At 61.9% G+C, this 56,664-nt stretch carries 54 protein-coding genes, 1 tRNA gene and 1 pseudogene (2 of these 56 only partly in view); 34 read left to right on the top strand and 22 right to left on the bottom strand.

The annotated features are described in order from the left end of the window. From HNR05_RS01595 to HNR05_RS01580, 4 genes are all read left to right on the top strand, one after another. A protein-coding gene (locus tag HNR05_RS01595; RefSeq protein WP_179577426.1) for a bifunctional DNA primase/polymerase crosses the window boundary here: on the top strand, nucleotides 1-242 show its final stretch. 625 nt of this gene lie to the left of the window's left edge; 242 of the gene's 867 nt are visible here — the last part of the coding sequence; its start codon lies off the left edge, out of view; it ends in the stop codon at nucleotides 240-242. Nucleotides 243-274: 32 nt separating this feature from the next. Beyond that, on the top strand, nucleotides 275-901 hold the full coding sequence (locus HNR05_RS01590) for a DUF2637 domain-containing protein (RefSeq protein ID WP_179577425.1): 627 nt from the start codon (nucleotides 275-277) through the stop codon (nucleotides 899-901). Between the two features lie 387 nt (nucleotides 902-1,288). Next, on the top strand, nucleotides 1,289-2,092 hold the full coding sequence (locus HNR05_RS01585; RefSeq protein WP_179577424.1) for a hypothetical protein: 804 nt from the start codon (nucleotides 1,289-1,291) through the stop codon (nucleotides 2,090-2,092). After that, nucleotides 2,089-3,204: a ParB N-terminal domain-containing protein gene (locus HNR05_RS01580; protein ID WP_179577423.1), complete on the top strand. Its 1,116-nt coding sequence runs from the start codon at nucleotides 2,089-2,091 to the stop codon at nucleotides 3,202-3,204. The genes HNR05_RS01585 and HNR05_RS01580 overlap by 4 nt, the downstream gene beginning before the upstream one ends. 74 nt (nucleotides 3,205-3,278) lie before the next feature. Here the strand turns inward: HNR05_RS01580 and HNR05_RS01575 are convergent, their stop codons facing one another. Next, on the bottom strand, nucleotides 3,279-3,743 hold the full coding sequence (locus HNR05_RS01575; protein ID WP_179577422.1) for a hypothetical protein: 465 nt from the start codon (nucleotides 3,741-3,743) through the stop codon (nucleotides 3,279-3,281). Nucleotides 3,744-4,001: 258 nt separating this feature from the next. Between HNR05_RS01575 and HNR05_RS01570 the strand changes: the two genes are divergently transcribed. Beyond that, nucleotides 4,002-5,246, top strand: a complete 1,245-nt coding sequence (locus tag HNR05_RS01570; protein WP_179577421.1) for an IS256 family transposase — start codon at nucleotides 4,002-4,004, stop codon at nucleotides 5,244-5,246. A 1-nt stretch (nucleotide 5,247) separates the two neighbouring features. On the opposite strand, the gene HNR05_RS01565 is transcribed toward HNR05_RS01570, so the two are convergent. Further along, a complete protein-coding gene (locus HNR05_RS01565; protein ID WP_179577420.1) occupies nucleotides 5,248-6,069 on the bottom strand; it encodes a TIR domain-containing protein in 822 nt (273 codons plus the stop codon). A 339-nt stretch (nucleotides 6,070-6,408) separates the two neighbouring features. Here HNR05_RS01565 and HNR05_RS01560 point away from each other — a divergent pair, with 339 nt between their 5' ends. The 8 genes from HNR05_RS01560 to HNR05_RS01525 all read left to right on the top strand — a co-directional run bounded on the left by HNR05_RS01560 (nucleotide 6,409) and on the right by HNR05_RS01525 (nucleotide 14,183). Beyond that, entirely contained in the window at nucleotides 6,409-7,062 is a 654-nt protein-coding gene (locus HNR05_RS01560; protein WP_179577419.1) for a hypothetical protein, read from the top strand. A 9-nt stretch (nucleotides 7,063-7,071) separates the two neighbouring features. Further along, a complete protein-coding gene (locus tag HNR05_RS01555; RefSeq protein ID WP_179577418.1) occupies nucleotides 7,072-8,238 on the top strand; it encodes a M23 family metallopeptidase in 1,167 nt (388 codons plus the stop codon). A gap of 1 nt (nucleotide 8,239) precedes the next feature. Beyond that, the gene (locus tag HNR05_RS01550) at nucleotides 8,240-8,506 is read left to right on the top strand and encodes a DUF6112 family protein (RefSeq protein WP_179577417.1); all 267 of its coding nucleotides are present in this window, start codon (nucleotides 8,240-8,242) and stop codon (nucleotides 8,504-8,506) included. A 132-nt stretch (nucleotides 8,507-8,638) separates the two neighbouring features. Beyond that, entirely contained in the window at nucleotides 8,639-9,055 is a 417-nt protein-coding gene (locus tag HNR05_RS01545) for a hypothetical protein (RefSeq protein WP_179577416.1), read from the top strand. 705 nt (nucleotides 9,056-9,760) lie between these two features. Beyond that, nucleotides 9,761-10,030, top strand: coding sequence for a DUF6112 family protein (locus tag HNR05_RS01540; RefSeq protein WP_179577415.1), 270 nt, complete (start codon nucleotides 9,761-9,763; stop codon nucleotides 10,028-10,030). Nucleotides 10,031-10,057: 27 nt separating this feature from the next. Further along, nucleotides 10,058-11,449 carry a TrbL/VirB6 family protein gene (locus HNR05_RS01535; RefSeq protein WP_179577414.1) on the top strand — a complete coding sequence of 464 codons (1,392 nt, stop codon included), beginning with the start codon at nucleotides 10,058-10,060 and terminating at the stop codon, nucleotides 11,447-11,449. A gap of 2 nt (nucleotides 11,450-11,451) precedes the next feature. After that, nucleotides 11,452-12,915: a PrgI family protein gene (locus tag HNR05_RS01530; RefSeq protein ID WP_179577413.1), complete on the top strand. Its 1,464-nt coding sequence runs from the start codon at nucleotides 11,452-11,454 to the stop codon at nucleotides 12,913-12,915. Nucleotides 12,916-13,502: 587 nt separating this feature from the next. After that, nucleotides 13,503-14,183, top strand: coding sequence for a LysE family translocator (locus tag HNR05_RS01525; RefSeq protein ID WP_246318323.1), 681 nt, complete (start codon nucleotides 13,503-13,505; stop codon nucleotides 14,181-14,183). 89 nt (nucleotides 14,184-14,272) lie between these two features. On the opposite strand, the gene HNR05_RS01520 is transcribed toward HNR05_RS01525, so the two are convergent. Beyond that, nucleotides 14,273-15,700 carry a competence protein CoiA family protein gene (locus tag HNR05_RS01520; protein ID WP_179577412.1) on the bottom strand — a complete coding sequence of 476 codons (1,428 nt, stop codon included), beginning with the start codon at nucleotides 15,698-15,700 and terminating at the stop codon, nucleotides 14,273-14,275. 309 nt (nucleotides 15,701-16,009) lie between these two features. Between HNR05_RS01520 and HNR05_RS01515 the strand changes: the two genes are divergently transcribed. The 6 genes and pseudogenes from HNR05_RS01515 (at nucleotide 16,010) to HNR05_RS01490 (ending at nucleotide 21,963) form a co-directional block, all read left to right on the top strand. After that, entirely contained in the window at nucleotides 16,010-16,450 is a 441-nt protein-coding gene (locus tag HNR05_RS01515) for a hypothetical protein (RefSeq protein ID WP_179577411.1), read from the top strand. Further along, a complete protein-coding gene (locus HNR05_RS01510) occupies nucleotides 16,447-17,931 on the top strand; it encodes an ATP-binding protein (RefSeq protein WP_179577410.1) in 1,485 nt (494 codons plus the stop codon). The genes HNR05_RS01515 and HNR05_RS01510 overlap by 4 nt, the downstream gene beginning before the upstream one ends. Nucleotides 17,932-17,982: 51 nt before the next feature. Then, nucleotides 17,983-18,978, top strand: a complete 996-nt coding sequence (gene dprA / locus HNR05_RS01505) for a DNA-processing protein DprA (protein ID WP_179577409.1) — start codon at nucleotides 17,983-17,985, stop codon at nucleotides 18,976-18,978. A 29-nt stretch (nucleotides 18,979-19,007) separates the two neighbouring features. Next, nucleotides 19,008-20,809: pseudogene (locus tag HNR05_RS01500) on the top strand (type IV secretory system conjugative DNA transfer family protein). A gap of 126 nt (nucleotides 20,810-20,935) precedes the next feature. Next, a complete protein-coding gene (locus HNR05_RS01495) occupies nucleotides 20,936-21,394 on the top strand; it encodes a single-stranded DNA-binding protein (RefSeq protein WP_179577408.1) in 459 nt (152 codons plus the stop codon). Nucleotides 21,395-21,402: 8 nt separating this feature from the next. After that, nucleotides 21,403-21,963, top strand: coding sequence for a hypothetical protein (locus tag HNR05_RS01490; protein WP_218868781.1), 561 nt, complete (start codon nucleotides 21,403-21,405; stop codon nucleotides 21,961-21,963). Nucleotides 21,964-22,000: 37 nt separating this feature from the next. Here the strand turns inward: HNR05_RS01490 and HNR05_RS01485 are convergent, their stop codons facing one another. After that, nucleotides 22,001-22,492, bottom strand: a complete 492-nt coding sequence (locus HNR05_RS01485; RefSeq protein ID WP_179577407.1) for a DUF1643 domain-containing protein — start codon at nucleotides 22,490-22,492, stop codon at nucleotides 22,001-22,003. A 540-nt stretch (nucleotides 22,493-23,032) separates the two neighbouring features. Between HNR05_RS01485 and HNR05_RS01480 the strand changes: the two genes are divergently transcribed. The 4 genes from HNR05_RS01480 (at nucleotide 23,033) to HNR05_RS01465 (ending at nucleotide 27,359) form a co-directional block, all read left to right on the top strand. Continuing rightward, on the top strand, nucleotides 23,033-23,614 hold the full coding sequence (locus tag HNR05_RS01480; protein ID WP_179577406.1) for a hypothetical protein: 582 nt from the start codon (nucleotides 23,033-23,035) through the stop codon (nucleotides 23,612-23,614). Nucleotides 23,615-23,796: 182 nt separating this feature from the next. Next, nucleotides 23,797-24,429, top strand: coding sequence for a hypothetical protein (locus tag HNR05_RS01475; RefSeq protein WP_179577405.1), 633 nt, complete (start codon nucleotides 23,797-23,799; stop codon nucleotides 24,427-24,429). A 189-nt stretch (nucleotides 24,430-24,618) separates the two neighbouring features. Further along, complete coding sequence (locus HNR05_RS01470; protein WP_179577404.1) at nucleotides 24,619-25,551, top strand: hypothetical protein; 933 nt, start codon at nucleotides 24,619-24,621, stop codon at nucleotides 25,549-25,551. A gap of 680 nt (nucleotides 25,552-26,231) precedes the next feature. Then, nucleotides 26,232-27,359, top strand: coding sequence for a hypothetical protein (locus HNR05_RS01465; protein ID WP_179577403.1), 1,128 nt, complete (start codon nucleotides 26,232-26,234; stop codon nucleotides 27,357-27,359). 364 nt (nucleotides 27,360-27,723) lie between these two features. On the opposite strand, the gene HNR05_RS01460 is transcribed toward HNR05_RS01465, so the two are convergent. Next, nucleotides 27,724-28,911 carry a tyrosine-type recombinase/integrase gene (locus tag HNR05_RS01460; protein WP_179577402.1) on the bottom strand — a complete coding sequence of 396 codons (1,188 nt, stop codon included), beginning with the start codon at nucleotides 28,909-28,911 and terminating at the stop codon, nucleotides 27,724-27,726. A gap of 32 nt (nucleotides 28,912-28,943) precedes the next feature. Continuing rightward, nucleotides 28,944-29,180, bottom strand: a complete 237-nt coding sequence (locus HNR05_RS01455; RefSeq protein ID WP_179577401.1) for a helix-turn-helix transcriptional regulator — start codon at nucleotides 29,178-29,180, stop codon at nucleotides 28,944-28,946. 438 nt (nucleotides 29,181-29,618) lie between these two features. On the opposite strand from HNR05_RS01455, the gene HNR05_RS01450 reads away from it, so the two are divergent. After that, nucleotides 29,619-30,569, top strand: a complete 951-nt coding sequence (locus tag HNR05_RS01450) for a hypothetical protein (protein WP_179577400.1) — start codon at nucleotides 29,619-29,621, stop codon at nucleotides 30,567-30,569. 168 nt (nucleotides 30,570-30,737) lie between these two features. On the opposite strand, the gene HNR05_RS01445 is transcribed toward HNR05_RS01450, so the two are convergent. Then, nucleotides 30,738-31,073 (bottom strand): RES family NAD+ phosphorylase, encoded by a 336-nt coding sequence (locus tag HNR05_RS01445; RefSeq protein WP_343062672.1) that lies wholly within the window; start codon nucleotides 31,071-31,073, stop codon nucleotides 30,738-30,740. A 332-nt stretch (nucleotides 31,074-31,405) separates the two neighbouring features. Here HNR05_RS01445 and istA point away from each other — a divergent pair, with 332 nt between their 5' ends. Both istA and istB read left to right on the top strand, forming a co-directional pair. Continuing rightward, nucleotides 31,406-32,872 (top strand): IS21 family transposase, encoded by a 1,467-nt coding sequence (istA, locus tag HNR05_RS01440; RefSeq protein WP_179580434.1) that lies wholly within the window; start codon nucleotides 31,406-31,408, stop codon nucleotides 32,870-32,872. Next, the gene (gene istB / locus HNR05_RS01435; protein ID WP_179577398.1) at nucleotides 32,869-33,600 is read left to right on the top strand and encodes an IS21-like element helper ATPase IstB; all 732 of its coding nucleotides are present in this window, start codon (nucleotides 32,869-32,871) and stop codon (nucleotides 33,598-33,600) included. Before istA ends, istB begins: the two co-directional genes overlap by 4 nt. 95 nt (nucleotides 33,601-33,695) lie before the next feature. Here istB and HNR05_RS18025 read toward each other — a convergent pair whose 3' ends face one another. The 6 genes from HNR05_RS18025 to HNR05_RS01405 all read right to left on the bottom strand — a co-directional run bounded on the left by HNR05_RS18025 (nucleotide 33,696) and on the right by HNR05_RS01405 (nucleotide 37,875). Then, nucleotides 33,696-33,893 carry an RES domain-containing protein gene (locus tag HNR05_RS18025; protein ID WP_179577397.1) on the bottom strand — a complete coding sequence of 66 codons (198 nt, stop codon included), beginning with the start codon at nucleotides 33,891-33,893 and terminating at the stop codon, nucleotides 33,696-33,698. 47 nt (nucleotides 33,894-33,940) lie between these two features. After that, entirely contained in the window at nucleotides 33,941-34,765 is an 825-nt protein-coding gene (locus tag HNR05_RS01425) for a hypothetical protein (RefSeq protein ID WP_179577396.1), read from the bottom strand. Nucleotides 34,766-35,006: 241 nt separating this feature from the next. Beyond that, entirely contained in the window at nucleotides 35,007-36,062 is a 1,056-nt protein-coding gene (locus HNR05_RS01420; protein ID WP_179577395.1) for an ImmA/IrrE family metallo-endopeptidase, read from the bottom strand. Next, on the bottom strand, nucleotides 36,049-36,945 hold the full coding sequence (locus tag HNR05_RS01415) for a hypothetical protein (protein WP_179577394.1): 897 nt from the start codon (nucleotides 36,943-36,945) through the stop codon (nucleotides 36,049-36,051). The genes HNR05_RS01420 and HNR05_RS01415 overlap by 14 nt, the downstream gene beginning before the upstream one ends. A gap of 133 nt (nucleotides 36,946-37,078) precedes the next feature. After that, the gene (locus tag HNR05_RS01410; protein ID WP_179577393.1) at nucleotides 37,079-37,432 is read right to left on the bottom strand and encodes a hypothetical protein; all 354 of its coding nucleotides are present in this window, start codon (nucleotides 37,430-37,432) and stop codon (nucleotides 37,079-37,081) included. A 167-nt stretch (nucleotides 37,433-37,599) separates the two neighbouring features. Further along, nucleotides 37,600-37,875: a hypothetical protein gene (locus tag HNR05_RS01405; protein ID WP_179577392.1), complete on the bottom strand. Its 276-nt coding sequence runs from the start codon at nucleotides 37,873-37,875 to the stop codon at nucleotides 37,600-37,602. Nucleotides 37,876-38,071: 196 nt separating this feature from the next. Between HNR05_RS01405 and HNR05_RS01400 the strand changes: the two genes are divergently transcribed. Further along, a complete protein-coding gene (locus HNR05_RS01400) occupies nucleotides 38,072-38,299 on the top strand; it encodes a DUF2188 domain-containing protein (RefSeq protein WP_179577391.1) in 228 nt (75 codons plus the stop codon). 163 nt (nucleotides 38,300-38,462) lie between these two features. Here the strand turns inward: HNR05_RS01400 and HNR05_RS01395 are convergent, their stop codons facing one another. From HNR05_RS01395 to HNR05_RS01360, 8 genes are all read right to left on the bottom strand, one after another. Next, nucleotides 38,463-40,334, bottom strand: a complete 1,872-nt coding sequence (locus HNR05_RS01395; RefSeq protein ID WP_179577390.1) for a GmrSD restriction endonuclease domain-containing protein — start codon at nucleotides 40,332-40,334, stop codon at nucleotides 38,463-38,465. Between the two features lie 52 nt (nucleotides 40,335-40,386). After that, nucleotides 40,387-43,512, bottom strand: a complete 3,126-nt coding sequence (locus HNR05_RS01390) for a type I restriction endonuclease subunit R (RefSeq protein ID WP_246318322.1) — start codon at nucleotides 43,510-43,512, stop codon at nucleotides 40,387-40,389. Next, on the bottom strand, nucleotides 43,509-44,735 hold the full coding sequence (locus HNR05_RS01385; RefSeq protein ID WP_179577388.1) for a restriction endonuclease subunit S: 1,227 nt from the start codon (nucleotides 44,733-44,735) through the stop codon (nucleotides 43,509-43,511). Before HNR05_RS01385 ends, HNR05_RS01390 begins: the two co-directional genes overlap by 4 nt. Beyond that, a complete protein-coding gene (locus tag HNR05_RS01380) occupies nucleotides 44,725-46,335 on the bottom strand; it encodes a class I SAM-dependent DNA methyltransferase (RefSeq protein WP_246318321.1) in 1,611 nt (536 codons plus the stop codon). The genes HNR05_RS01385 and HNR05_RS01380 overlap by 11 nt, the downstream gene beginning before the upstream one ends. A gap of 744 nt (nucleotides 46,336-47,079) precedes the next feature. Further along, nucleotides 47,080-47,370, bottom strand: a complete 291-nt coding sequence (locus HNR05_RS01375) for a hypothetical protein (RefSeq protein ID WP_179577387.1) — start codon at nucleotides 47,368-47,370, stop codon at nucleotides 47,080-47,082. After that, a complete protein-coding gene (locus HNR05_RS01370) occupies nucleotides 47,370-47,786 on the bottom strand; it encodes a hypothetical protein (RefSeq protein ID WP_179577386.1) in 417 nt (138 codons plus the stop codon). Before HNR05_RS01370 ends, HNR05_RS01375 begins: the two co-directional genes overlap by 1 nt. Before the next feature lie 2 nt (nucleotides 47,787-47,788). Further along, nucleotides 47,789-48,148, bottom strand: coding sequence for a hypothetical protein (locus tag HNR05_RS01365; protein WP_179577385.1), 360 nt, complete (start codon nucleotides 48,146-48,148; stop codon nucleotides 47,789-47,791). Between the two features lie 54 nt (nucleotides 48,149-48,202). Beyond that, nucleotides 48,203-48,826: a helicase associated domain-containing protein gene (locus tag HNR05_RS01360; RefSeq protein ID WP_179577384.1), complete on the bottom strand. Its 624-nt coding sequence runs from the start codon at nucleotides 48,824-48,826 to the stop codon at nucleotides 48,203-48,205. 183 nt (nucleotides 48,827-49,009) lie between these two features. Between HNR05_RS01360 and HNR05_RS01355 the strand changes: the two genes are divergently transcribed. From HNR05_RS01355 to HNR05_RS01340, 4 genes are all read left to right on the top strand, one after another. Next, a complete protein-coding gene (locus HNR05_RS01355) occupies nucleotides 49,010-49,306 on the top strand; it encodes a hypothetical protein (protein WP_179577383.1) in 297 nt (98 codons plus the stop codon). Next, the gene (locus HNR05_RS01350; RefSeq protein WP_179577382.1) at nucleotides 49,306-50,199 is read left to right on the top strand and encodes a site-specific integrase; all 894 of its coding nucleotides are present in this window, start codon (nucleotides 49,306-49,308) and stop codon (nucleotides 50,197-50,199) included. The genes HNR05_RS01355 and HNR05_RS01350 overlap by 1 nt, the downstream gene beginning before the upstream one ends. A gap of 101 nt (nucleotides 50,200-50,300) precedes the next feature. Further along, nucleotides 50,301-51,302 carry a site-specific integrase gene (locus HNR05_RS01345; protein WP_179577381.1) on the top strand — a complete coding sequence of 334 codons (1,002 nt, stop codon included), beginning with the start codon at nucleotides 50,301-50,303 and terminating at the stop codon, nucleotides 51,300-51,302. Further along, nucleotides 51,302-53,296: a hypothetical protein gene (locus HNR05_RS01340; protein ID WP_179577380.1), complete on the top strand. Its 1,995-nt coding sequence runs from the start codon at nucleotides 51,302-51,304 to the stop codon at nucleotides 53,294-53,296. Before HNR05_RS01345 ends, HNR05_RS01340 begins: the two co-directional genes overlap by 1 nt. A gap of 233 nt (nucleotides 53,297-53,529) precedes the next feature. Here HNR05_RS01340 and HNR05_RS01335 read toward each other — a convergent pair. Then, a tRNA-Pro gene (locus tag HNR05_RS01335) sits at nucleotides 53,530-53,606 on the bottom strand. Between the two features lie 290 nt (nucleotides 53,607-53,896). On the opposite strand from HNR05_RS01335, the gene HNR05_RS17345 reads away from it, so the two are divergent. From HNR05_RS17345 to HNR05_RS01320, 3 genes are all read left to right on the top strand, one after another. Next, on the top strand, nucleotides 53,897-54,364 hold the full coding sequence (locus tag HNR05_RS17345; RefSeq protein WP_218868780.1) for a hypothetical protein: 468 nt from the start codon (nucleotides 53,897-53,899) through the stop codon (nucleotides 54,362-54,364). Between the two features lie 209 nt (nucleotides 54,365-54,573). After that, nucleotides 54,574-56,016: a DUF2252 domain-containing protein gene (locus HNR05_RS01325; protein ID WP_179577379.1), complete on the top strand. Its 1,443-nt coding sequence runs from the start codon at nucleotides 54,574-54,576 to the stop codon at nucleotides 56,014-56,016. 218 nt (nucleotides 56,017-56,234) lie between these two features. After that, a protein-coding gene (locus HNR05_RS01320; RefSeq protein ID WP_179577377.1) for a hypothetical protein crosses the window boundary here: on the top strand, nucleotides 56,235-56,664 show its start. The gene runs 671 nt beyond the window's last position; the window shows 430 of its 1,101 coding nt (coding positions 1-430); its start codon is at nucleotides 56,235-56,237; its stop codon lies beyond the right edge, outside the window.

Genomic DNA, 56,664 nt, shown 5'->3' with positions numbered 1-56,664 from the left:
AAGGCGAGCGGAATAGTGGCTTGTTCTGGGCTGCCTGTCGCCTCATCGACGCAGGCTTTGCGGCTGCCGACATCGAAGACACGCTGGGGCCTGCGGCGGTTCGCGCGGGGCTCACGGAGCGCGAAATCAGCACGACGATTCGCTCCGCATGTCGACGGGCAGGACCCGCCGCACCGGATTCGTCCTGGGGCGCGCCCGAGAGACTGAGAAGCAGGAACGGAGACGCACCATGTCTGTCGTGACGCGACCGCGCACCGAAGGGATCCGACTCGCAATGGTCACGGCAGTAGTCGGCACCGTGTTCATTGCTGCAGGCGCTTTCTGGCTGTCGTTCACATCACTCGCTGATCTCGCGCGCCGTTCCGGGATCGACGCATCGCGGGCTTGGATCTGGCCCCTCATCGTGGACGGCATCATCGTCGTTGCGACAGTGGCCGCAGTGGCGCTCGCCCGCTCGCGCGCAGCTTGGTATCCCTGGATGCTGCTCAGCGCGGGTGCCGCCATCTCCGTCGCTGCGAACGCTATCCACGCGATTGTCGCCGGCGAGACGAGCGTTCCGCTTCTGCTCGTGGCATCCGTTTCGGCGGTGCCGCCGCGTATTCTGCTCGCCATCACACACCTGACCTCGGTGCTTATGCGGCATGAGCCAGCTCACGTTGTCCCGCCTGCGCAGCAAGACGTTCCCGAGTCCCTCATCGAGACCACTGCCGAAATGAAATCCTCCTCGACCACCGCGGGCCAGACCGATGCACTTGCGCTCCGGGCCCTCGGATGGTCGAACTCGGCCATTGCGCAACACGCGGGCGTGCACCCATCCACCGTCGGGCGCTGGATCCGAGGCGCGGTCGGCGCTCCTCCTGTGCAGATTGAGAGAGCACGGGAGGAACCCAATGATGAATGAAGACAACGTCGAGGAGACGCCCTGGGCGGCGCTTGTTGAGGATGCCGGCGACGTCACGCACCCGCATCCTGAGCACGCTGCCACCCCAGCACTCCCCCGAAGCCGAAACCGGCTTTTGCCTCTGAGCTCCACGGATCTGGAGAAGTCTGGGCGCCGGTCCGGCATCGTCTGGGTGCGCGCGTCGGATCTCCTCAACACTGGATCCGGCCGCATCGCAGGTCGCGGCCTCGACTTTGAAGGTGAGCTCGCCCGTCGCGTGCGGCGTGCACCCTCGACATCCCGCCGTGCGATCCGCGAACGCGCTCATCAGCTTCCGCCCCTCTCCGCGTTCGGTCGCTCGAGCGAGCTGCCCGCTGTCACGCGCGGCGGCATAGGGCGGCGAGAACTATGAGCACGACGCCGTTTCGAGACTCCGAGGGGCTTCGCACGCTGCTTCGCCGTCTTCAATCGGATGACGGCGCCAACTGGCGAACGGACCGCGAGGCGGCTGAGCTCATGCAGTTCGCCGCACAGCGCTACGCGGCGTTGGCTCGCAAACACGGTTTGGATCCGTGGGAGGCAGCCGCGGCCGCGTTTGACGCGATGCGCGCACCATCGACACTGCGCGCGCACGACCCGTGGGCGATCGTCACTCGAGCTGTGCAGGTAACGTGCATCGCCGAGGAACGCGCGCGGGGGTTGCTCTGCTCGGTGCACCAAGCACGTCGCACACGCGTATCCAGCTTCCATGACGCCGAACGATTCAGCGATCGCGAGCACCCACTGCCGGATTACCACCCGGCGTTCCGCACAAACCCCGTCGAGGAACCGACCGAGCCACCACCACTCGAAGTGCCATCGGCCATCGAGGCCGCGATCTCGTTGTTCGTTGTGCTCGGCTGGCCGCCGGACCGCGCCCGAGATGGAGTCGAGTACGTCTGCGGCCGGTTGGCGGATGCGCCTTCGCGTCCGACGGCCTACGAGTCGCTCCGCCGTGATTACACCGCTCGTGCGCTCCTCGATGTTCCGCAGCGGGCTTGGGTGGCGATGCTTCGTGCGCTCTTGGGATGCTGCGACCCGCTGCAAGCGCACACGGCGGCCGGTCGCGGCATCCTGCTGCGTCTGCTCGTCGGTGAGCCCCTTTTCGCACTTCTCAACGACGATGAGCTGGTTGCGGGCATCGCCGCAAACGTTCCTGGGGCGTCGATATGACCAGCACCCCGGGCCATATCGAGTTGGAGCGGGCCATCGACTCCATCCGGATCGGTTCGCGGCACCGCACAGACCTCGGCGACATCGATGCTCTCGCTGCGTCGATCGAGCGGCAGGGGCTATTGCAGCCGATCACGGTCACGCCCGACGGCATTCTGGTCTGCGGTGCCCGCCGGCTTGCGGCCCTCCGGCAGCTCGGCGTGCGCAAGCTCAACGTCTGGGTACGCTCTGGCATCTCGGACCGTCTGACCCAGCTGCTCGCTGAGCAGGACGACAACGCACTTCACAAGGCGCTGAGTCCGACCGAAGCAGCCACCTTGTATCGCGAGGTGAAGGTGCTTTTGTCCGAAGACGCGCGGCACCGGCAGGAGGCATCACGGTTCGGCGCGGAGCAACAAAGCCACCTGTCAGACGGTGCTGCCACGGTGGCAGCACCGGTGGCGCTACTCGATGGCTACGCCCGGGCGCAGGCTGCGCTTCTCGTGACGGGGCGCCGTTCCTACACAACGCTCGAGCGCATCGGCGACGTTCAGCGGGTTGCCGCGGACGAGAGTGCCGACGTGGCGCTCCGCGACCACGCACAGTTCGAACTGAGATTGATCGATGACGGTGGCTCGGTCGCATCCGGTCACCGCCGTGTGAACACTCAGATCGCCGTGTCTGAGCTTGAGAGTTTGAGTGCGGATGCCACGCAGCCGGCCGCCATCCGCGAAGCCTCATCGGTCGCTGTTGCAGAGATGCACGCCTCCGCGGGCTCTGCATCTGAGGTCAACCTCGAGCAGCTGGCGCGAGAAGCACTCGCACGCGTGAAGGCAACGACGAAGGCCAAAAGCTCCCGACCGGCACATCCGTCGACGTCGACCGCTGTCAGCGCGAAGCTGCCGACACGATCGTTCGTCTTCCTCTGGAATGACATGGATGGTTGGTGGCTCCGCTACGACGCCGCTGAAATCGCCGCTGAGCTCACCGACGAGCAGTGGGCGCAGTTCGAAACGGCACTGGCTGGCACGATCGCATTCGCCGAGTCGCTGCGGATAGTGCGAGGCGGTGACGTTTGGACTTCGCCCGATCTCATCGTTCCTCCGCAGAGCCAAAATTCTGATGGTGTCTAAATTTAGGATTCGGCGTGATCCCGCTGAAGGGCGGCAGGCAATCCAGCGAACATAGCACTGACGCATCCGTTCTCTCAGATTGCAAAGGCCTGACCGCAGACAATGCAGTGCACTGGACTCGCAGTTTCATCTGGAACTTTGATTGGCTCCCAGCTGTGACAAGGCGACGCAATGATCATCATGTCGTCCGCTTCAGTAAGCGGGTTCGGTTCGTCAGGAGTATTTAGATGCCCGGTCTTCGTGACCTTTATGTTCTTACTTTTGAAGCCTTTGAAAGCTTCAGAAAGAGCGTCGTCGATTGATTTAATCGCTGCTGGAATCGCGACACCACGAACATGGTCGACCTGTTCAGTCGTCAACCACTGATCGGGCAGCGCAGCCTGCGCGCAGAAGGGGCAGAAGTATGAATCTGCTGGGGCTTGCTGTTCAGCTTCTTCGTTCGCTGGCCCGTTATGCCACTTGAACTGTCGAAGACAGGTCGGGCATTCACGGCGAAGAAATCCATCATTGTCGAGTGGTAAGGCCACTGGGATGTTCATCTAGTCTCCACTTACAAATTCGTCGTGGTCAATTGGGACCCCATCAGCTGTGCGGCCTCGCAACTTGATCGTAAAATGCGAGCGGGCTACTTGGGTAAACGACGGGGGCATGCGCTGGAGGACTCGAACCGATTGGTCACGTCCCGTGGAGTGGTGTAAATCTCGGCAGGCCCGCGTTGCTTCGTTAACGTAGTGAGCCATCGTGTAATGGTCAGTGAGAACCGATCAAAGCTACTCACAGAAGGACACAAACACACGATGGCTCTAGACCAGTCTGCCCTGCTCGACCTGCTCGCTCAACTCAAACTCACCGACGTCACCGACCGGGTCCGGTCGGCGACCGAGATGCTCTACCAAGAACTCATCGATGCGGAGGCGACCGCGTTCATCGGCGCCGCCCCGTTCGAACGCAGCACGGGCCGCACGGCCCTCCGCAACGGCAGCCGTCCCCGAACGCTGACGACGACGGCCGGGGACCTCGATCTGCGAATCCCGAAGCTGCGTGCTGGGTCGTTCTTCCCGGCCTTGTTGGAGCGGCGCCGGCGGGTGGACCAGGCGCTGTTCGCGGTCGTGATGGAGGCCTACGTCCACGGCGTCTCGACCCGGAAGGTCGATGACTTGGTCAAAGCCCTCGGCGCCGACACCGGCATCTCCAAGTCGGAAGTGTCGCGGATCTGCGCGGGCCTGGACGAGGAAGTTGCGCAGTTCCGTGACCGCACCCTCGCCGCCCAGGACTTCCCGTATGTGTTCCTCGACGCCACCTACTGCAAGGCCCGCGTCGGGCACCGGATCGTGTCCCAGGCGATCGTCGTCGCGGTCGGCGTTGCCGCCGATGGGCGCCGGGAAGTGCTCGGCTTCGACGTCGGCGACAGCGAGAACGAGGGCTTCTGGACCAGCTTCCTCCGCTCGTTGAAGGCGCGCGGCTTGGACGGGGTGAAGTTGGTCATGTCTGACGCGCACACCGGACTGAAGAAGGCCATCGGCACCGTGTTCCAGGGCGCCGGCTGGCAGCGCTGCCGGGTGCACTTCATGCGCAACGTCCTCGCCGTGGTGCCGAAAGGCTCCCAGGACATGGTCGCGTCGATCATCCGCACGATCTTCGCCCAGCCCGACGCGGAGCACATCCACAAGCAGTTCGGCGAGGTCACCACCATGCTGGGCCGCTCGCACCCGAAGGTCGCCGCCATGCTCACCGACGCCCAACCTGACCTGCTCGCTTTCGCCGGGTTCCCGCGCCGGCACTGGCGGCAGATCTGGTCGACGAACCCGTTGGAACGGGTGAACAAGGAGATTAAGCGCCGCACCGATGTTGTCAGCGTCTTCCCGAACCCCGCGGCGTTGCTGCGCCTGGCCGGGTCTGTTCTGATCGAGCAGCACGACGAGTGGGAGGCCGGCGAACGCCGCTACTTCTCCGAGGCGTCCATGCTCGAGCTGGCCACCATGACCAACCCGATCGAGACCGTCAATGAGGCGGTGATCCTCCCCGAACTCACCGCCGCCTAAGCTAGAACAACTGACCCGCACGGTGTTGAGAAACTCCACCACTCAGCGGGACGTGACCAACCGATTTCCCCGCTGGCAGTTGCGGCACAGGAAGTTCATCGGAAGAACGCAGCATGTCATCGGGGTCAATCGGCTCAGCCATCAACTCATAGACCGTTCCTGGGCCGTGGTTTGTCACAATGACATCTGACAGCTTGTTGCCGCCACGTTCGTGCAATCGTGCCGCTAATCGTGGCAGGCCAGAGCTTTGAGATGAGGGCAGCTTCCTCCCCAACGGCAAGCCTCCCCCTGGCGGGCGGGGAGGGGTCAAATCACCAGCTTCGTGCCAGTCAGTGCCGTCCAGTTTCACGGCACATCCAGCATTGCGTAAGCGCGTTGCCAAGTCCTGCCGCTTTGCAACGGAATTGTCTAGGCGTACAGCGTGCCGCCCGTGGATGTCGCTGAACACCTTGACCTGTCCAAGCTCGACGATCACGGTGCGATCAGGGCTACGCCCCATCGCCATTCCTGCCTCGTAGAGCACGTTGGGTCGCGGTTGCATCTGCGGTTGTGTCTCTGGATCGCCCGGATACGTAAGCGATTCGTGAAGATGCGCAACGTCATCCGGGGTCTGAAGAACGACGACCGCCTGTGCGCGTCTGAATACGGCGTCCAACACATCTCCGATGTACGGTGAAGCGCTACCGGTCATTGAAATGGCTTCTGACCACTCAATCGGCGATAGACCGATGGCGCGTAGAAAGTCGAAGAGGCCTTTGCGTGCCGGTTCATTGCGACCATGAATTACGAAGACGCTGCGCGGGTCAGCCTGATTTTCGGACATCCACTGAGGATATGGCGTGCAGCCGACGCCGGGCCACTTGCCCACGATCGTGTCGTCCACCTCTGACAACAAGTGAAGAGAAATAGCGGGAATTGCAGCTGAGCTTTCTGGGGCGCGATAGGCGGGTGTAGCGGCCTGCCATGCCGACACTGACCGCCCAGCGCTCAGGATTCAACTTTAGAGATGCGCGCAAGTAAATCTTCGTGGGAGGCTCTCGTCTCCCAACCGCGAATATCTTTGTCCGCGGTCAATGACCGATCCAATGAAGTTGATGCCCGCTGGGGCGCACCTCACAGACAGCGCATCTCCCACACGCGCACCCGTCTCGAGGAGTTCACCATGCGCTTCGTTCGTCGCCGTCGCCTCATCATCGCGATCGCCTGTGTCCTCGTCGCGCTCACCGTGCTCATGGCGTTCGGTGTGTACGGCTTGCTTCGCGGGCCGGCGAACGCGAGCGAGCCGGTTAGCACTCCCCACAGCGCATCCGCGTCACCAACGTTGCCGACACGCATCGGCCGGCCGCAACCCATCGCCGCGACTACAGATCCTGAACAATTCGCCCACGATGTCGCCCACGCCCTTCTCACCTGGGATACCCGCTACCCAGGCGGACTCGCCGTGTGGGTGCAGGTGCTCGTTGACGTCGCCAACGCTGATGAAGCGCCAGCCGTAGCATCCGATGCTCGAAGCTACTTCCCTGCACCGGCGATCTGGCAGCAGCTCAGCGCTTACGGCACCCGGCAATCGATCGAGATCAAATCGGTCATTGTGCCTCGCGCGTGGTCGATTGCCCTCGACCAGGCAGCGCCAGGACAGATTCCAGAGGGGGCCACAGCATTCACTGTGGTTGGGGCTCGTCACCGATCCGGCATCTGGGACACCGAAGAAATGCATACGGCACGACCGGTGACGTTCACCGTCTTTGTCGTGTGCCCGGGCCATAACCCCTGCGAGCTGCTCCGACTCTCAATCCTCAATCAGCCGCTGGCGTGAGGCCGAGCAATGAAAAAGCTCCTCGGCTTCCTCGTTGCACTCATCCTCGTCGGCCCGCAGGCCGGCCTGGTCGGGGTAGCAGCGCTCGTGAACCCCGCCGCGATCTCATGCACGTCTGTATCGCTCGGCGTCGGCAGCATCCCCGACTCGCTCACGGCCCCCACCCACAATGGGGCGACGATCACCCTGAGCAAGCAACAGTTGACCCGCGCCGCCACGATCGTCTCTGTCGGCACCAAGACGACGGGCGTCGGCCGCGAGGGCGTGTTGATCGCGCTGATGGCCGCGCTCACCGAGTCGACTCTGCGCATGCTCGCTAATCCCTCTGCCTATCCGGATTCCGCGGGCTACCCGAACGACGGAATCGGCTCCGACCACGACTCGCTCGGCCTCTTTCAAATGCGACCGGTTGCGGGATGGGGAACGGTCGCCGAGCTCATGGACCCGGAATACCAAGCGGGAGCGTTCTTCGGCGGATTGGCGGGCCCCAACGCCGGATCGCCGCGCGGCCTTCTCGATATCACTGGCTGGAAGCTGTTGGACCCCGGCGAAGCCGCACAAGCCGTCGAGGTCAGCGCCTACCCGGATCGATATCAGAACTACCAACCCACGGCGGAAGCGATCCTCACCGCGCTCACCCGACACCCTTCGGCGAGCGCGCGCGTTGCCAGCCCCGCGGTTCCGGAGACCTCGCGCGTCGTCTATCCTTTGCCTGCGGGGAGTTACAACCCGACCGATAGTTTCGGATGGCGAACCGACCCTGTCACGGGCTCGCGAGCTTTCCATGCCGGCAGCGATCTTGCGGCGTCCGCGGGTACGCCGATCCTCGCGGTCGCCGACGGCGTCGTGAGCTTCGCTGGACCGCGCGGCACCTACGGCGGACTAATCATCATCGAGAGCACAATCGATGGAGCGCGCGTCGCGTCGTACTACGCCCATATGTATGACGAGGGCATCCACGTCGCCACGGGCGACAACGTGTCCGCGGGCCAACACATCGGCGACGTCGGCTCGGCAGGGAAATCGACAGGCCCACACCTCCACCTCGAGATACACCCGGGCGGAGCGAATGAGCCAGCCGTCAACGCACTCGACTGGCTTACCGCACATGGTGCTACCGGACTCGACGGCGCCGCGGATGCCGCGGCCCGATGCACACCAGCAAAGGCGGCGTGACATGGAGGTCTTCCCTGACTTCGGCGCAGTCGGTGGCGCGACCGAGCTACAGAGCATCATCGGCGCGCTGCTTACGATTGTGCTCATCGCCGCGGTGCTGACGATGGTCGTGAGTGGGATCGCTTGGGCGCTCGCCACGGCGAACGGCCATTTCCAAGCCGCCTTGAAAGCTCGAACGGGGCTCTGGGTGGCGTGCGGGGCGGCGGCGCTCGCCGGGGCGGCAATTGCCGTCGTCAATTTCATGCTCGCTATCGGCAGTCGACTATGAGTTATTGCACATCAAGCTGCGAACGCCTAGACAAGAGCGCACGGATAGTAAGCGAAACCGCCCACATGAACATTGGGCCTCGCACCAAAAAGGCGATGTCACATGTAGGTCAGCAATCTGCCATCATCAGACGTGGAAATAAATGCGCTCTTCGCACAATTGGCCCTCGGTTCGACCCTCAGCGGGGCACTTGCACTCATTATGTCGCTCTACGCGACAATACGGATCAAGAAGCTAGATCCAACGGGTAAGTATGCGAAGTTACACTCAACGGCGGGATGGACGTTCGTGCCGTCCGAGGAAATCCGTGCGCTCAACATGCCCGAGCGCAAGATAGTCAGTTTGAACTCAACAAAAGCTGCAGGCGGCGCGCTCTCGGTACTCGCCACGATTACTTCAGTGGTGTTGTTTTCCGTGTCACTTCCAGCAGAGATCGCATGGTGGGTAGCCACCATCTGTGCGATCGGAGTTCTCGTCCTTTTCATATTATTAGCGGGGCTGAGCCAGGCCCTCAGAGCATTCTACTTCGTCAAGAACCTCTTCTTCTAGCGGGAGTGAGGCAGACGAGTTTGTCGACCGCGCTCGTACGCTCGCACCACAAAAAGGGAACCCGCAGACAACTTATGCGGCAACGACCTACTGAGAATCCGTGGGTGGTCACTTTCGCAATCGCCACTTCCAGCGGTTCGACTCGATGTCGCCGCGCCTAGCAGCACGAGACTGTGTGCGGCCTGCACTTCAAATCAGAGAGTTGGTCCGGCTCGGAACCTGCCAACCGCTTGGCGGAAGCCGACACGCGGTCCCAGCAACCGGACTTCATCCGACACCACCTCTGACTATGATCACGCAACCCGTAGTCAATTCTGCGCACAGGCGAGCTAACGATTACACAGGCGTAGCTTCCAGCCGTGCGGCACGGCATCGCTACTGAAGGGGAAAGTGGCGCCGCAAAATATGACGGCCCCGACACAATTCGCAACACATAGCCCGTTTGCTAATCGCCCTTCGGGCCCCGCAGGGAGCCATTCATGAAACCGTATGTCGAGCTTTGCCTAGGCACCTTTCTCAATTCGCCAGAAATCCACCGTAACCACATCTTCAATGTCGCGATCGAGTCTTTCTCTCACGTGAAGATGTCCCCGTTGGCTGCAGCACATTCCGATTGAACACCCCACGACGCACTGCATTCAGTCGTTGCGGGAACACCCTGCACTCCTTTCGTTCGTACCCATTCATCGAACGAGGGAGCTCGCCGTGATCGACATTGTTCCAAACGGAACCGGGCTTCCCGGCATCGAACAGCTGCGCGTCATCGTCGGCGCCGTGATGACGGTTGGCCTCATTCTGAGCGTGCTCGCCCTGATCCTCTCCGCGATCGTGTGGGGCTTCGGGGCGAACTCGTCAAACCCGCACCTCGCCTCGCGCGGCAAGCTGGGCGTGCTGGTGTCGTGCGGTGCGGCGATCATCTGCGGCGCAGCCGTCACACTCATCAACTTCTTCTGGGGCGTCGGCCAAGCCGTCTGACCGAGGCGACCAAACAAGGGCATGACGATGAGCGTCTGCGACGTCCCCGTTATCGCCGAGGTGTGCAGCACCGTCGGCGAAGGCACAGCCTCGTTGATCGCGGCCCCGTTTGACTGGCTCGCAAATTCTATGGGCTCCGCAGCGGCCTGGCTGTTCGAATCCGTCTGGGCTGCTTTCGATACCACCACACTCGTCGATCTCACCGACCCCGGGTATATCAAGGTCTACAACGTGCTGTTCGGCGTCGCCGTGTTCGTAACGTTGGTGCTCTTCTGCTTGCAACTGATCACCGGGCTCGTCCACCGCGACCCAACAGCTCTCTCCCGAGCCGCCTTGGGACTCGCCAAGTCCATACTCGGATCGTTCGTGCTCATCACCATCACCGGGCTGATGCTTGAGATCACCGACCAGTTGGCCATCGGCATCGTTCAAGCAAGCGGCAACACCATGAAGGGAATGGGCGACCGCATCGCACTTCTCGCCGGCGGCCTCACGACGATTAGTATCGCTGCCCCGGGCGTCGGTGCGATCGTGACGATCTTCCTCTCCGCGCTGGCGATCAGCGCTGCGGCGATCGTGTGGTTCTCGCTCCTCATCCGCAAGGCGTTGCTGCTGGTCGCGATCGTGTTTGGGCCGATCGCGCTCGCCGGTGCGACATGGGATGCCACGAAGGGCTGGTTCACGAAGTGGGTGGCGTTTGTGATCGCTTTGATCCTCTCCAAGCTGGTTCTCGTCGTCATCTTCCTGGTGGCAGTCGCGCAGGTCTCGGCACCCATCGATGCCGACCTCGCGTCGATCAGCGATCCAATAGCGGGAATCGTGCTGATGTTCATCGCGGCGTTCGCTCCGTACATCACATACAAGTTCCTCAGCTTCATTGGCTTCGATATGTATCACGCGATGTCGAGCGAGCAGGAGGCCAAGTCCGCACTCAACAGGCCCGTCCCGGTACCGAGCGCACCGATGGTTGACGGGGCGAAGAGGATTCTTGGTCACCGTGCGGATGCCGGAAGCGCGAAGTCGTCGCAGAGCGGTCCGCCGCCCGCAACGTCGGGTGGGCGCAGCACCACCGCCTCGGCAAGCCGGGCATCCGGATCCGCAGGGACCTCCAGCGGCGGTGTGGCGGGCGGGAGCGCAGCAAGCGCGGGTACCACGGGCGGTGCCGCGGCCGCAGGGCCAGCCGCAGCGGCCGTAGTTGTTGGTGCGGAGGTCATCGGTGCCGCGGCCAAAGCTGGCCCGAAAGTCGGCAACGCGGCCGGCCAGGCGGCGAGCGGCCACATGCAATCCTCGGACAATATCGCGGCTCCCACTCCCCCGAACACTCCGCGGTCGGTAGTTCAGTCTCGCCGCCCACGGGGCACATCGGCGCAACCGGCTACCGCTTCGCCCGCGGCCGGACGAGCAATGAAGGACGTATAGCCATGGTCACCGGCAACAACCACAGCGATTATCAGCTTGCACCGGTGCAGTTCTCGCGGCTGGCTCGCCGCGGCATCCTCTTCGGGCTCTCTCTTCCTCAGCTGATCGCCGTTTCAATCGGCCTACTCACTCTTGTCACCGCGCTCTACACGGCGGGTGCCTCCGGCATTGCGTGGACGAGCCCGCTCTGGGGAACCGCGGTGATCGTGGCCGTCATCCCGATCGGTGGTCGCAAACTCGTCGAATGGTTGCCGATCGTCAGCCGATGGATGTGGCGCAGCGCGCGCGGCCAGCTCACCTATCGTCGACGCATCATTCGGCCCCGCCCCGTGGGCACGCTCGCTCTGCCGGGAGACGCCGCCCCGTTGCGCGAGTGGAACGATCCGGAGTCCGGGGCCGTGATGATCCATGACCCGCATGAACAGACTCTCACCGCGATCGTGGCGGTGTCGCACCCCGCATTCGCCTTGCTCGACCCCTCCGAACAGAACCGGCGCGTAACAGGCTGGGGGCGCGTGCTCGCCGGTGCGTGCAGGTCTGGGCGCATTGCACGTCTACAGGTGTCGGAACGCACGCTCCCTGACTCGGGCACGGGGCTCGCCGAGTGGTGGGAGCGGCACGGGATCGACGACGGCAGCTGGGCTACAGTCACATACCGCGACCTCATCGAGCGTGCCGGGCCGGCCGGAGAGCGCCACGCCACCACCGTCAGCATTTCGCTAGATCTCAAGGCCGCAGCCAGACAAATCCGTACCCAGGGCGGAGGCATGCGCGGCGCGGCAACAGTGCTGCGCCAGGAAATGACGTCGCTGACCGGCGCACTCCGAGCCGCAGATCTCAGCGTCGGTGGGTGGCTCACGACCGACGAGCTCGCGAGCATTCTGCGCACCGCCTACGACCCGGCCATCGGTGTCGAGCTCGAACGCCATCGTGCCGTCGGTCGTGATCTTGCGACGGCTGGCCCCGTCGCCGTCACCGAAAGCTGGGATCGGCTCCACTCCGACACCGCATTCCACGCCGTGCTCTGGATCAGCGAATGGCCGCGGTCACAGGTCTACCCCGGGTTCATGTCACCGCTCGTCTTTACTACCGGCGTTCTGCGCACCGTGTCGTTGCACTATCTGCCGGTCCGCGCCGATCAGGCCGCGCGCGACATCCGCAAGAAGAAGACCGAGCTCATCAGCGACGCACACCAGCGCAGGCGCATTGGCCAGATCGAGGATGCCGGCGCGACCGCCGAGTACGAAGACGTGCTGCAGCAAGAAACTGATCTCACCGCTGGCCACGGCGTACTACGCACGACCGGTCTCATCTGCATTACGGCTCCGAGTATTGACGAATTGGATGCCGCTGTCGCCTCGATCGAGCAGGCCGCCATCCAAGCGTCTTGTGAGACGCGCCGACTCGTTGGCCGGCAAGCGCAGGCGTTCACCGCCGCAGCGCTGCCGCTGTGTCGGAGCGTGTGAGCTGTGATTTGCAGCGACATCTGGCTGCCATTTCGCGGCACCAAATGTTGCGGGCGCCGGGAAAGAGTCCCGACGAAGCCGACCGGCTCAAGACTGCAGGTCTCGGACTAGCCCGCGACTTCTAGGACCGCCACCAAATGGGCGTCACCCTCGTCTGCATGCCCGGCATCGAGAAACGCTTCGCCCGATATCCCTATCTCTGCAGCCTCATCGGGCACGAAGCGACGCGCGGACAAAGACGCCATCGCGGCGATTCAGAGCACTCATCGCCGTCGTGTCAAGATCAATCCGTTTCGGGCAGACACGAATTCCAACAAAGCAAGTAGACACGGTGGCACGAGATCTCCGCATTGACATGGGGCACCATCGTCGGTTCGAGGGTGGCTGAGTCATCCGGAGTGGGAGACTGTGTGTAGCTCGGCATCGACGGGATGCTCGTTCCAACCCACCCGATGAAAGAAGCGTGAATGATCTCGTTGTCCGTCGCAGCCGGCATTGCTCTCATCGAGCTTGGGCTCGCCCTCACGCCCGGGCCGAACATGATGTGCCCGGTCTCTCGCAGCATTAGCCAGGGATAGCGTGCCGGGATGATGTCGCTCTCCGGCACGGCAGTCGGCTTCGTCGTGTATATGGTGATGGTAAACCTCGGGCTAGCAGCGGTGTTCCTCGTTGTCCCGTGGTTGTTCATCGCACTGAAGATCGCTGGTGCGGTCTACCTCCTCTGGCTCGCCTACCAGACGCTTCGCCCGGGAGGAAAGTCGCTGTTCGAGACCAGCGAGCTCCCCCGCGACTCGTTCGGCAAACTCTTCCGCATGGGGCTCCTGACGAATCTCCTCAACCCCAAGGTCGCGATCCTCTATCTCGCGCTCATCCCCCAGTACATCGACCCCGCCGCCGGCAGCATCGTCACGCAGGGCTTTCAGCTCGGCGCGATCCAGATCCTTGTCGGCGTCGCGGTCAACGGTGCGACTATTATCGCTGCAGGCTCGGTCGCAACATTCCTGCAGCGGAAGCCGACCTGGATGCGGTGGCAGAAGTGGGTCACCGGCACGCTCCTCGGTGCGACCGGTGTGAAGCTCGCGATTGATGCCCCGCCCCCGCTGTCGCGCCATGGCGTCGAGGCCATCGTCTCGCATGCCGTGAGGTGCTTGAGTGCGTCCAATCCCTGCTTGCGCGTCAATCTTGGTGAGGGCCCCCGTACCTGTGGCCGCAATGACATTTGGTGGCGCGAAATAGCAGCCAGAGATCGCTGCAAGTCGTACGTGTGAGCAACTTAGCGCAATCCTGAAGGCAACACATCTGGCGGATCGTGATGCTCGGAGCAACCATTGAGACATGAGGCTAGAAGATCCTGATTTCAGTGAGCCCGCTCACGCAGTCGCTGCTTGACCACCTGGCAGTATTCATGCCGCCCGGCCGGATAGTAGATCTCCGCAAGCTGATACCCACAAATGGAACAGACGTGCGTCAATACTTCAAACACGTGAGGCAGCTCGGACTGCTCTTTCTTGCTAGCACGCGGAGCTATCCGGTAGCTGATATCTAGCCCGCGATGAGCGTAGCCAACAACGCCCCACCGAACGAGGTTTTCAAACCATGCGCGCACAATTGGGATCGCCGCGCCACCCAATCCGAGCGACCTGACGCAGTCGACGACGCGAACAACTTCGCCGGGATCAAGACCGTGGAGATGTTTCAGATACAAAGTGCCTTGCCACTCAGCTGAGCTTCGAAACGCACAAGGTAGGTCACCGATCTCGATGCCAATCCACGGCGGCAAAACACCTTCAAAAGCGGAGACGAGTTCTCGTCCGTCGTCGGTCGATAGCCAGATGGTCTTCGACCTTCTTCGCTTTTCGGCCGCTGCTTCACGCTCTTCCGCCTGTCGTGCGAGCTCACGAATTTGACCCGCTGACACCTCTAACGCAGCTGCCGCTGCAGCCGCAGCTTCCGAACGTGCAGTAACTAGCGCCGCAGCCGACTGTCGAAGTCGCCGCAGCTTCGGAGACGTAACAACTACCCAACCGTCGTCCCCCAGCGCCAGCGAAAACAGGGACAACGGCTCGAAAACCAGCTCTGCCTCACCTTCCTTGGCGAGCATTTCATATGAAACGCCGGCAAACACTTCGCGGACTACCGCTATCGCGAGCGTTCCTTCAATCGGGTTGATCCATAGCACTGGCGCACCTGTTTCAGCCACCGCCTCATGGGTCGGGTTGAGCTTCACACCTCCCTCTGAATTCACCCGTGGCTTCATCGCCCGCCGATGGCCAAATATCCAAACATCGGCGATCTTCATGCTCATGTAGCTGTGATGGCGCTCTGCCCAATCGCTTGGCGTCAAACTCGCGTATTGCACCTCGAACGCCACCCGTTGCTTGTCGCTCGCGCGCTCAATCATCACGTCCGCGATCCGCGTACGAGCCGAGTCAGTCTGCAGTTCCATCGCAGTCGAGTAGCCCGGTGCACGGAACTTTGCTTCGAGCCACTGCAGAAGACGCACCTGCGCTTGATAATGGAAAGAATCTTCCGCCGGATGCGCCGCGTTGGAGCCGGAACGGTGAACGAAGCCATCTCGCTTCTTCACCCGGTGCGCGCTTGTCAGTCGTGGCCGCGGGCAATCGGGGAACAGACACTCAAGCTTGGCGCGCGCGAACGGGCGGCGAATAGCACCTTCATCCTCGGGAAGGAAGTAGACGGAACCATCGTCGATTCGACGCGCGTAGATGAACGCCGCGACTTCTTCACCGAGGAACGCAGATAGCTCTCGCAAACTGTGGCTCACGCGTTCAGGCTAGTTGGAACCACCGACACAGCATTGTGGCCACTAGATTTCGTCAGATCGCAGTCGCTTCCTGGCCCCCGGTCAACGCAGCCTGTCGTTTCTGCCGGGGATGTCCGCCAGCCAAGGTCTAAGCCCGACAGATTCGACCCCCGGGCGCCTCAATCGGGCAGCCCGATTTCCATGCCTTGTGCGCAACGCTTCGGTTCTCGAGTAAAGAAGCGCAGGCGTTTACCGCCGCAGCGCTGCCCCTGTGTCGGAGCGTGTGAGCGATGCGCACCTGTCTTGCATAACACACTGATTGGAGTCGACATGTTTGACGACCACGCAAACGCACCAGCATCCCGGTGGATCAGCGTCGTGTTCTTGCGAGGCGAGGAAGCCAACGAGATGCTCGACCTGATCTCCGACAGTGGGCCGGCATCCGCCATCGAACACCTGCAGCAATGGGATTTCGGCGACGAAACCACGGACGCGGCACTCACGAATGGGTACGTGTATGACCGAATTCCCGCGGCGATCACCGACCGTACTGTCGAGGTCGGCGGCTCCCCCTACGCGCTCACGTACAGCTCGTCCTTTGGGTATGTTTCGCTGCTCCGCCGGTACTCGCCCTCTGACGACACAGCGTTCGCCTCCGAAGTAGGCACGCAAGCCATACATCCCGCTCGAGCTCGCCACGCGGATACTGGCACCTGGGCCGCCGCACGCAACCGGTCAACACCCAGCGCAGGGCACATGGTCTCACTGTGAGTGCCTCAGACGAGCGGTTACACACGGCTTCCCTCATCGAACCGCGCGGCGAACTCCCGCGCGACCGGCGCGCACGTAAGCACTCGGCCGCGCAAATTGAGGCCGACGCGCGAAGGGCCCACCAGCTCGAGGCGCGCGACCAATGGCAAACAGAACGATCCGAAGCCCACTCCGCGGCCTACCTTCCCGCTTCCGGTGACGCAGGCCCAGCGCAATTGCGGATGCCGGGGCGGCTGCGACTGCCCAAACACCAAGACACGTCGGCGACTCTCTCCGGGCACTACCCATTTCTCGCCGAGGCGGGGCTTGGCACCGCCGGCGTCTTCGTCGGGCAAGACCTCTACTCGGGTGGTGCCTTCGTCTACGACCCGTGGGTTCTCTACCAACAGGGGATGATCACCGCGCCCAACATCGTGCTCGCCGGCATCGTCGGGTCGGGCAAATCCTCGTTGGCGAAGTCCCTCTACACACGCTCGCTCCCCTTCGGCCGCCGCGTCTACGTGCCCGGCGACCCGAAAGGCGAGCACACCGCGGTTGCCGAAGCCGTCGGTGGCAAGGCGATCATCCTCGGCCACGGCCTGCGCAACCGACTGAACCCGCTGGACGAGGGGTACCGGGCGGCATCCGTCTCAGACGCCGAATGGTCGGCGCAACTTGCCGCACGTCGTCGTGAGTTGATTGGTGCGCTCGCTGAGACGGTGCTTGATCGGCCGCTCAGCCCGCTCGAGCACACCGCGATCGACCTGGCGCTGGCTGATGCTGTTCGAAACGCAGAGGTACCGATCTTGCCGATGGTGGTCGATCGCATCCTCGCCCCGAACCCGACAGATGATGAGGGCCGACTCGCAGAAGACGGCCGCCTCGTCGGTCATGCGCTGCGACGGCTCGTCGCCGGCGACCTTGCGGGGCTCTTCGATGGGCCATCCACCGTCCGCTTCGACCCCACACTTCCTATGATCTCCCTCGACCTGTCACGGGTGGCTGAGAATTCAACGCTCATCTCCGTGCTGATGACGTGCTCCTCGGCCTGGATGGAGGCCGCCCTTGCCGACCCAGCCGGCGGCCAACGCTGGGTGATCTACGACGAGGCCTGGCGCCTCATGGCCTATCCGGCGCTACTGCGCCGCATGGACGCCCAGTGGCGCCTGGCCCGACACTTCGGCATCGCGAACATGCTCATCTTCCACAAACTCAGCGACCTCGACAATGTCGGCGACTCTGGTTCCGCAATGCGCGCGCTCGCCTCGTCGCTGCTCGCGAACGCGGAAACGCGCATCGTTTACCGCCAAGAATCTGACCAGCTCGGGTCCACGGCAACCGCGCTCGGGCTCAGCGGAACCGAGCAGAAGTTGCTTCCTGCGCTGGGCATTGGTCAGGGGCTGTGGCGTGTGAAGGATCGGAGTTTCGTCGTGCAGCACCAGCTGCATCCCGACGAGCTCACGGTATTCGACACGACGGCTCGGATGACGGCTGGCATCTAGCCGGCGTGTTCGCCAGCGCGCACCTTTCATCCAGATCAAGGAGGAACTGCCATGGCGCGGAATGTGGATGAAGAACGAGAAGCGCGGATGACGCTTTCGGCGGTGTCGGAGCCGAGCGACGTCATCACCGGCAAGCTGCTCACCAAGCTCGACGCCGAACAGACTCTGCAGCTCATCACGTCGGGCGATCGGCTACCGAACGGGATTGACCCCGCGGAGGGAGAGCTATGGCGACGACGCCTCGCCCCTCGCATAGACCCGGGTCAGATCGACCGAATCCGGGCGAGTATGCACGCCCACGGCCTCCGGTTTCTGACGCCCGACGACATCGACTGGCCGGGCGAACTTCAACAACTGGGCGCCAGCGCGCCAATTGCGCTCTGGCTGAAGGGCGACGCTGGTCTGCTCTCAGCTCCGCTCCCCGGACGACTCACCGTCGTCGGTGCTCGCGCCACGACCGCATATGGCGAGTTTGTTGCAACAGAACTCACCTCAGCACTCGCGGCTCAAGGCCGCGTGATCCTCTCCGGGGGCGCGTACGGCATCGACGGATCCGCCCACCGTGCGGCCGCGGCGACCCGCTCCGGCGCGACGGTTGCCGTGCTCGCGGGTGGCCTCGACCGGCTCTATCCAACCGGTCACGAGCAGCTCTTCGAACGCATCGAGCAGAGCGGCGGCCTGCTCATCACCGAGTTGCCACCCGGTTCAGCCCCGACCAGATGGCGCTTTCTGCAACGCAATCGACTTCTCGCGGCGCTCTCGGGCGCGACGGTCGTCGTCGAGGCGGGGCACCGCTCGGGGTCGCTGAACGTCGCCGGCCACGCACACGCCCTCGGCAGACCAGTCGGCGCGGTGCCGGGGCCAGTGACGAGCGCTGCGAGCGCGGGATGCCATCGTTTGATTCGGGAAGGTATCGCGAGCCTCGTCACGGATGCGCAGGATGTGACAGATCTGCTGGATTCGACAGCAGGCTTCTCCGGCGATCGCACGTTCACGTATTCGCCACCCGGGCGATTCGGTCAGGCCGGAAGCGGCCTGGTGCTGTGAGCACGCGTTAAATCACGGCGCCGATTGCGATGAACACCTCACAGCCTCAGGGTCCGCTCGGCGATGAGCTCACCAACCTCGGTATCGGGGTCCTCCTCGGTGCAGCGATGCTCGCCCTCGTACTGCGCGTTGCCGGGGCGGTTGCTGCGTGGGCGACGGGCATCGCGCAACCGGTCGGTGGGGCGGCATCCGGAATATCGGTGCTTGCAAACCCCGGCAACCCCTCATTGGCGCTGCAGGCACCGGGCTTGAACCCGTTGGCATATTGGCTGACGGCAGGCGTTTTGGTCGGAGGGGTCTCAGCTGCGGCGATCCTTGTCTGGCGGATGCTGCGTGACTCGGGTCGTGGCGCCAAGCCCGACCCTCTGCGCATCCCCGGCATCGCAACACGCACGGATGTGACTCGAGCTGCCTCCCACAAGGCGCTGATGAAGCGAGCAACGCATCTGCGCCCGTCACTCACGCATGCGAGCCCCGGCGACATCGGCTACCGGATCGGTCACTCCCGCGGTACCGCTGTCTGGGCGAGTGTCGAGGATTCGATACTCGTCATCGGCCCGCCGCGCTCGGGCAAGGGCGCACACATCGTGATCAACGCCATCCTCGACGCCCCTGGCCCGGTGATCACCACATCGACCCGCCCGGACAACCTCACCACCACGCTGCGCGCACGGCAACGACTGGGGCCTGTGGCGGTGTTCGACCCGCAGCAACTGGCCGCTGGCATTCCCGTCGGCCTCCGCTGGTCGCCAATCCGCGGCTGCGAAGACCCACTCACCGCGATGATCCGCGCCGCGGGGCTCGCCGCAGGTACCGGGCTAGCGGCAGGCGGCGTCGACGGAGGCGGGTTCTGGGAAGCAAAGACCCGCACCGCGCTCCAGGCGCTGCTGCACGCGGCAGCTCTCGGTCGCTGCCCGCCCATTGAACTTTTTCGCTGGACGCTCGACCCGACTGCAGCTCATGACGCAGTCGCCATCCTGCTGAGCACGCCGGCGGCGGCATCCGGCTGGGCCGACTCGTTGCAAGCCATGCTCGAGGCCGACCCCCGCACACGCGACTCGATCTGGCAGGGTGTGTCACTCGCGTTGAGCGCATTGGCGGATCCCCGGGTGATGGATGCCGTCTCCCCCGGCGACGGCGAAGGGTTCGACCCCGAAGAATTCCTGCATAGCCACGGCACCTTGTACCTCCTGGCCACCGGGGCCGGAGCGAACAATTCTGCCGCGCTCGTCTCGGCTTTCGTCGAGGATCTGGTCGAGACCGCCCGCCGTATGGCCGCGAGAAGCGCCGGCGCACGCCTTGACCCGCCGCTCCTCCTCGCGCTGGACGAGATCGGTAACCTCGGTCGCTGCCAACGCTCATGGCGGAGGGCGGCGGCACGGGTATCACGACGATGCCGGTGCTGCAGTCGCTCGCGCAGGCGCGCACTAAATGGAGCGACAATGCAGCTGGCGCCATCTGGGACGCATCGATCGTCAAGATCGTTCTCGGCGGCGCATCCAACTCGCGCGACCTGCAGGACCTCTCGACGCTCATCGGCGAGCGCGATGAAACCACCGACTCGACAACGATCGGTGATCGCGGCTCCCGTTCATCGCAACGCTCGATCCGCCGTATCGCGATCATGCCGCCCGACGCGATCCGCACCCTCCCATTCGGCACCGGCCTCATCATGCTCCGCGCGGCCCCACCCGTCGTCGCACGCCTGCGCATGTGGACCGTCCGCGCCGACGCCAAAGAGCTCATAGCGAACCGTGCGGAACTTGAGGCACTGCTGCGTGCGCCGGCTCAGGAGCACTCCCCCGGGCATCCGCAAGACGACACCGAGTGATGCCGAGCCTTCGCTGACCTGATCGTCGATCGGATGCCGCGGTAGCCAGCTTCACGATGGGCTGCACGGCGCACCTACGAATAGATGCAGACCTCAATGGTCTGCCCGTCAAGGAGGTTGAGTCCAATGGCACTTCACACCCAGCAGTCGCTCTCCGGCTTCATCGCCTCGGAACCGCAACAGTCGGTCACCGAAAGTGGCGAGACACGCTTCTACGCACGCGTCGGCCAGCCACACTTCCGCCACGAAGACAGCGGAAGCTTCACCGAACTGGAGCCCAGCTTCCACGACTTGGTCACCTACCGCGCCACCGCAGACCGCACACTCACGAGGTTCGCGAAGGGCGACAGCTTCGTCGCCGAAGGCTACGTGCACACGTTCGAGGTGGAACACGGCGGCGAGGTGGTTGAGCGCGAGGAGTTCGTCGCGAAGAAGATCGGCCATGACCTCGCTCGAACGAACTATGAGGTCAATCGTCCGTGCCGCTCAAGCGCGGCGGCCGACCACGAGGTCGCGCTCGCACAGCAGGACGCCACAATCGGAGCGCCGTCGACTCACCTCGTCGCCGACTCACTCGGATTGTGAATTGAACGATGACCACGCTTCCCGACGACTGGCCACTCGACGAAAGTCGCGACCCTATCGGCGATGATGCAATCGACCCGCTCGACGGGCCACTCACCGCTGAGCCGCCGCACCCGGTCAACTGGAACTTGCTCACGGCTGACGAATCCGAAATCGAATGGGTCGAGCTCAACCGCTGGGTGAACTGGCTGCGGAAGACATACGGGCTCCCGGCGTCGATCGTTCCGCCACTGTGGCACCGGCATTCGGAGCTCGTCTGGGAGCTTTCCGCGCTCCACCTGCACTGGGTCTGCGCCTACGATCCGGACCAGCACGGCTCCGCCCCGCTCGGGTGGCACCGCGACTTCGCCGACGCTCGCCAGCGCCTCCACGACTGGGTCGCAACGTCGGGCACGCGCGTTGAGCGCGACCGCCCGACCCGGCAGACAACTTGGCCCGGTGAGGAGCCGGTTGATGCCTCCGAAGAGGTCCCGATCGTTGATCGCGACGAGGACTTCGTCCAGTTCGTCGTCGCGGACATCACGAGTCGGAGCGAAGCCGAGGCAGGCTTCTATGCGCAGTCTCCGTGAGAGGCAGCCTTCGTCAGCGTCGGATCACGCGGCTCTGTCACAAAGGTGAGACATCTCCTTGACGCGGCTGCGGCCTCCACTCGATCAGCGGGGCATCGGCAGGCACGTAGAGCGGGTGCCTAGGGTGCCCATCCTTTGTGACGCCCAGCGCGTGAAGTCTCGGCAGAAGCGTAAGCGCCCTGGCCACGCGAGCCGGGTCGGCGTTTGTGCCCCACCCCGCGATCACGGTGCCGGTGACGTCGGCGAGCACGCGATCATTTTCCGGTCCCACCGGATCAGTCGCGACCATCATCACTTTCGGGTCCTTGGTGCGGAATGCGTACAAGTTGAGGATCACCATGCCGCCGCACCCCTCACGCTTTGCGAAACCGATGCACCGCCGCAGTGTCGGGTCTAATTGAACCGCGTCGGCTGTGCTCGGGTTGAGCAGCACGAACGTGATCATCGGCAGCGCCGGTTCCCATACGCGGGTCAACGTGTAACGGTACTGGTCACGAATGTCTGCGGTGGCGGAAACAAACTCAGGCATCGGGCCTCCTTCAGCCAGATCCTAGTGACTAGTGGCGACATCGGGCCAGGCACGGAGCCGATGTCGCTCGGGACCCAGTGCGACTGCGGCGATGCCTGACGGCCCCACCTTGGGTATCGTCCCCAGCTGACTCGCCAAAGGTATCGCCGCCTGGACGACGTCGCCCGCGGTCCCGGTCACCGATCGAGTGTATGGAGGTGCTCGATTCTGCGGGTAGCGGCGTGAGTCGCCGCATGAGAGTGGAGGCACTGGCCGTGGGGTATCGAACTCCGGAGTTAAAGTCATTCGGCAGGCGGACTGCAGCCCCGGTATCAGTGGTCGGAATCCTACGGAGGGCGATTCACCCGTGCTGCCCGCGCAAGGATCCCTCATCGCCTACGACCATTGGGACCCACCCATCTAGGCAATGATGTTCAGATGAACGATTCCAGGGACGCTGCGTACGAGGCAGTCGACCAGCTTGCGCTTTGGTCCTGATGGACACCCTTTGCGGATGCCGCACCGGTGGCGCCGCGGTCGCCCGGGGTTTATCAGATGCGCGTGCCAGATGGCACTGTCGTTTACATCGGCATGGCAGGCGAGCGTAAGGGTAAGGGCATTTGGGGCCGACTCTCCATGTACAGGCGTGGCAGAGGCGCGGTCAGCGGTTTCGGAGAAGCCGCACTCGACCGAGCACTCTCCGACGTTGCATTCATCGAGGATCATCTTGAGGCTGTCCGTTTTGGACAGATTACCCGAGCTTCAGCTTGGGCACGCGACGCAATCGCCTGGACGAATGTCGAGATTCGGTGGGCCGCATGCGAGACTGCGTCCGAGGCCGTTGCGCTGGAAGACGAGGCGGTGCGACTCCTCAAACTGCATGGGATCTGGAACCGAGCGGCAATCTGTGACAGGAAGCCACCACCCGTCGACCTCGATCTTCTGGCAATCAATTTTCAGACTGTTGGCGATGGTGGAACGGTCAAGGGTTTATCACGCGAGCTTGGCTATAACGACAATGGGCGGGCGGTCCGAGTTTTGCTCCGAAAGGGTTTCCCAGACCATATTGTAAATCTCTCCTGGGATCCGCTTTCAGCCGAGGCGATCGCGCACGTCCGAGCGAACCTTTCCCCAAGACGCTGAAGCATCCGGCGCGGACAGGTGATCCGGGTCGAATGTTGACTCCGATGGCGTTGTTGTCATAGGGCGACACGCCGCCCTCTGACGGATCCCTATCCGGGCACCTACCATGTCATCATCAGATGGTGAATCATGCGGCGAGCGATGACCGGACGCCCGAGACGGGAACGCCCGAGACGCGGGGCATGGCAGATCTCGAGTCGGCGATCCGGATCGCCCGCACGGAGTTCGCTAAGTTCAGCCGGTCCATTGCGGTTGTCGTGCAGCGCGATCTCGGGATCGTCGGCATGGGACTCCTCGCGCTCGTCACGAGAGCTCAGGGGTTCCACGACGGCGCGCTGCATGCCCTCGAGGCAAACAATCCATATGCGACGTTTCCTTTGATCCGCTGCTATGCGGAGAACGCTGCTGCGCTGGTTTGGGTGCTGGATCATCCCGGAGACATCGGGCGCCTTTCAGCCTTGGCCGCGCAAGACGAACGATTCGCAATCGGGCGTCTCGTCGCAAACGCGGCAAAACGTGCGCCCGGATTCAAGGACGTATACGAGCAGTTGTCTGAGTTCACCCATCCCGTTGCATCTGGGTTCACGCAGCCGTTTCGCGCGACGTCGGACGAAAGCAGCTTCAGATGGTCATCTGTACCGTCGTTCGGAGCCGATGAAGACAAGATAACGGCGTGCTTCTGGTTGGTCGAACTGACCGAGATGCACGCCGATGTCTGGCCCCGAGCTTACCGCGCAACGATGAATGAGGAGGCGGTGGCAGGTTTAAGCACGCCAGTTCGCGAGGTAGGGAAGAATGACATCGAGCGCGACTAGGGAGATTTGCGCCCCCGAAAATCTGGCATACCTGTCCGCGGACGAACGCCGCGGACGTGAGCGAAGCCAGCGTGAGCGACTACTCCGGACACCCATGCCGGTCGAGGTGGCGATGTGAGCAACTCAGTTCCCAACGGGCCTCTCGAGGTCGGATCACCTGAGTGGTGCGCCCGACTCCTGCGTTCGACAATGAACGACACCGTACATCTGTTAACGGAGTTGCTCGCGGTCGCAGGCGATGGCGTCGAAGGGGCGCCGCGCACGGTCCTTCGTGAGTTCGTCGCTGTTCAGCAGCACGCTGAGTTCCTGGGCGCTGTCGTTATGCAGAGCAAGATCGACATGGAGCGCTCGATCCGCGCTGTTGCTGATCTCGTTAACGGGATCATCACCCTTTTTGAGTGTGGCGGCAGCTCAGTGGTGAGCGCGATGGTTCTCGTGCGATCCGCAGGCGAGTCAATCATGCGGTTCTGTCATATCCACGATCCGAATGTCCCGCCGGCACAGACGCTCCTACGGATGGCGGCGTATCAGATTGAGTCGGTCGAAGATGGCCTCCGCACTGCGGAGGCCTTCGGCACGCACGGTGAGGAAGATGCGCGGGACGCGCGCGAGAAGATCACGATTATGCACGAGAACTTCACGAGCAACGGCATCGAGCTGCTAGCGAGTCAGCGACGACCCGAGTTCACGGTCAACTTGAGTCTCGATGGCGTCACCGAGAACGTGAACGTCAACTTGACCGATGCCTACCGGCGGTACCTGCAGGTGGGCTCCTGGGATTGGGCATTGGGGTCGGGTGCCACGCACGGCCGAGGATGGTTCCTACCCAACATCGTAGGCACATTCGACGAAGCACCATTGATGAACCGCAAAGAGGTAGCGATCACAGTGATGCTGCAGATCCTCGAGGTTGCGACCGCACTCGCTGTCGCTGCGGGAGGCCACACCGGCACCGATACCAACGAGTATCAGCGCAAAGTCCACCAGCGCCGGATCGGGGCTACCGCGGTGGATCGTGAACAGCCCGGTCACGCGGTGGGCCATCGCGAATATGGGCGGAGACAAGTCGCGCCGTCGTTCCCGTTGGGTACCAATGGGGAGAGCTTTGCAGTGCGTCCCTGACGCGAACTCGGTTCGGTCTCAAAGCTATGCGAGCGTCGCGCCAGCCGAAGTGCTCTTGTCAGTCCGAGGTTGCCGCGGCCATCAGGTCCGACGCTTTCGTCTCGTCGCTGAGCGGCTTTCGGGCGAGATCTTCGAATCATGCTCGCGTCGACGAACTGGAGCTCTCGAGGATTTGCCTCGGGGACAACAGGACGTTAGCCTCGCTGGGCTGAGGCCGCAGCCGCACCGCGGTCGTTCGCCCAGGCATACTCACCGCAAGGCTTGATGACAGCGTGGGCGGACACTCGATGGAGGATCCGCTTCCGTAGGAGACAATTCGCAGGTGCCCGTTTCGTCATCTAGCGCTACCGGTAGACCTGCTGCGCTAAACGTGGCCATTCGTCACGCACGGCTTCGAGGTCAGCCTCCGGCAGAGCCCACTCTTGCTTTGCGGAACCGTCGTCGGCCCAGAAATACACACATTACGTGGGATCGTCGATCCGCGTAGTTTGATCGCTCGGATCGATGGGGACTGCTTTTCATGCGTAAACCGTACCTGCCTGCTATGGGAAGTATGTGCCGTAGCAGATCCCGCAGTGGGCGCGGTGCACATCGCACCCGATTCTGCACCAGTATGAGTCCATGGAGAGTTCGACCGTTATGACACGTCAGCTTCTGACCGTGCGCCGGGTGGCCTGAACGTGGCGACGCCAGCAGACGGCTCGTGGCTTCCCGAACACCAGAATCACGCATTCTTCACCACCGCCCACATCGACGGCATAATCAACAGTCTGTCCGCGACTTTGGAGCGCTACCAGCGCAACAGCCCGGTACAGCTCGCTCGGCGCTTCACCGAAACTGAGGAACAGTTGGTTCTTGAGGGCATCCGTCCGCTGCCTCAAGCCGCCGCTCGCCTTTTCGCCGATGCCCTGAATCAGGCGCGCAACTCCGTCGAGCACGCGCTGTTCGCCGAAGTGCTGCATCGACTCAACCGCCCGCTCACCCCCGATGAGTCACGAGCAATCGAGATTCCTGCGTTCGACGAAATCGATAAGTTTCAGAAATGGGCGAAGAGTAAACACCGCCTTTCGACAGGTTTATTTGAGCCCGGTGCTGACCTCTACGAGCGCGTTCTGCGCCTGCAGCCGTTCCAGCGCCAGAACCCTCACCATCACCCGCTCTGTCTGCTCGCTGAGCATACGAACTTCGCGAAGCATCGAGAGCCAACTGTTGCTTTCACTCGAGTCGCGCGGTTCGATTTCGACGCGAATATTACGAGCAGGCCTGTGGGTGAACGTGATGTCGCCGAGGTGGGCGACGTGCTGGCGGCCGTACCCATTGGTCAGCGTGAGACGTTTTCGGTATGGCCCGAGGTAGCAGTGCAGCGCCCGCACACTGGAGAGTGGCAGACACTCATGCGAGAGGCAGGGGAAATTGCCGACTGGGTGCGGCGGCAAGCTCTACCCATTCTCATCGCCGGCACGACCGATCTTCCGCCCATACCGCCAGCGCTTGACATCAGCGTTGCGTACGGCAGCATCGACGCTGCATGGCGGGCAGCGGGTGTGACGTCTGCGGCCAAGCGTATGCAGAACCGCATTGGCGGCGAACAACTCCGCGGCACCGTGCTGGAGATGATGATTGATCTTTTCGGAGCTGAGTCGCGGCGGGCATTCGACGCCTGGCTGGATCGCATGAACGACGAGACCGTGATGGAGAAATTTTGGGACGTTCTCCAGTCGACCTCCCGAGGTGATCTTGTTTCGTACTCCCGCGCAGCCGAAAAGTGGGCAGCAGAGGCCGGCGTTCAGCCCTCCCCTATTGTCTGAGTATGTGCTCGTAAGGCGGTCGTAATGCGGACACTCGCCCGTGGGTTGAAGGTTGTAGCTCCGTAGAACGGCTGTGATCCCCGTTTGACCAGCCCAAGATTCGGCCTGAAGTCGGGGCGTCCTATGCGCGAGGTCGGTACGTACAGCCGATCGAGTTTCAACATCAGAAAGCTGAGAATGCCGCGGCATGGCACCATAATTTGGGCCACCATTTACTCTTCCAGGTCGTCCTGATTGAATCCGCACGTAACCGGCAGCGCGACCCACCCACCACGGCGGGCGATTCAACAGAATTCCTCGACCTGCTAGCGGTCAGGCTTCGGCACATCGCCGAAGTATGGGACTCGATTGCCGCCGCGCCTGCCTATTCCTCATCTCGCGCAAACGCCCGATCGAGAAGCTCCGCTGTCGCGGGGTTCACCAGCTCGCGGCGCTGGATGTAATGCTGAATGGTGATCTTCGTGTCGGTGTGCCCGAGCAATTCGGCGGCGAGTTCGACACTCGCGTTGTCGTTGATGGCGGTCGCCACCGTGCGGCGGAACATGTGTGGCGTGATGCCGGCGATGCCGCCGCGTTCGAGCACCTGCCGCATCTGACGCCGCACATTCGTAGTACTGAGCGGCGTCCCCTCGCGTGATTGGAACAGCAACGCGTCCGGATCATGATCACGCGTCACGGCCAGCCGCCGCCGCACTGCCTCGGCGGTGAAAGACGGCAAAGCGACGATGCGCCTCGACTTTGCCGTCTTGGGGTGGTCCTGTCGGAACGTCGCCTCACCGTTGCGGCTGATGATCGTTCCGGCGATTCGAATGGTCGGTGTGCTCCCGGTGACATCGACGTCGCAACGACGGATCGCCAGAGCCTCACCGATCCGCGCCGAAGTGCCGAGCATGATTTCCACGATCGCGCCAAGTTGCCCGTCGGGTTTCGGCCCGGAGACATGATCGACGCCAGACTCCCAGTGCGCAATCACGGCGCGGATTGCGTTCACTTCCCGCGTGGTCAGCGCGTCAGGCATGCGTGCTTCGCGGTGGAGCCGCGAGACGTGATCCATCGGGTTCCGCGGCAGCACTTCATGGCGCACCGCAAGCTCGAGAGCGAGGCGCAAAACGACGCGGGCCTGCTTGGCCCGGTTATACGACTGCTGGGCGAGCATCTTGATGAACTGGTCGCAGCGGGCCACCCCGATCTCGCGAAGAGTCAGCGAAGCAAACACCGGCAGCACGAGGGTACGCATATTGCGTTCGTACAGAATACGCGTTGTCTTGGAGATCCGATTCTCTAGATCAATGTCTTGCAGCCAGTACGCGACAAGGTCAGGGAACGGGCTGTCAGGTGTCAGGTGGCTGGACGCAGGCTGGAACAGATTCCGCCCCGCCAGCTTCTCTTTCAGCGCGCGTTCTGCGGCCTTGGCCGTGTCACCGTTTGCCGAGACTTGGCGCGCACGGCCATCCCAGTCGCGGTACAGGGCGCGGGCCTCGAACCGGCCGGACGGTGTGGCCCTGGTGGTGAGGTCGCCGAAGGTGCCGATGCTCAGTCGGGGACGCGACATTCAAACCACCGCCGTTCGGGTGACGCGAGCAGTCATGCCCGCTCCCGTTGCTCGGCCACCCAGGCCCGCACGTCTGAGACGGCGAACTTCAAGTGTTTGCCGAAACGGTACGCGGTCGGGCCCTTGCCACGGGTACGCCAGTCGTAGACCGTCGACACCGGCACGCCGAGGTAGTCGGCCAGCTCGTGCACGTCCCAGAGCGGCTCCAGCCCCCACGCATCGTTGGGGGCGGCCGAAGACGTATTCCGCAGAATCTCGTGTTCGTTCATACCGAGAAGGTGCGTCTGCCCTGCCTGGGCGATCGCAAGCGACAGGCACTATCAGCGCCGTGTCGGAGAGCATTCCCAAAAAGGCGGTGCCGGAGAGATGAAAACGGTGAGTTTTCGGTGAGTGGTTCAATTTCTTAACCTTAAAAGTCCCGGAAACCCTTGAGTTTCCGGGACTTTTTGGTGGGCTGTTCGCGAAACCCGTCAGGGTGCGGAACTGAGGCTGCCACAGGCTGCCTTTTCCTACGAGTCGGTGCCCATTTTCCTACGACCTGAGTTGCAGCTTGACTCAGGCTTCAATGAATAGGGCGTGCTCCCGTGACTCAAGCAGATATCCGTTCATTTGCGATTGTCGCCAGGCTTGCCCAAGCATGCTCTCGGCGGTGCCTCCAACGCTGTTGATTGCCGGAGATGCGCCAATCGCAAGCTACGCTCAAAGTTGTGACCGAAGACGAAAGCGCAGCCATTCCAGAGAGCCTCGCCTGGCACTACACGTCTTCCTCCGGGCTCCGCGGAATTATCGAAACGAATTCGCTTCGCGCGACATCCGCAGCATTTATGAACGATGCAAATGAGTTGAAGACTGGCGTGGGAGCGTTGAAGAAGGCCTACGAGCGGTTGAAGTCCACACTCGCTGACGACGAGAGGGGCCTTGTGGAGAGGGGAGGGCTGCTCCGCGAGTCTGCAGTCTTTGACTCGTTCCTGGTTTCGGCTTCGCTCGACGGCGACCTACTTACGCTTTGGCGCTACTACGGGAACGACAGCGTGGCCTACTCTGTTGGATTTGACCGGGACGTACCGCTACAAGCTCGCGAACAGGTTGGAGGAGACCAGCATCCGTCCCCTCCCCCCGGCTATCACGACCGCGAGTGGGAGATGATTGAAGGTCAGCGGTCGTTTACCGAACCAGACCCCGACTATGTCGGTGTCTTCGGTGGGAACTGGCGCCCAGTGACATATGTACATCGCGACGGGAGCGAGGCTCATGCCGAATACATCCGCAAATACATCGGACGACGTCAGTACAACGATGGCCTCAACCGCTTCTTTTTCGATGTGGGTGCCTTTGCTGATAGCCCTATCAACCTCGAGAAAGACAATGGTTTTAGCGACGAGCGCGAAATCCGAATTATCGTGGACGTCAACCCCGCTTGGAAATTCGTGAAGTTCCGTGAGAATCAATATGGGCTTGTTCCGTATATTGAACTTGCTTCTGGCTCGTCCGTGGAAGCTTTCGTCCCTATTGGACCTCAGCTACGCCTTCCAATTCGCCACATAATGGTCGGCCCTACCTCAACGCCTGAAATTGCAAAACGAGCCCTCCGGCTCTTTCTGGACAATAACGGCTATGGCGATGTGACGATTGGCTCGAGTGAGATTCCATTTCGTTAAGCGATGTCTCCCCGGCCGCGCTCACTCAGCAAACTCTGCACGAAATGGGCCTCGGGTTCAGCGGCCGCGTACAAGGTTCGGTTGCGCCCCCGTCCGATGACTGGGTTGACCAGCACCACCGACTGCCATGTTCCGAATCAAACTTCGTCGGAAAGCGTATACCCGGAGCTATGTGGCGTTTACTTCCACTTTGACAACCGCACAGAGGTCAATGAGTTTGTCCTCTCCGGCAGCCTGGTCTCCGAATATCCAAGCGTAGGTGGGGTCGACCTCAAAGTCTGATGCCTCCACTTTGTCGCCAAAAAGCACGTAAACCGTGTCGGTGTTGCACTTCTTACTCATGTACGCGATGCCGTCGAAACCTTCCCCATGTGCGGCTGCAGCCCACAGGACAGTCTCCCCGTACGTCGAGGCGGGCGTGTCCGTGACATCGGTGTTCTCAAGTCCCAAACGGTGCAGCCCGAGCCCCATCAGCGACGCCAAATGCAATGGTCGCCGGGTCACCAATCGTGAGGCAGCTCTGCCTTCAAAAGTTGGGCGGAAGAGCTTTCCACCGACACGGTGTGTGTGATCAACTCTTTGTAGGCCGTTTCGGCGCTGGATTCCTGCCAAGTTAGTGGCTGGTTTCCTGCCAAAAGAGCGCTAAGAATCAGGCCAGCAACTCCCCGCCGCGACGATGGGTTCGGGGACTGCGCGAGATTGAGATCACCCGGTGGCCGAGGCCGTCTCCAAAGCGATGGAGACATGGGCCCGCCACCGCCCAGATAGGTTCCTTACGGCGTGTCTACTGCCAAGCGGTCGCGCCGGAAGGAACCAGGAAGCAGATGACGGTACCCATGTCCGTGCAAGAAAATATCAGAACACTCGATTCCCAAGGAATCACGGGCCGTGAAATCGCCCGCCGGTTGGGAGTCAGCCGCGACGCGGTGGTGAAATACGCCGGCCAACTGGACTACTCACCGAGGCCGCCAGCGCCGGTGGCCAGGCCCGCCGGCTCGGCCATGACCGGGTTCGAAGCGACCGTTGAAAAGTGGTTGGGCGAGGACCAGCGCCGGCCGCGCAAGCAACGGCATACGGCCAAACGGGTCTTCGACCGGTTGGTCGCCGAGCAGGCTTTCACCGGCAGTTATTCGCCGGTGCAACGCTTCGTGAAGAAGTGGAACGCCCTCCACCGCCAGGCCGGTGAGGGCTTTACCGAACTGGTCTGGCCCGCCGGCACCGCGCAGGTCGACTTCGGGCAGGCCGAGGCCATCATCGGCGGAACCCGGCAGGTCCTACACATCTTCGTCGTCACGTTCCCGTTCTCGAACATGCGCTTCGTGCAGGCCTACCGCGGCGAAACAGCTGAGTGCGTTTGCCACGGGCTACGCACCGTGTTCGAGCACATCGGCGCCGCACCCCGGCACCTGGTCTTCGACAATGCCACCGGCATTGGCCGACGCGTGGGCACCAAAGTCGTCGAGAGCACACTGTTCGGCGCGTTCAAACTGCACTACCGATCCGAGTCCCGGTACTGCAATCCGTATTCCGGCCACGAGAAGGGCAACGTCGAGAACGCGGTCGGGTTCCTCCGCCGCAACCTGATGGTCCCCGAGCCCGAAGCGGCCACACTGCAGGGCCTGAACGCGGTCCTGATGGCGCGGTGCCTGGCGTTAGCGCCGGCGTTGCACTATCGCAAGGGCCTGCCCGTGGGCGAGCTCTTCGCCCAAGACGTCGCCGCGTCTCTGGCACTGCCCGGCGTGGGGTTTGACCCGGTGCGATACGAGTCCCGCACCGCCGACAAGACCGGGAACCTGCTCATCGACGGGAACACCTACGCGGCCGGGTCTGCCTTCCACAGCCGCACCCTCACCATCGGGCTCCGCCACGACGTCGTCGAGATCCTCGACGAGCACGCCACACCCGTCCGCTCCCTCCCGCGCGCGTTCGGGAGGCAGACGGAGACGATCTTCGAACCGGCCGCCCTGCTGCCATTACTGGTGACCAAGCCCGGAGCCTGGGGGCATTCCCAGCTCCGACCGTTGGTCCCCGAGCCGGTTCGCGACTGGCTCGACACAGCTACCGCCACCAATCGGCGCCGACTGCTCAGCGCCGTCGATGCCGCGTCGGGATCGGCCGGTTTCGACGCCGCTATCACTGCTGCTGACCTGCTCATCCAGCGCGGAGATATCCCCGAGATCGCCGCACTGGGCATGCTCGCCCGGCGCTTGGCCGACGGCACCACCCCGGCAGCGGAAAACGTGGACCTGAGTGTTTATGACATCTTCACCAGCGTCAACACCGTGACGGGAGAAATAGCATGAGCCTCGTCACCGTGCAGGACATCATCGAGACCGGCCGTCAGGCGTCGCTGACCAACACCGTGCTGGCCGAATGGGCAGAGAAAGGCACCCCGAAGCAGCGTGAGTACCTGCACGGGATGCTCCTCGCCGAGCACGAATCCCGGCAAGCATCACGCCGCCAACGACTGTTGAGCGCCGCCCGGCTCCCGGCGTTGAAATCACTCACAGGTTTCGACTACTCCAACGTCAAGTTCCCCGAAGACTACGGCCGGGAAGAGCTGACGTCGTTAGAGTTCATCAACAGGGCCGAGGACCTCGTCCTCTACGGCGATGTCGGCACCGGCAAAACCCACCTCGCCAGTGCTCTGGTCGCCGCCGCCTGCCAGCAAGGGATCCCGGCACGCTTCTTCACTACCTCGTCACTGGTTTTGCAACTACGCCGCGCCAAAGACGAAGGCCGCCTCGATCGGGAACTGGCCAACATAGCCAAAAATCGATTACTCGCAATTGACGAATTCGGCTACTTGCCGATCGATACCGAGGGCGCCCGGCTCCTGTTCCAAGTCATCGCGGACGGTTATGAAAAAAGAAGCCTGATCATCACCACAAACCTCGAGTTCTCCCGCTGGGGAACGGTATTCGGCGACGACAACATGGCCGCAGCCGTCATCGACCGCATCGTCCACCACGGTCGCCTCCTCCAGTTTCGCGGCGAGTCCTACCGCGTCAAACACGCCCTCATGAAATAGCCCCGGCCCAAAAAACCGGCCGTTGAGGCCGCCGTGCTCAACTGGCCGGAAACGGTGCCGCACTGGCCGGTTAATTAGCGCTGAAATGGCCGGCTTCAAGTTGACAAAACACAGACACGGGGAAGGTCATGCAGGAGCGACTCGCAGACTGCCGCTGCTTCAGTGTCGGCCGCGTAAAGTACCGGCACGGTCGGGTCGCCAAAGAAGGCAAACCGAGTGGGCTTCCCGCTCCCTGGGTTGAATGCGTTGCCCGCTCGCTGTCGGCTATGAACACGGTAGAGCTCATGACCCACTGGAAGTTCAAACGGCAGAGCGTCCAGCGGGTTTGGAGGAACCGGTACTACCACTCAACACCCCAGCTGTTTTGAGCGATGCCCAGAACTAATTCGGCGTCGTCCAGAAAGTCGACAGGGCGGCCATCATCGGGCAGATACGTTGTCGGGCTGCAAAGCCACAGGGCAATCTCGGATGGTTTCCAGTCGTACTTCGCGCCCAACGCAATCAGCGGCGCGATGACCGGCTTGACTGTTCCGTGAACGTGGTCAAACTGGAACCCGGGGTACACGAACGCGTTCAGTCGAGGGAAGCTGAGCACCCGCCCCTTCTTCCGCTGGTCGGACGCGAATGCCCCCTTCTTCGCTTTCGACCCGAGCGCTTCGGCCAGACCTGACCTGTCCAGCAGACCAAACTCATCTTCGATTGCACGGATGCTGTTCTCAGTGGATTGCAGGGCCCGAGCAATGCTTGGCGATACCGTGCCGGGTAGCTTCACCATCGCACCTCGAAGCGCGTCGACATTTGCCTCGGACTTCAAAAGCTCGATGATACGTTCGACCGCTCGTTCGGGCACATCCAAGCCTTCGTCCCGGAGCGCCTTTATGACGACTTCGACCATTTGGCTCACTTGTTCAGGAGGCAACTCGACCGCGAGCTCGACTCGGCTTCGCAGGTCAAGAAGCACGGTCCTTCTGCCTTTTCCGCTCCCTGAGGTAACTAGGAACTGAGAGGGGCCCAGAGGGTTGTAGTTCGGTACGACTTCCTGCAGCTTGATAATCTCGACTTGCGTATCCACCAATTTCAAGACCTCGAGAAAATCTGACGTACCCTCGTCATCCGCGGCAAGGATATTGCCAGCGGGCTTCTGCGGATGCGTAGCGGCTGTCATGAAAAAACCTCCGTTTCCTACGTTTTATAATACTGTTTGGTTCGTAGTCTCGATGGTTTCTCGATGCGATTCTCAGCCTCATGTCCCGCAGACGCTGAATCACTTCCGGCGGCTTGAAATTCTAGCCGAGTGCCGATGGCGCGGGCGCCCGCCTAACGGCAAGACGGACGCACTCATGTTCTCGGCGAGCGCATAACCGAGTGCGCACTCACAGTCTCGCGGCGACTTGTGACAGTCACCCCTATGGACACTCCTCGTGAGCCACACGGCCACCCGATGATTCAGCGACAGAGAGCTCCATAAAGCATTCCTTGCACTGCGCTACTGCGAGCCTCTCGCAGGCGCATTCATAGCACACGGGGCATTTCGCCACACCGCAGGTCAGGCAAACGCCAATCTCCGCCGTCCAGAGAAATACCTCTCCACACCGATTTGAGCTGCACTCTCGTTCTTCAGGCATCCACGACGCTGTACCAAACCTGTATGTCGGTGTCACTACAGCGAACCCGACGGTCCCGCTGTAGTCGAGCGCCATATCAATGTTCAGGTCGTTCCGGCTGTTTCCAGTGGAGTACCTCAGTCCTGATTCGGCAGTACCATGCGAGTGCCCACCTCGCTCAGACGCGATTTGGAAGAGTCGTGAGAAGTCCTCCTGGAATGAGCCGAATGGGGCGACGAAGAGGTTGTCGCTATTAGACCGTGCGAACAGGACTTGCCCACGCTCATCAAGCTGCACCACCATGGCCTCGGTGCTGGGCGGCGCAACTTCGATGGCTTTCATGCATGCCGCAGCTCGCGAAGCGGCAGAGCCGTTGTACAGCTCAGCCACAAACTTTGCAGTAAGTGTGCTCCCAAGTAGGTGCTCAATAGCTTTGTCCGGGAAGAGCACTGCAGAGGCAAACGTGTCGCTAACTCGCTCTTCCAAGAGGCGCGCCTCGAAGTTAGGAAGTTCCGCCAGAACACCCATCGCCCACTCATCGTCATGCTGCTGTAAGTGATGCCCATATTCGTGAAGAACCGTGAAATTGTCGCGTCCGTCGACTGCAGAACGGTGCAAGGTAATTGTTGGTGGACTGTCGTGGTAGTAACCGGCTAGCTCGCAATTGGAGTTCACTGTCGCCGAATATCGAAGCGCTATGTGGGCGCAGTCCTCAAGCGCGGTTACAGGGGCACTGCTCAATTCGGAAAGCGTGACGTCCTCGTGAGCTTCGACCTGTTCAATGAGGTGCCGCGCGATGAGCTGCAGGTTCTCCAGTCTCCGCCATTCTTGAAGGTTTGAAAGCTCAGTCACCGTCACGGGATGCCTCCAGGAGCCGGATGACGGTGTCCTCGACCAAGGTCTTGCGAAGCTCACCCAGTGAGTTTGAGCGGGCGGCCAAAGCGAACTCGCCTCGCACCCTATTTCGGGCCTCTCGCTCAGTCATCGACAAGTTTGAAGCCAGCTCAAGGAGGTCTGACTTGAATCGTGGTTCGGAGAGCTCATGCGTGTTGGTGTCGTCCGGCGCGGAGACGAGCTCTTCTCTCGCTACCTTGAAATGAGCGCTCAGCTTGTTGAGGACCGCTTCGCCTAGTGGTTCGTCGCCACGCCACGTTCGAAGTGCGACCGATGTTGGGAGGTCGCTGACCGTTCGAAATTCACGTGCATTGACACCAATTTGCTCGAGCGCCGAACGGTTCAAGACTGCCTCGCCCATTTCAACACTGGGCCATTCGATGAAGCACAAGGATTGGAATTTCCTAAGGGCTGAATCGAGTACCTCACCCACTTCCCTGGCGAATGCTTGAGTACCTACGCGAAGAGGTGGCTGTTCAGTTGAATATGCAGCGTTGCGGACGCGAGCCGTGTCGCTCTCGCTGAGCGCTACGCCAAGATTCCGGTGGAAAAGGAAGCGTCCTAGTCCGGTCTCTGCCCTGTGTAGGAGGGTGAGTTCGGTGCCGAGGACGCTCGCTGGTAGCAGCATCTCATCTTCAGTGGCGTGGCCTGCCCCGAGCATTACAGGCATTCCCAGAACGTAGTCCGGGGATAGCGCCGTGACGAGAACCAGAGCGTGAGCGTGGCCGTTCCAAGACAGAAGCCATATCTCCCCCAGTTGAGGAAGCGACATGGGCTCGCGACACCATGCCGCGCGCGCAGCGTCGCTGAGGCCGGCAGGAGCTACGTCGAGCTCGAAGTCGTTCATGATTTCCATTCAAGTGGTTAAAGCAAAGTCGATTAGCTTATGGGTTTCGTTCGAGGAAGTCGAATACTCGTCTCGTCACGACATCTGCAAAGACGGTGGGCGCGTCCATGGCACAGGTGCGGCGCGTCCCTTGCTATCCGTATTTGAGCTTGTCCCAGAATGCAAGAAGCTCGCTCTTAGGTGTCGGCTGCAGATGGCCGTAGTAATCGCAGTTAAGTTCATTCGAGAACTCAGCGCGACCGACCGAATGCTTGAACCGCTCACCATAGACTCCCGGCTTGGTGAGATTGCAGCTGGGGTCGGCCTCGCTGCGGAGCGTTACTCCCTCGACGTGTGGCGTCGTCGTTGACCGGCCGAGGGCAAGTACATACCTTGACTGAACTTCGACCACTGCGCCCCGCCTCTTCGCCTGATGCGCGTCCCCACTTGGAAGAATATGTGGGGAAAACCCATACACGTCGGCGGGTACAGGGTCGTCGTTGAGCATCTGGGCAGCCTATCGGTGGCCGTGGAAATGGAGTGGATGTGAGACACAAATCTCTGAATTCAAATTCATCAGTTAGCTCTAACCGCGCGCACGAACCGACAGAGGAAGACCGCGCAGGCTGACGTCGCGCCGATAAGAGTGCTTATGTCCGACTCCCCGACTCTCCCTCAGGAGCTGCGCGGATGCGAGCCGGGCGTCACTTTGCGGTGATTGGTCGGCTTCTTCAAGCCCGACACCAGCGCCAGGTGGTTCATCCATTTGCTGAGGGCGTCGCGCTCCGTCGCCGCCCACACTGTCGTGTGCTCGCACGTGCATTCCACGCGATAGATGCGATGGGCAGCACCGTGCTTGGTGGAGTCCTTGGCAACGAACCGGGGCGGCGGATTGACGTGTTCCGGCGCGGCCTCGCGCAGTGACTCCCACGTGGGCAATTTACTGGGCAATCCGGCTCCTTTTGAATCTCGAATCGGGAATCAGCCACCAGCCTGATGCGCGGCGCGAGCTTCCGACCACCAGAAGCCTCCCACACCGCACGGCCCGCCTTCTAGTCGGAGTAACGCCTGAACCTCGGCGTGTCGTAGGTATGTTCGATTACCCCGTGCTGGAACATGAGACAAATACCCGGAAGGAAGGAAGAACATGCCCAATTACAATGTCTACAAACGAGGCGACGAATGGGTCGGCGAACGCGATGACGCCACCCGCGTCTCGGTAATCGCAAGCACTCAGGCCGAAGCATACGACGCCACTCGTGGCATCCTCGCTCGCCAAGGCGGCGGGGAAATCTCGCTCCACGGCCGCGACGGAGCGATTCGTGACAAAAACACCATCGCGCCCGGAAACGACCCCCGCAACATCAAGGGTTAGAAATGCCAGTTGCGGCCAACTCACGGGGAAGAGAGTTGGCCGCAACTGACTCCGCTTTGGGCTTAGGTCTGAGCACGACCCTGAGCTCAGCAGTACGACCGACCTCTGGCTGCATCGCACGCAACCCCAACCCGGCAGGTCAGCGCTTCGGCAAAGGTCTCACTCAGCCGGCAACAGCCGCAATCCGGCTCGGCGACCAAATCTTGTTCGCCAAGTCGAGGAGCAATTCACGACGCTCTTGCTGCTCCGCCCGACCAAACGATTCGTACGAACGGAACGGCAGTCCTTCACGCGCACGAAACGCATCGAATTGCGGCTGATGCGCATACGCGGAAGCGGTGAGACTCGCCGCATACAAGTTCTGCTTCGCATAGTGCGGAGCCTTCTCCTCGAACGACTTGGCCTGATAGCTCCGGTTCACATCTGCTGGCAGCAGCAGCAGCCCGGCCGCGTTGTTCCGCCAGTCATCGAACTCGAGTCGGGAGGAGAATTCGGTTTCGTATCGCTCGGACTTGTCGGCCCAGATGTGCTCGATGTCGCTCGGGTTCTTGACCTTGCGGTCGACATACTTGTCGAAGAGGTCCGGCTTCCCCGAATTGGACTCCACGAAGGACGTCACACGCGCCAGCAGATGGAAGATGTATCTGCGGCTGAACTGGTTTAGTCGCAGGTCCATGACTCCGTGACGGCCGCGACTCTCGCTGCCTTCAAAGGTGGCGTCACTGTCCGACAGGCGGTCAGTGAGAAGTCCGACAAGTTCGTGCAAGGGCTTGCGCCGAATTTCTTTGACGAGGAGGTACATTGCGTAACTCGTGGTGGAGTATCCGACGCGAATATAGTTCACAGTTCGCCGCATTAGCCAGATGTCCAAGAAGGTGGCGACGGCGGCAATCTTCTGCCGGACCGTGGTCTCGTCGTCGCTCGGGTCAAGCGCCGCGAGCAGCACGGTGCTCTGCCAGGTGAAATCGTTGTGGGCGTTGTAATAGACAGCCTCCAGTCCCGGCGTGTACTGCGTGCTCGCCTGGAGGATGAGCTGATAGGCATTTGCGAAGAAGGGCAGTTCCTCGGTCATCACCTCGAAGTTTCGCTGGGCCTGCCCGGTTCCGATTCGAAATTCGTTGTCTCGAATCCATCGGTGAAAAGTCGTACCGATGAGTTCCCAGTCCCGGTCGACCGAGCCCGCCTTCCGTTCTCGCACGGAGTCAGCGTACTGGGCACGAAGCCACGCCTTTATCGCTGCAGCATCCCGCTCGGCGTCTGGCTCCTCGCCCCACGAGGCGAGGCCGAGAATGGTTTTCCGCCAGGTCGCGTTGGCGCTGTTTCGCAGTTCCTCATCGCCAATGGGCGCGAGCAGGTAGGCCTTGAGCATGTCCACGGGGCTGAGCGGCTTGCCGCGGTCGTTCATCGTCTCGAAAATTCCGTAGGCCTGGGAATCGTTCGCTGCTGAAATCTCAATCAGCCCAACGTTGTTCATGACCCAATAAATGAATCCTTGAAGTGCGTCGCCCAGTTCCCCGGCAAGGTCGAGACTCTCGATGTCCTCGTAACGAGCGAGGATATTGCCAATGGACTCATCCTTGCCGGTGGCGTTGTACTCGTCACCGTTGAAGAGCGCCCGAAGGACAGGAACGCGTTCCTTGATATCTAGGTTGAACTGCTGCTCGCCGAAGCTGTCGGAGAAAATAAGTGGCTCAATCGTCGCCGCGACATTCAGCTCGAACACTTTTGCCACTCGGTAGAGGTGAATCATCAGCAATGTCAGCGACGTGACGCGCTGTTGGCCATCGACGAGGTAGCTTTTCCCGGAGCGCTCGGTCACGATGATTGAGCCGAGGAAGTATTCGCCGTAGCCGCTGACGGCCTTCGGCGTGTCTCCGTCGCGATACTCTCCCCAAAAACGCGCGAGCAAATCCGACACGAGTTCCTCGATGTGTCGCTGCTCCCACTTGTACTCGCGCTGGTACTCATCGATGGCAAACGAGCGGCTCTGCAGCAGCTGCGTCACGGACCGATAGTGCGGGGTAATACTGCTCACGTCTAGAGCCTTTCATCCATTCGAAGAGAGAATCGTGTGTCGCCGCCGTAAATTATGCAGCGACCGCCGCAATGACCTCAGCCTGCTTGAGCACCACCAGCGTCGCGCTCTCCTGCATGTCCGGCGGATAGCCGTGCCGGCGCAACAACCGTTTGATAGTCGCCCGGAGCTTTGCTCTCACTTGCTCCTTCACGGCCCAGTCGGTCTTCGCGTCACGGCGCACAATCTCGACTAGGTCGTGGGCGATGAGTTTGAGCTTGTCGTCGCCGAGCTCGACGACCGCGGAGTCGTTGGTGCGGATGGCGTCGTAGAACGCGAGCTCGTCTTCTGTGAGACCGAGCTGCTGCGCACGGTTGGCTTCCGCAGTCAACTTCTGCGCCAGGTCGGCGAGGGCGGCAATAATTTGAGCGGAGTCAAGCGTTCGGTTCTGGTACCGCAACAGCGAGTCGGAGAGCATCTCGGAGAACTGCTTGCTCGCGACCAGATTGCGCTGGGCAATGCGCTTGATTTCGTCGTTCAGCAGGCGGCGCAGCATCTCCAGCTGGAGGTTCTTCCGGTCGGACTTCTTGAACTTCTCGATGAAATCATCGTCGATGAGGGAGAGGTCGGGCTTGTCTAGGCCGGCCTCCTCGTAGATGTCGATGACGCCGACGCCGGTCATCGCGTCGGAGACGATTTGCCGGATGGCGGTATCGACCTCGGCATTCGGATTGACCCGCCTGTCGCCACCCTCGACCTTGGCCATCTGGGCGCGCACGGCCTCGAAGAAAGCCGCGTCGCCCTTGAGCGCCTCGGCCTCGTCCGTTCCCGCACACATCGCGTAGAGCCGCACAAAGCGGCCAGCGTGTACCAGGAAGCGGTGCTTCAAGCACGGGGTGTCTGCGCCGCACTCCCTACCGGCCTCAACGTGCGAAGAAAGCAGGTACTCGACGGCCCCGGTCAGGGCGTTGAGGAACGCTTTCGCTCCCCCTGCGGCCAGGCCGCGGCGCCAGGGGTAGCCGTGCAGAATCGTGTCGACGACGCCATGGGCTTCGACCATGCCCGGGATGGCCTGCTGGCGCAGGTCCTCGCCAAGCTCCTCGTTCTCCCGGTCGCGGTCGGTGTACTCCTGGAGCGCCGACTTCAGGTCTTCCGCGATGCCGAGGTAGTCCACGACCAGCCCGGCCGGCTTGTCCTTGAATGTGCGGTTGACCCGGGCGATGGCCTGCATCAGGTTTGCCCCGCGCATCGGCTTGTCGACGTACATAGTGTGCGTCGACGGGGAGTCGAACCCGGTGAGCCACATGTCCCGCACGATGACCAGCTCGAGCTTGTCCTTCGGGTTCTTCGCCCGCTGCTTCAAATCGCGCAACGCCTGCTTCGAGCGGATGTGCGGCTGCAACGCTTGGTCGTCAGCAGCCGACCCGGTCATCACGACCTTCAGCTTCCCGGTCGCGTCGTCGTCGCTGACCCAGTCTGGGCGGAGCTCAGCAATGGCGTCGTAGAGAGCAGCAGCGATGCGGCGCGACATCGTCACAATCATCGCCTTGCCCGCGAGCACCTCCCGGCGGGCCTCCCAATGGGTGACGAGGTCCGAGGCAAGCTCGGCGATGCGCTTGTCGGAGCCGACGATGGCTTCCACCTTCGCCCACTTCGACTTCAGTCGGTCCTTGGCGTCCTCCTCGGAGCCGGATGTCGCGTCGAGGAATGCCTCGTCGACCTCAGCGAGCGCGTCCACGGGCAGCTGCACCCGGGCCAGGCGCGCCTCGTAGTAGACCTTAACAGTTGCCCCGTCGGCGACGGCCTGCGTGAGGTCGTAGGTGTCGATGTAATCGCCGAAGACGCTCTTCGTGGACTTGTCCGTCGATTCAATGGGTGTTCCAGTGAAGCCGATGTAGGTGGCGTTCGGCAGCCCGTCGCGCAGGTGCCGGGCGAACCCGTCGATGAAGTCGTAGTTGGAGCGGTGAGCCTCGTCCACCATCACAACAATGTTGGTGCGGTCCGAGAGCAGCGGAAACGCGGTGCCGGCGTCCTTCTCGTCCTTGGAGATGCCGAACTTCTGAATCGTCGAGAAGATAATTCCGCCCGACGCCCGCCCCCCCAGTAGGCGCTTCAGCTCGTCCCGAGAGCCGACCTGCACCGGTGACTCCGGGAGCGGCGCGCCGATGCGGGCGGCGGCGAAGGTGTCGTCGAAGAGCTGGTCGTCAAGGTCATTGCGGTCGGTAAGTACGACCACGGTCGGGTTCTCCATCCGCGCATCTCGCATGATTTTGGCGGCGTACCAGAGCATCTCATAGCTCTTGCCGGAACCTTGCGTGTGCCAAACCACTCCAGCACGTCCGTCACCCTCGACGGCTTCTACCGTTGCGGTGACCGCCTTGTTTACTGCCCAGAACTGGTGGTATTTCGCGACGAACCGCACGAGTTTGCCCGCATCACCGGTGTAGACGGTGAAGTTCTGCACCAGGTCGAGTAGCCGAGTAGGGTCGAGCATGCCTTTTGTGAGAACTTCATACTCTGGCATCACCGGCGGGGCAAGCTCACCGTAGACAGTCTTCCACGGGGCGAAGTGCTCCCAGTTGCCGGCGAACGTGCCCGCACGAGCCTGGACGCCATCGCTGATTACAGCGAGCTGATTCCAAGTAAACAGGTCCGGGATGTCGTGCATGTAGGTGCGCACCTGGTTGAAGGCGCCCCTCAGCGATGACGCCTCGTTCCCTGCACGCTTCAGCTCAAGTAACGCGAGCGGAAGACCGTTGACGAACAGCACGATATCGGGGCGCCGCTTCGACTTTCCGACAACGGTGAACTGGTTCACCGCCAGAAAATCATTTGCGAGCGGGTTGGCCCAGTCGACAATTTGTGCGCGTGCCGTGCGAGGCGTGCCGTCTGCATCCCGTACCTCTACCGGTACGCCCTGAGTTATGAGTTGGAACGCACGCCAGTTCTCCGTCATCACCTGCTGCGATTCAGGCCGGACCACGGTCTTCACCGCGTTGTCAACTGCATCCGAGTCAAGTTCTGGGTTCAGCCGCCGGATGCTTCGCGCTAGTCGTTCCTGCAAAACTACTTCGCGAAATTCTGCCCGCTCGGGGCAATCAGAGTCGGGGTCGATATCAGGGCCACACGCAACCGTCCACCCCAACCCACGCAACTCGTCGAGTACAAGCTCCTCAAGCTCGGCCTCTGTTGGAATCATGCCCATTCGAGCCCCTCTGCCCCTGGTCCCATCGAATCGTCTACCCAGATACCGCCGGACAGCAACAACGGCAAGAGTTCAGCGCGAGTTCGCCGAAGCCGCTGCGCTTCACTTATGCACGTAGCAAGCTGCTCTCGAATGGGTGTCGCTATTCGATTAAACTCAGCAATCACCGCTGCATTAGGTGGCGTGATTGGGGCTGCCGCGATTACCTTTGCGTTCATGTGCTTTTGAACTGAGCCCGTCATCGCGCCAGCGGCATACTCCGCAAAAGCAGAGGATTTGAGAAACCCGAAGAGATAGAGCGACATCTCGTCTCGATGCGGTTTCAGCCTAACAAGATATGAAGCAAAAACAGCATCGACATCTCGCTCAACCATTGCAGATTTGCCTGGGTCCGCCATCCGCGCCACAAGCAAATCGCCTCGGTTGAGTCGGTATTTGCTTAGCGCTACCGCATCAATCTGACAGAACGGTACTTTCTCCCATTCGACCCAGTTCTGCTTGTTTATGTCAGTGACGCGCAGCATTTGAACGCCTGTTTCCGCGCTAGTGGCAGGTGCGGTGTGGCCGTATTGAGTCGTACAAAAATCCGCAAGGGTCAATTTAGCGACGGGAGTCGCGACATCAGTGCAGAGCTTCGTCCAAATGCTATGAAACAACTCATCCATTGTCGAAGCGAGCTGCTCATTGACGTTGACGAGTTCATCAATTGCACCCAAAACTCGGGCAATCCGCTTCTGTTCGCTCAGCGGAGGCAATGGAATTCGCAGGTTTTGCAAATGCGCTTTCGTCAACGCCCTCCGTGTCGCCCCGGCCTCTGACAAGCTGTTGAGCTGCCCTTTGATATCAGGAGAGAGTAAAGCCGCCTTAAGATAGCGCGGTTCAAGCCTTTCCTTATCTGCCCGCACAATAGCTACGTGCTGACTTACTCGTGCAGGCAGAGCCTTTGGGTCCACGAGTGACGTCCGAGTTACAGACTCGCCCGTGATACAGACAAGCACGTCGTCAGTATCAACTCGCACTCCGTCAAGGGCTTTGGCTGCGGATTCGGTAATCCGAGCGAGTCCGTCGAATGAAAACTCGTTGTCATGGACATTTTGTGAGCGGATAAATGCCGTTCCGTCGGTGTTGTATACGTTCTTACCACCTCGAGGAGTAGCACCACTACCTACCTTTGTAGTGAGTTCATAGAGCGGAACGAGTGGCCAGTTACTCGACATCGCTGGCCTCAAGTGAGGCAAGCGCCGCCAGTACATCTGCTTGCAGCTTCGCGCGCGATTCAAACGAAATGCGCGCTTCGGCCGATAGCCGTGCAATTTTCTTGTCGATGGGCTCGTGGTCTTCTTCGACAGCTTCACTACCGACATAACGGCCAGGGGTAAGGATATGCCCCTGATTGGCAATCTTGTCTAGAGTGACGCTGGCACAAAAGCCCGGTACGTCCTCATAAGCGCTTTCGCCTGGCTCGCCCCGCCACGAGTGGTATGTATTAGCGATTAGTGCAAGGTCGACGTCCGTAAGCTCCTTGTTAGTCCGGGACACCATAGTCCCCAGCTGGCGGGCATCGATAAAGAGAACCTCGCCCTTGCGCTCGCGTTGGGACCGTTCGCTGCTGACTTCCTGGCCTCCCTTGTCCTTGGTTAGGAACCAGAGACACACGGGAATTTGTGTAGTGAAGAAAAGCTGGCCCGGTAGGGACACGATGCACTCGACAAGGTCGCTCTCGACCAGGTCTTTTCGAATTTCACCTTCGCCGCCAGTCTGGCTGGAAAGGGACCCGTTTGCGAGCACGGTCGCCATCGTGCCCGTCGGCTTCAGATGGTGCAGCATATGCTGAATCCAGGCAAAGTTCGCATTATTTGCGGGAGGGTTACCGTGCTGCCAGCGCACATCTCCGGCGAGCTTTTCGGCACCCCAGTTCTTGATGTTGAATGGCGGGTTGGCTATGACGAAGTCGGCACGCAGGTCGGGGTGCTGGTCGTTCGTGAAGGAGTCACCCCACTGCGGGCCAAGATTCGCTTCGATTCCTCGGAGGGCGAGGTTCATCTTGGCGAGCCGCCACGTGGTCGGGTTCATCTCCTGGCCGAATACGCTGATGTCGTTGCGCACACCGTCGTGAGCGTTCACGAACCGGTCGGCCTGCACAAACATGCCACCAGAACCACAGGCAGGGTCGTAGACGCGGCCGTTGAATGGTTCGAGCATATCCACCATGAGCTTCACGACACTGCGCGGTGTGAAGAACTCCCCGCCCAGTTTTCCTTCGGCGTTGGCGAACTTGGACAGCATGTACTCGAAGACGCGGCCGAGAACGTCTAGGCTCTCGTGTTCTTCAGCTGCCAGATTCTCGTTTGAGAAAAGGTCGATGAGACCGCCGAGCATCTGCGGGGTGAGTTCACGACGTGCATAGTTCTTCGGGAGAACACCTTTAAGAGTTGGGTTCTCTTTTTCAATGGCTTCCATGGCATCGTCGATGCGAGTACCGATGTCGGACTGCTTTGCGGCTTTGCGTAGGTCTTCCCAGCGGTTGCTTTCCGGAATCCAGAAGATTCCTTCACCCGTGTACTCGTCGCGGTCTTCCAGGAGCTGCTCGAGGGCGGCATCCGTGGGCGCAAAATAGTCGCTGCTTTCGTCGGCAGCGAGACGCTCAAGTTCGGAGTGACGCTTCTCGAACACATCCGAGACGTACTTGAGGAAGATAAGTCCGAGGACGACGTGCTTGTACTCTGCGGCGTCCATGTTGGAGCGGAGCTGGTTAGCTGCCTCCCACAGTGCATCCTCAAGGCTCGCTGCTGCGGTTTTCTTTGTCTTGCCGGCCAACGGAGAGCTCCTTCAACGGCCGAGCGTGTTGTGGGTCACGTGATGAATGCAGCCCGGCCTCTGATTCACCCTAGTGAGTCAATCAGCCGCCACTGACATGACGCGGCCCATCCGTCGAATGGAACCTCTTGCGCCGCTCCGCTAATACCCGCCACGTGAGTTATGTCGGAGGCGACAGGTACGGTTCAGCCACACGAGAGGACTTCCAATGCTGCAAGCCAAGTGCACAGTGTGTCACCAAACTGCGACCGTGAGCTCGACCGAAGTGATGACCGCCCATGGAAGAGGAGGGCTCCGTTGCTCCGGGACGGGTAGCCAGCCTGGGCAGATGGTTGAGCGAAGCATCCGAGCGGTCGCGAGCCCACTCATCTCGACTCCCCAAATCGCCCCTTCCCCGCTACGAAGAATGGTCCCGGTGTCCCGACGGAGCGAGCCACGGCGCACATATCCAGGCGCCCTGCGTTCAAAGCCGGTCGTTCGGACATCAGTCGTTCGGAGGCCTGTCAAAAAGAGCGAGCGGGCCTTGCAGCGCGAGAAAGCGTTGGAGTCGCGGCGTCAGGCGGCCGCGGAGTCGCAGCTGAAGTACGAGGCCGACATGGCCGCGCGCAAGCAGGCGAATCTTGAGCGCGGAAGAGTCCCGAAACGAAAGTCAGTATCAGACCCAAAGAAACGAAAATGGGTTCGCGCTGTCATCAGCGGGGGTTCGCCTGGCCTCGGGAAGAGATAGCACTTCACAATTTTGCTTCAGCTTGAGCTCACTGCCCGGGGCGGGCTCATCGGGAGGAGCTGCCTAACAACGACCTCGACGGTGGCCTCGATGGCGACCGAAGTGTCGTCGGGGATAGCGAACGGGACGGCCAGCAGACCGTGCTGAATGCCGACGAGCACGACGGCGAAGATGCCTGGTGAATCATCGGAAGAGTAAAGAAGGCTGCCCTCGTAAACCGTGAAGTACTCGGGCGGGAGGCGTTCGTTGACGCCATGCACAACGGCTCCTGCCGCGTGAGTTCCGCTTGCACTGACGTTCTCCGTCATTAGTCAGCCTCGTAAACGGCCGTGACCATGTTGGAAACGAGCTCGTAGCTGAGCTCGACGATTCGGGTGAGTTCCGTTGTGCAGTACCGAGTTCGTGGCAGCGACGCGAAGACTTCGCTGGTCCAGGGCGTTCGATGGTGGAGCCGCACGACCTCAACATCCCACCGCTCGCCAACGGCGGGTGCGTTCAACGGCCGCACAGTCATCGGCTCCCCGTTCAGGTGAGCGCCCTGTCCCTCGGGCGCATAGCGGGTCACGGTCGTGAAGGGTTCACCCGTGTCAGGGTTGAGCACAGTCGCGAGGAGGATTCGCGTGCCAGAGCGCGTAGTCAGCAACCAGATTCCACACCGGCTGAGCGGAACAGTGGGCAAAGCAACATCACTGGTGCCGGGGGCCCGGTCAGCTTGCTCCGTCATTTCTACTGCTCGGTGCTGGGTTTCTGCGGCTGGTCGTTGTCGCTGCGCTCTATGCGCACGATGGTGCTGGTTTGGTGCCAGTAGTAGTCGGTGAAGAAATCGTCGGAGAGCATTGTCCAACGCCCAACTTCCCCGACCCTGCATGCGTCGAGGGTGCGCAGCGGCCGCTCAACGTCGTTGATGCTGGTCGTTCGCCCGGGGGCTGGGCGACGACGCACTGTCCCCCTGTCGAGGTTCATGAAGTGAGTGGTACCCGCGAAAGTGGTGATGACCCACATACCTCCCTCCTGCCCGGTGAGTTCCGAAACAGTTTCCGGGGTGAGGTCTCCGCCCCCGTCGGAGTGGCTGGTGTCTGCTGTCATGCGCATGAAGCTACTGTTCTGCGCGCAGTACGTCACCACTCCGACGGGTCCTTGTCATTGAGTCGGTTGTTCTCGTTCCGTGCTGTGTGCGGCGAGGAGGTCACTGAGTTGCTGGTGCCGTCGGGCGGGTAACGTGTGCGTCTTCAGCTGCCGCAGTTGTCGTCCGAGCCACCGTGCCAGCGCGAACTCACTGGCATCCTTGGCATGCAGACGCGGGAGGTGACCTGTCGCCTCCCGATGCGCCGCACATCCGGCAAGGCTCGCTTCCCATTGCGCGTCGTGTGGGTCCCAGCTGAACGCCGGCGACACGTCAAGACGGATGCGCTGGTAGCCGCAGAGCCGGTCGTCGAAACGCCGCTGGTGCCGTGCCCACTCACCGAGCCGCCTCTCGTCCGCGGGCAGCCTCGCGCGGTCGCGAGTATTCTCCCGTGCCGAACGCCCTGTGCTCCGCCAGAATTCCTCGTAACGGTGCAGCGTCCCAGCCCAGTTCGCCGCGCGTTTGGTTCCGTTGTCCCTCTCGGGTTCGTTTCCACCCGCGATGGCTTCGTCTGCGACTGCGCACTGTGCCGACTTGTCGCCCACGTCCCCGAGCTCCGCTGGCTGGTCGTGCATGCTCGACGCCTGCCAAAGCTCACGAGCGCGCTGGTGGAGTGCCGCCGGGTCGGTTCTTTCATTCATACTGCCGCCTGTTCTGGCCGCACGAATTGCGGCCTCACTGCAGCTATGCGCGGTGCGAAAAAGCACGGCTGAAACCGTATTTGTCGCGGAGTCGGTGGTTTGAAATCCTGCGAGTGTCTACCGTTGTTTGTCAGCGGCAAGACACCGAAAGGCGGTCGCTTTGCTGCACCTTGGAGCGAACTCATGCTCATTTCAGTGACCGATGACGAGCACGGCCGTTACCTCGTTGAGTCGGAGACCGGTAGCCGATACACCCTCGACCTCGACAAGCGGATAGTTCGTCGATTGCCCACGGAGCTTTCTGCGCTTCGGCTTCGCCGCGACGGCGACCACGTTGATTTGGTGGAAGTCGTCCGCTGTGCGGTTGGGCAGCCCATGCTGCTGCTTGTCGACCTCAACGTCCCCGGGGTCTGGCTCACCACACGCGAATCCACCCGGGTTGTTCGTATTGACCGATTGCCTGAGCACTCCGTGCGCTGATGACTGACACCAGCGAGTCCTCCGCATACCGGCCCATCTACGCCCTCCCGTACTGGGATGTGCTCGGCGCATTCATCGAAGACGCCGTCGCGGAAGCTGCGCTCCTCTCCGGCCGCACGCCACGCTCACTGTTCCCGGCGACAGTGGCGTACGTGCTCTGGAGTTGGCAGAGCCGAGGCACTCCGCTGGAACGTTCACGTATCTTCTGCCGCGCGCTGGTCGAGGAATTCATCCACCTTGGCATGGGCGCTTACGCGCGCGGCAGCAAAGCTACCCACCGAGCCACGCTCACCCTGCTTGTTGACACCCTGAATCCAACCGAACACACCCGCGCACGACTCCCAATTCCCCGTTCCACACCTACCGCGCCCTACACGGAAGCCGAGGTCGCGAAGCTGTACAGCTGGGCGACATCGCAAGGAACGGTGCGTCGCCAACAGGATGCCCTCGCCCTACTCGTCCTTGGTCTCGGTGCGGGGCTCGCCACCCGCGAGCTTCTCGCCGTGCGCGTCTCGGACGTCGACACTCGTGAGGCGCAGGCCTTTGTCGTCGTTTGGGAGGGCCGACCCCGAACCGTGCCAATCAGTCCGAGTTGGCGGCGCCCGCTACGGCGCATCATCGGCGAACTCGACCCCGCCGACTGGGCGTTCCGCCCTGGGCGTTCCGGGGCGAACTCGGGACAAGTCAGCGATTTTCTGCAGCGGGCCCGCACCACGTTGGATGTTCGGCCCAGTCGGATGCGCGCCACCTGGCTTCTCGAGCACCTCGATGCCGGAACCGCTCCCCACGAGCTGCTCCGAATTTCGGGGCTTCAGAATCTCGCCGCGCTCGACAAAATCGAGGCTGCCCGCGCCCGGCCAAGACGGCAAAGTCCTCGCCGAGAACACCGTTAGCTTTCAGGCGCTGGACTTCCTCTTGGCATCGGCGGAGCGAAATGTTCACGGGTCGATTTCGGCGTCTGCAGCTTTTGGGAACACCCCCGTACATCCTCTTTGTGATTGATAACGAAATACACCGACTCAACGACAAATTCCTTGCCGACTCAGAAATGTACGCGCACCTCCGCGCGTCCGACCCCGAGCTCCCCGACTACGCGTGGAACATCATCCTCCGTTACCACCCGAAAGTTTCCCTCGGACAGTGGAAAGCGGTGCGCGAGTTCACTATCGCCAACGCCGTGCAGATGAAGCCGCGTACCTACGACACGGCACGCCGCCTCATGTGTATCTCAGCCCGGTTCACCGCGTGGGTCTGGACGACAACCGGCACCGAACTCACCGCCGAGCGCGTTTACACGCACGCCAACGTTTACCGCTACTTGCAGGAATGCCTCCCGAAACACTCCGAGTCACACCGATGGGGTGTCGTTCGGCAGCTCGGAACCATCGCCGAGACCCTTGCCAACAACGCCGTGACCCGGATGCCCGCACCGCACCTGCCAGGTCGTCGACCGTTCACGATGCCCGACGTCGCCCGCATGCACAGCTGGGCAGCAAGCCTCACCACCCCGCTGAAACGCCAGAATGCCTGGGCAATCCTCGGCCTCGCCGGCGGCGCAGGCTTGCGCAGCGAAGAACTCATCGACGTGCGCCTCAGCGACATAGAAGTTACCGACGGTCGCCTATTCGTGAAGATTCCCGGCAAGCGCGCACGACGCATCCCAGTCATGCACCCATGGAACCGTACGCTGCTTAGCAGCATCGAAGACCGTACCGACCCAGACGAGTACGCCTTCCGGGGCTACCGGCTCGAGGAATACCGTCCCCGCGCCATCCAGACCTTCCTCACCGACCACCCCGCCCGCGTCAGAGCAACCGTGTCCAGGCTCCGCTCAACGTGGATTGTCAGCCAAATCGACAACGGGCTTCCCATGACCGTGCTCACTGCCGCTGCCGGCTTCAGCTCCCCGCACGGCCTCATCAAGCACCTCCCGCACGCGAAGCCCGTCAACCTCGCGGACTGGACCGGCCTCCTCAACGGCGAAGAGGTCATCTGATGAGCGCCGGTGACATCGACCACGCTTTCACGTGGCTCAATTCAGACTTAGGCGGCATTACCCAGGACGAGGTCATGGGCCGCGGGCGAATCCATCAGGTTATCGACCACAACACCGTTGCCCTCATGGAACAACGCGTACGCAAGACGGGTGTACTGGAACGCATCGAAGAATGGAAGGCGGAAGACTCCCATGGCGTCGGCATCGGTGGGCGCCCCGCGCTCATCTCCGAACGAGCTCTCCTGACGGGGTTGCTCATACTTGCCAAGCAAGGTGAAGCAATGCATCTCACGCTGCTAACGGCCCTCTTTCAGCACGGTCTCGGCGATGAATCACGAGAACTGCTCGGGCTGGAACGCTCTTCGAACGCATTCATCGGCCACATCGGTGAAACGAAGCGCTGGTACCACAACGTTCATCGCGCGTTCCACCGCCTCAACGACCTCATGGACCCGTTCCCGCAGGAACGCCGCCACTCCAAGACTTACACAGAGATTCAGGCAATCCTTGCGGCTCACGACCGTGAGCTTGAGGAGAAGCACAAAGCCAGACTCGATGAGTTCACGCGGCGCTTCGTGGTCATGACCTTCCACGAGCAACCCCGCCACATTCGACGAATCTCGAGCAAGCTCGACATCTCGTTTGACCAGACCTACCTCAGCACACCAACGAAGAAGGGCTACTCACACAAGACCCTCGCCGCACGCGTCGCGAAAGAGAAGAAGATTGGCGTGCAAGGGCTCCTGACTCCCGGGCCCGTCGATGCGCACGCCGGCTGGCACGTCAAAGCGGGCGAGCGAACCGACTACACGAAGGGGCAGGCAGACCAGACCGCTCCAGAGGCAAAAACCTCGACCAATTACTCCTGGGGTTGGATGGGTAACCTCGCCACACGCACCGACTCCGAAGCTCCCGGGACATCACGCTTCCCCAGCCTCATCGTCGCAGCAACCCTCAGCCGCCCCAACGTGGCCGTCGCCGAAGAAGCCGTCTCACTTATGCGCGCCGCGAAGACCATCGGACTGACACCCGGCGTCGCCGATGCTGATAAACAGTATTGGGCCAACTCACTTCAAGAACGACTTCACGACCCGGCGTTCGCCGAAGGATTCACGCCTTCCACTGATTACCGAGTCGACCGTTTGGGCATTCGAGGCGGCGAGAAGGACTCAACTAGCAAGAAGGGCACAACTGGCAAGAAGGACGCAACCGACAATGAGGACGCGACTGACAAGAATGGCGCCTACTTCGTCGAAGGTGGTGTGTACTGCCCCGGCACCCCGAAACCGCTCCTGAATGCTACAAAAGACTCCGTCAGTGGCCTCATCGACACCGAGACCTACCGTGCACGAATCAAAGAGCGCAAGGCCTTTGAGCTACACCAAAAGGAAAAGCCAAACGAGAACGGCCGCACCATGCTGCGTTGCCCCGCGCTCGGCCCCAGCCCGACCGTGACATGCCCTATCCGCGAACTTATGAAGACCGCCACACCGAAGGCACGCCCCGGCGTGCACCCGGACGACGTCCCATATTTCCCCGACACCATCTGCATCAAGCAGTCCGTCGCATTCAACACAGCAGACTTTCGCCGGCAGGCGCAGGCCTTTGACTTCGGCAGCCCTGAGTGGGAGGAATTCCACACCCACGCGCGCAACTCCATCGAGTCCATCAACCAGCAGCTCAAGAGCGGCGGCACCGAAGACATCGAATCCGCAAACCGCCGCCGCGTGCGCGGCATGGGCGCTGCACAAATCATCATCACCATACTGATAACCAACTTCAACATCCGCAAAATCGCGGCATTCGTCAGCGACAAAATCAAGGCCGACGCGAAAGCTCTGACCACCGGTCCCGCCGCCGAACGTACTGTCCGTCGCCGCGACCGCGAATGGCACAACCCCTACACCGACACCTACCCGGCCGGCGTCGTGCGCCCCGACAAGGTGAAACCTGCTCCGTCAGACGAGACCGGCGGGCCGCCGCGGCGGACATAGCCCGGCCCCCAGGCCCACGACACGGCCCGAGAGGGCAAAACCGAGGCGTACCGAACAATTCGGTGCGCCTGAAAGTCGTTAACCTGGATTCGAACACGTCGACAGATGAGGACACGCGCATTATTCGGCACGCGCGGCACAGAATTCGCCGCTGAAATGCAAAATCGCTCCTGAGATTTCTCAGGAGCGATTTCTATTAGGCAGTTTCGCAAAGAGTTTCGCGAACGGCCCTTTGGTCGGGCTGACAGGATTTGAACCTGCGACCCCTTGACCCCCAGTCAAGTGCGCTACCAAGCTGCGCCACAGCCCGTGGCTACTCCCCAGCGCACCTCGGCGAACCGATGTGCACCTACAAGAGACAACTCGACTAGCCTACCGCCTCCGCGGAGCACTTGCGTTCACTCCCCGTCGCCCGCGCGTGTTTGGCCGCCGGATTCGGTCCCGGAAGCCGCGCATCCGGCCGAATTCAGGGCCCGACCGCGCCGCTTCTCGTCGAGCCGCCACTGTGAAGATCCCCAGCCCGCTCATAGCAAACGCAAAGCCCACCGCCCTACCGTGATCAACGGTCCGTATGGGCCGCACCCCACCGCAAAGGAACTCATGTCTCAGATCACCCCCGCCGCAACGAAAGTCAATCTCCCGCTCATTGCATTGTGGATTGTCTCGATCGTCGCAGTCGTCGGCGGATACCTGCTCGTGACCTCCTCCAACTCAAACCAGTCCGCCATCTACACCGCGGGCAAGGCCGACTACCCGGGCCTCTTCGCCGCTCAGTCGGGCGCCGCCATCGGCACCGCGATCATCGGCGCCGGCGTTCTGGGCTTCCTCATCGCCCTCGCCGTTCACGCCCACCTGCAGGGCGTCCAAAAGGCTGCTGTCCTCACGCCCATCGCCCCGGCGAGCGTGTACGAACTCGATGACATCGCGACCGTCGACGCGCCGGCACTCAGCACGGATTCCGCGGCTCCGGCCACCGTGACCAACGCTCCGGCCGCCGAGGCGCCTGCGACCAACCCGACTTCGAACAACCCGACGTCGACCGAGAGCGACCCGCACAGTACTCGCTAACCAGCCTCCGTACACCCCGCGAACGGCGGGCGACGTTAGAGCGTCGCCCGCCGTTTGCCTGTCTGGGGAGCGGCTTGCGGGATCTCGACAGGCTCGATCAGCGGAGATGGCATCCCCCGGGATCTGGTCACCACCGCGTCGCCCGAGTAGCGTGTGCCTCAGCCGCATCCGGCGACGTACGCCGGGGCATCCGAGGGAGAGCGACTGCCATGAATGAAGTGTCCGGACGTCTCCGCTTCGACCACGCCCCGGTCGCCAGCCATGATCAGCGCCGCGCCGACGGCAAGGCCGCCCGAGCCTTCATCCCGCGCTCGGCCCACGCCACCTACCTCGCCTGGAACGACCGCGATCCCCTCGGCATCATCGCCACCCAAAACGAGTCCAGACTGCCTGAGCTGGTTCCGTTGCGACTCGAGCGGATGCTCGCCAACCCGTTCGCGTTCTACCGCGGCAGCGCCGCGCTGCAGGTCGCCGATCTGGCCGGCACCACCAACACTGAAGCTGGCGTCGTCATCTGCGGCGATGCCCACATCGCCAACTTCGGCCTGTTCGCCTCCCCGCAACGCACCATGGTGTTCGACCTCAACGACTTCGACGAGGCCACATTCGGCCCCTGGGAATGGGATGTGAAGCGGCTGGTGACCAGCGTCGTCATCGCCGCCCAGCACAAGAAGTTCTCACCCAAGCAGACCCGCACGGCCGCCCTCCGCGCCGCAGCCGCCTACCGCACCGGGCTGCGGGAAATGCTCCAACTCAGCGCGGTGGATCGGTACTACTTCCGGGCCGAGGTGCAGACTGGCAACTCCCGATTCGGCCCCGCCACCCAGAAGATCATCGACGCCACCATCGCCGCCTCAAAAAAGCGCACCTCGGCACACGTGCTCAATAAGATCACCGAACGCGCCGACGACGGCACGGTCGCCATCATCGAACAGCCGCCCACCCTCACCCACGTCGAGCCCGAGATCGAGGAACGCGTCGCAGAGCTGCTCGCGGTCTACCGTTCCACGGCCTCCCCCGACATCGCCTTCCTGCTCTCGCAATACACCGCCACGGATATTGTTCGCCGCGTCGTTGGCGTCGGCAGCGTCGGCACTCGCTGCTTCATCCTCGTGCTCACGGGCCCCACGGGCGAAGCGCTCGTGCTGCAGGTCAAGCAGGCCAGCCGTTCGGTTGTGGACGAGTTCGGCGGAATCAACTGGGCGCCGGTCGAGCTCTCGCCGAGCGACAGTGCCGGCGCTTTCGATGACATCGGCGACCGCGAGGGCAGCACCGAAGATCACGGTCGCCGCGTGGTCACCAGCCAGCGCATCCTGCAGGCTGTTTCTGACCCGTTCCTCGGCTACTTTCGGGCCAACGGGCGCGGATTCTATGTGCGCCAGTTCCGTGACCGCAATCAGTCCTTCGATATCGATGCGCTCGAGCGCGGACCCTTCAACGACTATGTGGATGCCTGCGGGCGGTTGCTGGCGCGGGCGCACGCGCAGAGTCCCAACGCCGCATTCATCGACGGGTATGTGGGGCGCTCGACCGTGTTCGACGAGGCGATAGTCGAGTGGTCGCACGCCTATGCGCGGCAGTCGTTCGAGGATTTCGAGGCGCTGCGGGATGCGGTGGATGCGGGGAAGTTCCCGCTGCCGACCGCTGGGTAAGGCTGTCGCGAGGCTGGGTCGCGGGATCTCGACGAGCTCGATCAACGGTGGGTGGTCGATCGCCGGACATCCCGCTGGTCGAGCTTGTCGAGACCCCGTGACAAAACAACCCCAATCCCATGCCGAGCCGTTCGCGTTGCGGGGGCCAGCCGCCGGTAGTGTTATCGCCAGCATCCTCATGATGCGATTCCCCCTTCTCGATGCTGACCGGAGAACCAATGGCCACGACCCCACCGACATCCGTTCTGCCGGGCGAGAAGATCGTGCTTGGTGATATCTCCGAGTCCGAGGATTTCAGGTCGAAGATCTTCCAGGCCATTGTGGTTCAGCGCCCTGTCGTGGTCGAGTACCTGAAGTCACTTCGCCGGGAGAAGCCGGATGCCACCGCCGCGGAGATCCTCAAAGAACTCGAGAAGCGTTACGTTGCCACCGTCACTATCACCAGCACGGGGGTCGGCGCTTCGGCAGCCATTCCCGTGGTCGGTATCCCACTTGCACTGGGGCTCGGAGTCGCCGATCTGCTCTTCTTCTACGAGTCAAGCGCCCTCTACGTCCTCGCCGCCACAGAGCTTCATGGGATCGAAGTGAGCGATGCGGAACGAGCCCGGCCGCTTGTCTTCGGGATGCTGCTCGGCCAGAAGTCGCAGA

This window comes from Leifsonia psychrotolerans, assembly GCF_013410665.1.
Taxonomy (GTDB): domain Bacteria; phylum Actinomycetota; class Actinomycetes; order Actinomycetales; family Microbacteriaceae; genus Cryobacterium; species Cryobacterium psychrotolerans_A.
This window is presented reverse-complemented; position numbering and strand designations above follow the sequence as displayed.

What these genes read in the sequence shown, in the direction of transcription:
- HNR05_RS01555 (WP_179577418.1), top strand. Translation starts at nt 7,072, where the DNA reads ATGAAAAAGCTCCTCGGCTTCCTCGTTGCACTCATCCTCGTCGGCCCG.
- HNR05_RS01385 (WP_179577388.1), bottom strand. Translation starts at nt 44,735, where the DNA reads ATGTCGAGTAACTGGCCACTCGTTCCGCTCTATGAACTCACTACAAAG.
- HNR05_RS01575 (WP_179577422.1), bottom strand. Translation starts at nt 3,743, where the DNA reads ATGAACATCCCAGTGGCCTTACCACTCGACAATGATGGATTTCTTCGC.
- HNR05_RS01485 (WP_179577407.1), bottom strand. Translation starts at nt 22,492, where the DNA reads ATGCCTGAGTTTGTTTCCGCCACCGCAGACATTCGTGACCAGTACCGT.
- HNR05_RS01410 (WP_179577393.1), bottom strand. Translation starts at nt 37,432, where the DNA reads ATGCTCAACGACGACCCTGTACCCGCCGACGTGTATGGGTTTTCCCCA.
- HNR05_RS01325 (WP_179577379.1), top strand. Translation starts at nt 54,574, where the DNA reads ATGAATGAAGTGTCCGGACGTCTCCGCTTCGACCACGCCCCGGTCGCC.
- HNR05_RS01475 (WP_179577405.1), top strand. Translation starts at nt 23,797, where the DNA reads ATGGCAGATCTCGAGTCGGCGATCCGGATCGCCCGCACGGAGTTCGCT.
- HNR05_RS01415 (WP_179577394.1), bottom strand. Translation starts at nt 36,945, where the DNA reads ATGAACGACTTCGAGCTCGACGTAGCTCCTGCCGGCCTCAGCGACGCT.
- HNR05_RS01390 (WP_246318322.1), bottom strand. Translation starts at nt 43,512, where the DNA reads ATGATTCCAACAGAGGCCGAGCTTGAGGAGCTTGTACTCGACGAGTTG.
- istB (WP_179577398.1), top strand. Translation starts at nt 32,869, where the DNA reads ATGAGCCTCGTCACCGTGCAGGACATCATCGAGACCGGCCGTCAGGCG.
- HNR05_RS01550 (WP_179577417.1), top strand. Translation starts at nt 8,240, where the DNA reads ATGGAGGTCTTCCCTGACTTCGGCGCAGTCGGTGGCGCGACCGAGCTA.
- HNR05_RS01570 (WP_179577421.1), top strand. Translation starts at nt 4,002, where the DNA reads ATGGCTCTAGACCAGTCTGCCCTGCTCGACCTGCTCGCTCAACTCAAA.
- HNR05_RS01515 (WP_179577411.1), top strand. Translation starts at nt 16,010, where the DNA reads ATGTTTGACGACCACGCAAACGCACCAGCATCCCGGTGGATCAGCGTC.
- HNR05_RS17345 (WP_218868780.1), top strand. Translation starts at nt 53,897, where the DNA reads ATGTCTCAGATCACCCCCGCCGCAACGAAAGTCAATCTCCCGCTCATT.
- HNR05_RS01590 (WP_179577425.1), top strand. Translation starts at nt 275, where the DNA reads ATGGTCACGGCAGTAGTCGGCACCGTGTTCATTGCTGCAGGCGCTTTC.
- HNR05_RS01365 (WP_179577385.1), bottom strand. Translation starts at nt 48,148, where the DNA reads ATGACAGCAGACACCAGCCACTCCGACGGGGGCGGAGACCTCACCCCG.
- HNR05_RS01375 (WP_179577387.1), bottom strand. Translation starts at nt 47,370, where the DNA reads ATGACGGAGAACGTCAGTGCAAGCGGAACTCACGCGGCAGGAGCCGTT.
- HNR05_RS01535 (WP_179577414.1), top strand. Translation starts at nt 10,058, where the DNA reads ATGAGCGTCTGCGACGTCCCCGTTATCGCCGAGGTGTGCAGCACCGTC.
- HNR05_RS01370 (WP_179577386.1), bottom strand. Translation starts at nt 47,786, where the DNA reads ATGACGGAGCAAGCTGACCGGGCCCCCGGCACCAGTGATGTTGCTTTG.
- HNR05_RS01400 (WP_179577391.1), top strand. Translation starts at nt 38,072, where the DNA reads ATGCCCAATTACAATGTCTACAAACGAGGCGACGAATGGGTCGGCGAA.
- HNR05_RS01455 (WP_179577401.1), bottom strand. Translation starts at nt 29,180, where the DNA reads ATGAACGAACACGAGATTCTGCGGAATACGTCTTCGGCCGCCCCCAAC.
- HNR05_RS01525 (WP_246318323.1), top strand. Translation starts at nt 13,503, where the DNA reads ATGATGTCGCTCTCCGGCACGGCAGTCGGCTTCGTCGTGTATATGGTG.
- istA (WP_179580434.1), top strand. Translation starts at nt 31,406, where the DNA reads ATGTCCGTGCAAGAAAATATCAGAACACTCGATTCCCAAGGAATCACG.
- HNR05_RS01580 (WP_179577423.1), top strand. Translation starts at nt 2,089, where the DNA reads ATGACCAGCACCCCGGGCCATATCGAGTTGGAGCGGGCCATCGACTCC.
- HNR05_RS01470 (WP_179577404.1), top strand. Translation starts at nt 24,619, where the DNA reads ATGAACGACACCGTACATCTGTTAACGGAGTTGCTCGCGGTCGCAGGC.
- HNR05_RS01460 (WP_179577402.1), bottom strand. Translation starts at nt 28,911, where the DNA reads ATGTCGCGTCCCCGACTGAGCATCGGCACCTTCGGCGACCTCACCACC.
- HNR05_RS01360 (WP_179577384.1), bottom strand. Translation starts at nt 48,826, where the DNA reads ATGAATGAAAGAACCGACCCGGCGGCACTCCACCAGCGCGCTCGTGAG.
- HNR05_RS01355 (WP_179577383.1), top strand. Translation starts at nt 49,010, where the DNA reads ATGCTCATTTCAGTGACCGATGACGAGCACGGCCGTTACCTCGTTGAG.
- HNR05_RS01425 (WP_179577396.1), bottom strand. Translation starts at nt 34,765, where the DNA reads ATGACAGCCGCTACGCATCCGCAGAAGCCCGCTGGCAATATCCTTGCC.
- HNR05_RS01340 (WP_179577380.1), top strand. Translation starts at nt 51,302, where the DNA reads ATGAGCGCCGGTGACATCGACCACGCTTTCACGTGGCTCAATTCAGAC.
- HNR05_RS01585 (WP_179577424.1), top strand. Translation starts at nt 1,289, where the DNA reads ATGAGCACGACGCCGTTTCGAGACTCCGAGGGGCTTCGCACGCTGCTT.
- dprA (WP_179577409.1), top strand. Translation starts at nt 17,983, where the DNA reads ATGGCGCGGAATGTGGATGAAGAACGAGAAGCGCGGATGACGCTTTCG.
- HNR05_RS01495 (WP_179577408.1), top strand. Translation starts at nt 20,936, where the DNA reads ATGGCACTTCACACCCAGCAGTCGCTCTCCGGCTTCATCGCCTCGGAA.
- HNR05_RS01530 (WP_179577413.1), top strand. Translation starts at nt 11,452, where the DNA reads ATGGTCACCGGCAACAACCACAGCGATTATCAGCTTGCACCGGTGCAG.
- HNR05_RS01350 (WP_179577382.1), top strand. Translation starts at nt 49,306, where the DNA reads ATGACTGACACCAGCGAGTCCTCCGCATACCGGCCCATCTACGCCCTC.
- HNR05_RS01490 (WP_218868781.1), top strand. Translation starts at nt 21,403, where the DNA reads ATGACCACGCTTCCCGACGACTGGCCACTCGACGAAAGTCGCGACCCT.
- HNR05_RS01565 (WP_179577420.1), bottom strand. Translation starts at nt 6,069, where the DNA reads ATGTCCGAAAATCAGGCTGACCCGCGCAGCGTCTTCGTAATTCATGGT.
- HNR05_RS01560 (WP_179577419.1), top strand. Translation starts at nt 6,409, where the DNA reads ATGCGCTTCGTTCGTCGCCGTCGCCTCATCATCGCGATCGCCTGTGTC.